This is a genomic window from Alteromonas sp. ABH4_452 (genome assembly GCF_056311825.1).
Genome location: NZ_CM149973.1, coordinates 230686 through 288356 on the forward strand (window position 1 = coordinate 230686; position 57671 = coordinate 288356).

Annotated in this window: 48 protein-coding genes, 1 tRNA gene and 2 pseudogenes (2 of these 51 only partly in view); 31 read left to right on the top strand and 20 right to left on the bottom strand. The window is 44.4% G+C overall.

What is annotated here, in order from left to right; genetic code table 11:
* Positions 1 to 1062, bottom strand: partial view of a TonB-dependent siderophore receptor gene (locus ACYX4N_RS00960; RefSeq protein WP_476055316.1) — the 5' portion only. 1032 nt of this gene lie to the left of the window's left edge; the window shows 1062 of its 2094 coding nt (coding positions 1-1062); its start codon is at positions 1060 to 1062; its stop codon lies off the left edge, out of view.
* A 183-nt stretch (positions 1063 to 1245) separates the two neighbouring features.
* Here ACYX4N_RS00960 and ACYX4N_RS00965 point away from each other — a divergent pair, with 183 nt between their 5' ends.
* The 4 genes from ACYX4N_RS00965 (at position 1246) to ACYX4N_RS00980 (ending at position 6587) form a co-directional block, all read left to right on the top strand.
* Positions 1246 to 1860: a class I SAM-dependent methyltransferase gene (locus tag ACYX4N_RS00965; RefSeq protein ID WP_476055317.1), complete on the top strand. Its 615-nt coding sequence runs from the start codon at positions 1246 to 1248 to the stop codon at positions 1858 to 1860.
* A complete protein-coding gene (locus tag ACYX4N_RS00970) occupies positions 1860 to 5153 on the top strand; it encodes a DUF3427 domain-containing protein (protein WP_476055318.1) in 3294 nt (1097 codons plus the stop codon). The genes ACYX4N_RS00965 and ACYX4N_RS00970 overlap by 1 nt, the downstream gene beginning before the upstream one ends.
* A gap of 87 nt (positions 5154 to 5240) precedes the next feature.
* The gene (locus ACYX4N_RS00975) at positions 5241 to 6119 is read left to right on the top strand and encodes a nuclease-related domain-containing protein (RefSeq protein WP_476055319.1); all 879 of its coding nucleotides are present in this window, start codon (positions 5241 to 5243) and stop codon (positions 6117 to 6119) included.
* Positions 6120 to 6338: 219 nt separating this feature from the next.
* A complete protein-coding gene (locus ACYX4N_RS00980; RefSeq protein WP_476055320.1) occupies positions 6339 to 6587 on the top strand; it encodes a DUF2960 family protein in 249 nt (82 codons plus the stop codon).
* Between the two features lie 47 nt (positions 6588 to 6634).
* Here ACYX4N_RS00980 and ACYX4N_RS00985 read toward each other — a convergent pair whose 3' ends face one another.
* Positions 6635 to 7276: a hypothetical protein gene (locus ACYX4N_RS00985; protein WP_476055321.1), complete on the bottom strand. Its 642-nt coding sequence runs from the start codon at positions 7274 to 7276 to the stop codon at positions 6635 to 6637.
* A gap of 336 nt (positions 7277 to 7612) precedes the next feature.
* On the opposite strand from ACYX4N_RS00985, the gene ACYX4N_RS00990 reads away from it, so the two are divergent.
* Genes ACYX4N_RS00990 through ACYX4N_RS01010 form a run of 5 tightly spaced genes read left to right on the top strand, consistent with a single transcriptional unit; the run spans position 7613 to position 12226 of the window.
* Positions 7613 to 8164 carry a hypothetical protein gene (locus tag ACYX4N_RS00990; protein WP_476055322.1) on the top strand — a complete coding sequence of 184 codons (552 nt, stop codon included), beginning with the start codon at positions 7613 to 7615 and terminating at the stop codon, positions 8162 to 8164.
* Between the two features lie 14 nt (positions 8165 to 8178).
* Entirely contained in the window at positions 8179 to 8952 is a 774-nt protein-coding gene (locus tag ACYX4N_RS00995) for an ETEC_3214 domain-containing protein (protein ID WP_476055323.1), read from the top strand.
* Between the two features lie 13 nt (positions 8953 to 8965).
* A complete protein-coding gene (locus tag ACYX4N_RS01000) occupies positions 8966 to 10285 on the top strand; it encodes a transglycosylase SLT domain-containing protein (RefSeq protein ID WP_476055324.1) in 1320 nt (439 codons plus the stop codon).
* 15 nt (positions 10286 to 10300) lie between these two features.
* On the top strand, positions 10301 to 11206 hold the full coding sequence (locus ACYX4N_RS01005; protein ID WP_476055325.1) for a hypothetical protein: 906 nt from the start codon (positions 10301 to 10303) through the stop codon (positions 11204 to 11206).
* A gap of 21 nt (positions 11207 to 11227) precedes the next feature.
* Complete coding sequence (locus ACYX4N_RS01010) at positions 11228 to 12226, top strand: hypothetical protein (RefSeq protein WP_334058813.1); 999 nt, start codon at positions 11228 to 11230, stop codon at positions 12224 to 12226.
* Positions 12227 to 12473: 247 nt separating this feature from the next.
* Here ACYX4N_RS01010 and ACYX4N_RS01015 read toward each other — a convergent pair whose 3' ends face one another.
* Positions 12474 to 14243 carry a BCCT family transporter gene (locus ACYX4N_RS01015; RefSeq protein ID WP_476055326.1) on the bottom strand — a complete coding sequence of 590 codons (1770 nt, stop codon included), beginning with the start codon at positions 14241 to 14243 and terminating at the stop codon, positions 12474 to 12476.
* A gap of 279 nt (positions 14244 to 14522) precedes the next feature.
* Here ACYX4N_RS01015 and ACYX4N_RS01020 point away from each other — a divergent pair, with 279 nt between their 5' ends.
* Positions 14523 to 14951: a YeeE/YedE family protein gene (locus ACYX4N_RS01020; RefSeq protein WP_476055327.1), complete on the top strand. Its 429-nt coding sequence runs from the start codon at positions 14523 to 14525 to the stop codon at positions 14949 to 14951.
* Positions 14952 to 14971: 20 nt separating this feature from the next.
* On the top strand, positions 14972 to 15391 hold the full coding sequence (locus ACYX4N_RS01025) for a DUF6691 family protein (RefSeq protein ID WP_476055328.1): 420 nt from the start codon (positions 14972 to 14974) through the stop codon (positions 15389 to 15391).
* Between the two features lie 113 nt (positions 15392 to 15504).
* Here ACYX4N_RS01025 and nhaC read toward each other — a convergent pair.
* Positions 15505 to 16905: pseudogene (gene nhaC, locus ACYX4N_RS01030) on the bottom strand (Na+/H+ antiporter NhaC).
* 88 nt (positions 16906 to 16993) lie between these two features.
* On the bottom strand, positions 16994 to 17905 hold the full coding sequence (locus ACYX4N_RS01035; protein WP_476055329.1) for a helix-turn-helix domain-containing protein: 912 nt from the start codon (positions 17903 to 17905) through the stop codon (positions 16994 to 16996).
* Positions 17906 to 18032: 127 nt separating this feature from the next.
* Here ACYX4N_RS01035 and pobA point away from each other — a divergent pair, with 127 nt between their 5' ends.
* Positions 18033 to 19247, top strand: coding sequence for a 4-hydroxybenzoate 3-monooxygenase (gene pobA, locus ACYX4N_RS01040; RefSeq protein ID WP_476055330.1), 1215 nt, complete (start codon positions 18033 to 18035; stop codon positions 19245 to 19247).
* Positions 19248 to 19257: 10 nt separating this feature from the next.
* Here the strand turns inward: pobA and ACYX4N_RS01045 are convergent, their stop codons facing one another.
* Positions 19258 to 20454 (bottom strand): LysR family transcriptional regulator, encoded by a 1197-nt coding sequence (locus ACYX4N_RS01045; protein WP_476055331.1) that lies wholly within the window; start codon positions 20452 to 20454, stop codon positions 19258 to 19260.
* Between the two features lie 124 nt (positions 20455 to 20578).
* On the opposite strand from ACYX4N_RS01045, the gene ACYX4N_RS01050 reads away from it, so the two are divergent.
* From ACYX4N_RS01050 to ACYX4N_RS01075, 6 genes are read left to right on the top strand one after another with little or no spacing between them, the layout of a single operon-like run.
* Positions 20579 to 21265 (top strand): 4-carboxy-4-hydroxy-2-oxoadipate aldolase/oxaloacetate decarboxylase, encoded by a 687-nt coding sequence (locus ACYX4N_RS01050; RefSeq protein WP_476055332.1) that lies wholly within the window; start codon positions 20579 to 20581, stop codon positions 21263 to 21265.
* A 5-nt stretch (positions 21266 to 21270) separates the two neighbouring features.
* Positions 21271 to 22389, top strand: coding sequence for a 4-oxalomesaconate tautomerase (locus tag ACYX4N_RS01055; RefSeq protein WP_476055333.1), 1119 nt, complete (start codon positions 21271 to 21273; stop codon positions 22387 to 22389).
* Positions 22390 to 22410: 21 nt separating this feature from the next.
* The gene (locus ACYX4N_RS01060; RefSeq protein WP_476055335.1) at positions 22411 to 23430 is read left to right on the top strand and encodes an amidohydrolase family protein; all 1020 of its coding nucleotides are present in this window, start codon (positions 22411 to 22413) and stop codon (positions 23428 to 23430) included.
* Complete coding sequence (locus ACYX4N_RS01065; RefSeq protein WP_474803082.1) at positions 23427 to 24317, top strand: amidohydrolase family protein; 891 nt, start codon at positions 23427 to 23429, stop codon at positions 24315 to 24317. Before ACYX4N_RS01060 ends, ACYX4N_RS01065 begins: the two co-directional genes overlap by 4 nt.
* Before the next feature lie 35 nt (positions 24318 to 24352).
* Complete coding sequence (locus tag ACYX4N_RS01070; RefSeq protein ID WP_476055336.1) at positions 24353 to 25291, top strand: Gfo/Idh/MocA family oxidoreductase; 939 nt, start codon at positions 24353 to 24355, stop codon at positions 25289 to 25291.
* A gap of 30 nt (positions 25292 to 25321) precedes the next feature.
* Positions 25322 to 26290 (top strand): aldo/keto reductase, encoded by a 969-nt coding sequence (locus ACYX4N_RS01075; RefSeq protein ID WP_476055337.1) that lies wholly within the window; start codon positions 25322 to 25324, stop codon positions 26288 to 26290.
* Positions 26291 to 26382: 92 nt separating this feature from the next.
* Here ACYX4N_RS01075 and ACYX4N_RS01080 read toward each other — a convergent pair whose 3' ends face one another.
* From ACYX4N_RS01080 to ACYX4N_RS01090, 3 genes are all read right to left on the bottom strand, one after another.
* Positions 26383 to 27222: a class III extradiol dioxygenase family protein gene (locus ACYX4N_RS01080; RefSeq protein WP_474803091.1), complete on the bottom strand. Its 840-nt coding sequence runs from the start codon at positions 27220 to 27222 to the stop codon at positions 26383 to 26385.
* Positions 27215 to 27616 carry a protocatechuate 4,5-dioxygenase subunit alpha gene (locus ACYX4N_RS01085; protein WP_476055339.1) on the bottom strand — a complete coding sequence of 134 codons (402 nt, stop codon included), beginning with the start codon at positions 27614 to 27616 and terminating at the stop codon, positions 27215 to 27217. The genes ACYX4N_RS01080 and ACYX4N_RS01085 overlap by 8 nt, the downstream gene beginning before the upstream one ends.
* A gap of 248 nt (positions 27617 to 27864) precedes the next feature.
* Positions 27865 to 28764 carry a LysR family transcriptional regulator gene (locus ACYX4N_RS01090; protein ID WP_474803097.1) on the bottom strand — a complete coding sequence of 300 codons (900 nt, stop codon included), beginning with the start codon at positions 28762 to 28764 and terminating at the stop codon, positions 27865 to 27867.
* 150 nt (positions 28765 to 28914) lie between these two features.
* Between ACYX4N_RS01090 and ACYX4N_RS01095 the strand changes: the two genes are divergently transcribed.
* From ACYX4N_RS01095 to ACYX4N_RS01120, 6 genes are read left to right on the top strand one after another with little or no spacing between them, the layout of a single operon-like run.
* Positions 28915 to 29904 (top strand): fumarylacetoacetate hydrolase family protein, encoded by a 990-nt coding sequence (locus tag ACYX4N_RS01095; RefSeq protein ID WP_476055340.1) that lies wholly within the window; start codon positions 28915 to 28917, stop codon positions 29902 to 29904.
* Positions 29897 to 30685, top strand: coding sequence for a cyclase family protein (locus ACYX4N_RS01100; RefSeq protein ID WP_474834255.1), 789 nt, complete (start codon positions 29897 to 29899; stop codon positions 30683 to 30685). Before ACYX4N_RS01095 ends, ACYX4N_RS01100 begins: the two co-directional genes overlap by 8 nt.
* Positions 30686 to 30738: 53 nt before the next feature.
* The gene (locus tag ACYX4N_RS01105; RefSeq protein ID WP_474834257.1) at positions 30739 to 31896 is read left to right on the top strand and encodes an alpha/beta hydrolase family protein; all 1158 of its coding nucleotides are present in this window, start codon (positions 30739 to 30741) and stop codon (positions 31894 to 31896) included.
* 12 nt (positions 31897 to 31908) lie between these two features.
* Complete coding sequence (locus ACYX4N_RS01110) at positions 31909 to 32832, top strand: VOC family protein (RefSeq protein ID WP_476055341.1); 924 nt, start codon at positions 31909 to 31911, stop codon at positions 32830 to 32832.
* A gap of 9 nt (positions 32833 to 32841) precedes the next feature.
* On the top strand, positions 32842 to 33204 hold the full coding sequence (locus tag ACYX4N_RS01115) for a Rieske (2Fe-2S) protein (protein WP_476055342.1): 363 nt from the start codon (positions 32842 to 32844) through the stop codon (positions 33202 to 33204).
* A complete protein-coding gene (locus ACYX4N_RS01120) occupies positions 33201 to 34334 on the top strand; it encodes an FAD-dependent oxidoreductase (protein WP_476055343.1) in 1134 nt (377 codons plus the stop codon). The genes ACYX4N_RS01115 and ACYX4N_RS01120 overlap by 4 nt, the downstream gene beginning before the upstream one ends.
* An 85-nt stretch (positions 34335 to 34419) precedes the next feature.
* On the opposite strand, the gene ACYX4N_RS01125 is transcribed toward ACYX4N_RS01120, so the two are convergent.
* On the bottom strand, positions 34420 to 35373 hold the full coding sequence (locus tag ACYX4N_RS01125; protein ID WP_476055344.1) for a PDR/VanB family oxidoreductase: 954 nt from the start codon (positions 35371 to 35373) through the stop codon (positions 34420 to 34422).
* A 19-nt stretch (positions 35374 to 35392) separates the two neighbouring features.
* Entirely contained in the window at positions 35393 to 36436 is a 1044-nt protein-coding gene (locus tag ACYX4N_RS01130) for a Rieske 2Fe-2S domain-containing protein (RefSeq protein ID WP_474805514.1), read from the bottom strand.
* Between the two features lie 210 nt (positions 36437 to 36646).
* Between ACYX4N_RS01130 and ACYX4N_RS01135 the strand changes: the two genes are divergently transcribed.
* The gene (locus ACYX4N_RS01135) at positions 36647 to 37357 is read left to right on the top strand and encodes a GntR family transcriptional regulator (protein ID WP_474834267.1); all 711 of its coding nucleotides are present in this window, start codon (positions 36647 to 36649) and stop codon (positions 37355 to 37357) included.
* Positions 37358 to 37399: 42 nt separating this feature from the next.
* On the opposite strand, the gene ACYX4N_RS01140 is transcribed toward ACYX4N_RS01135, so the two are convergent.
* The 4 genes from ACYX4N_RS01140 to ACYX4N_RS01155 form a co-directional block, all read right to left on the bottom strand.
* Positions 37400 to 38584 carry an MFS transporter gene (locus ACYX4N_RS01140; RefSeq protein ID WP_476055345.1) on the bottom strand — a complete coding sequence of 395 codons (1185 nt, stop codon included), beginning with the start codon at positions 38582 to 38584 and terminating at the stop codon, positions 37400 to 37402.
* 398 nt (positions 38585 to 38982) lie between these two features.
* The gene (locus ACYX4N_RS01145; RefSeq protein WP_476055346.1) at positions 38983 to 40689 is read right to left on the bottom strand and encodes a sulfatase family protein; all 1707 of its coding nucleotides are present in this window, start codon (positions 40687 to 40689) and stop codon (positions 38983 to 38985) included.
* An 11-nt stretch (positions 40690 to 40700) separates the two neighbouring features.
* Entirely contained in the window at positions 40701 to 42992 is a 2292-nt protein-coding gene (locus tag ACYX4N_RS01150; RefSeq protein ID WP_476055347.1) for a beta-glucosidase, read from the bottom strand.
* A 241-nt stretch (positions 42993 to 43233) separates the two neighbouring features.
* Positions 43234 to 45573 (bottom strand): TonB-dependent receptor, encoded by a 2340-nt coding sequence (locus ACYX4N_RS01155; protein WP_474805503.1) that lies wholly within the window; start codon positions 45571 to 45573, stop codon positions 43234 to 43236.
* Between the two features lie 591 nt (positions 45574 to 46164).
* Between ACYX4N_RS01155 and ACYX4N_RS01160 the strand changes: the two genes are divergently transcribed.
* The 3 genes from ACYX4N_RS01160 (at position 46165) to ACYX4N_RS01170 (ending at position 50166) form a co-directional block, all read left to right on the top strand.
* Positions 46165 to 47826, top strand: a complete 1662-nt coding sequence (locus ACYX4N_RS01160; RefSeq protein ID WP_476055348.1) for a sulfatase family protein — start codon at positions 46165 to 46167, stop codon at positions 47824 to 47826.
* A gap of 10 nt (positions 47827 to 47836) precedes the next feature.
* A complete protein-coding gene (locus tag ACYX4N_RS01165; protein WP_476055349.1) occupies positions 47837 to 49234 on the top strand; it encodes a sugar porter family MFS transporter in 1398 nt (465 codons plus the stop codon).
* 74 nt (positions 49235 to 49308) lie between these two features.
* A complete protein-coding gene (locus ACYX4N_RS01170) occupies positions 49309 to 50166 on the top strand; it encodes a helix-turn-helix domain-containing protein (RefSeq protein WP_476055350.1) in 858 nt (285 codons plus the stop codon).
* Between the two features lie 2 nt (positions 50167 to 50168).
* Here ACYX4N_RS01170 and ACYX4N_RS01175 read toward each other — a convergent pair.
* A tRNA-Arg gene (locus ACYX4N_RS01175) sits at positions 50169 to 50245 on the bottom strand.
* 265 nt (positions 50246 to 50510) lie between these two features.
* On the opposite strand from ACYX4N_RS01175, the gene ACYX4N_RS01180 reads away from it, so the two are divergent.
* The gene (locus tag ACYX4N_RS01180) at positions 50511 to 50918 is read left to right on the top strand and encodes a c-type cytochrome (protein WP_014947775.1); all 408 of its coding nucleotides are present in this window, start codon (positions 50511 to 50513) and stop codon (positions 50916 to 50918) included.
* A 102-nt stretch (positions 50919 to 51020) separates the two neighbouring features.
* Complete coding sequence (locus ACYX4N_RS01185; RefSeq protein ID WP_474857203.1) at positions 51021 to 53621, top strand: sensor domain-containing phosphodiesterase; 2601 nt, start codon at positions 51021 to 51023, stop codon at positions 53619 to 53621.
* A 131-nt stretch (positions 53622 to 53752) separates the two neighbouring features.
* Here ACYX4N_RS01185 and rep read toward each other — a convergent pair whose 3' ends face one another.
* Complete coding sequence (gene rep, locus ACYX4N_RS01190) at positions 53753 to 55768, bottom strand: DNA helicase Rep (protein WP_269917521.1); 2016 nt, start codon at positions 55766 to 55768, stop codon at positions 53753 to 53755.
* A 111-nt stretch (positions 55769 to 55879) separates the two neighbouring features.
* Here rep and ubiK point away from each other — a divergent pair, with 111 nt between their 5' ends.
* Positions 55880 to 56131, top strand: a complete 252-nt coding sequence (gene ubiK, locus ACYX4N_RS01195) for a ubiquinone biosynthesis accessory factor UbiK (RefSeq protein WP_012516595.1) — start codon at positions 55880 to 55882, stop codon at positions 56129 to 56131.
* 110 nt (positions 56132 to 56241) lie between these two features.
* Here the strand turns inward: ubiK and ACYX4N_RS01200 are convergent, their stop codons facing one another.
* The 3 genes and pseudogenes from ACYX4N_RS01200 to ubiA all read right to left on the bottom strand — a co-directional run.
* Positions 56242 to 56547, bottom strand: coding sequence for a helix-turn-helix domain-containing protein (locus ACYX4N_RS01200; protein ID WP_069943488.1), 306 nt, complete (start codon positions 56545 to 56547; stop codon positions 56242 to 56244).
* Between the two features lies 1 nt (position 56548).
* A pseudogene (locus ACYX4N_RS01205) lies at positions 56549 to 56878 on the bottom strand (type II toxin-antitoxin system RelE/ParE family toxin); the annotation flags it as partial.
* A gap of 217 nt (positions 56879 to 57095) precedes the next feature.
* Positions 57096 to 57671: the 3' portion of a 4-hydroxybenzoate octaprenyltransferase gene (ubiA, locus tag ACYX4N_RS01210; protein ID WP_474803167.1), read on the bottom strand. The gene runs 276 nt beyond the window's last position; only the last 576 of its 852 coding nucleotides appear in the window; the start codon falls outside the window, past its right edge — the gene reads right to left on this strand; its stop codon occupies positions 57096 to 57098.

Below are 57671 nucleotides of genomic sequence, written 5' to 3' on the forward strand. Positions count from 1 at the left end.
ACGGCCTTCTACAAGATGAGAATCGCGCTCTGAGTCGTAACGACCCGGCCAGCCAACAAGGCCTAAGCCAGTGTCTTTATCAATTGCGCCGTAGGCGTAGAACAGTTTGCTTTGATCTTCAAAGTCGCGGTAGTTATAGCTAAGTAGTAACTGCCAATCGTTATCGAAAACGTAGTCTAGCTCTACAAAGGCATTGGTTGTTTCGGTATCCCATTTCGACCACTCTTGTGCCGTGGTATCGCTAATGTCCCACTCGGCTTGGGTGCCATCGGTGTAATTAAACACTAGCCCGCCCCAGGTGTTGCCGTCGGTATTCGCATCTTGATAAGACAAACCAAAGGTTACGGTAGCGTTATCAGTTAACTGGCCGTCGATAACACCGTAAACAAAGCTGCGATCGTTCTCTAGGCCATCAAGGTGCGACTCTTTATCTTCAACGCTTGCTACTACGCGGGCTGCCCAGCGGCCGTCTTCAGTAAGCAGCATTGAATAGTCGCCCTGCACGCGCTTAAAGTTGTACGAGCCAATGCTTGCGCCAATTTCACCGCCCTCTTCATTCGTTGGGCGCTTGCGCACATAGTTAATGGTACCCGACGCATTACCCACACCGGTTAGCAGGCCGTTAGCACCACGAATAACTTCAATTTCTTCATAACCGTAAGCTTCTACAGAACCGGTAACAATACCCCAGTCGTTCGGCAGGCCCACACCGTCAATTTGGGTGTTTTTAATTTCAAAACCACGGGCCGTGTAGTTAGTACGGTTAGTTTCCCACTCTTCTACATTAATACCCGGCGCAAGCTTTAGCGCATCATTAATATTAAACGCACCAAACGACTGCATTAAGTCTTCAGAAAGAATGCTAATAGACTGCGGCGTTTCGCTAATTTCCATGGTTAAGCCCGTTGCACCGCGGCTAACGCGGTTTTGACGAACGCCAACAATACGAATTTTTTCAACGTCTGCTTCTTTAACTTCTACCGTATCGTTTTGCGTAGTTTGCGCATTTACCGACAATGCAAACGCGATAGGCGTTAGGGCAAATAAACTGCTTAATTTCATGGTTTTCTCTGTTATTGGTTTTGAAGGGTTGTTTTTTTCGAGCGGGAGTATAAAACAGCTTAAACTTAATTTAAATGATAATTGTTTTTATTTACGCAATGATGATTGGAGAAATGCTGTAACGCTGGCTGCGCTGAGGGTAATGCGATAATCTGTACTTTAGATCAGGGAGGCATCGACGTTTTGACTAGCAGTACAAAAAACACCATTACGCATTACAGCGAAAAAGCGCAGCACTATTACGATTTGTATAACTCGGTAGACGCCGAAAGTGTGCACAGCGATTGGAAAGCGTTTCTACAGAATACCAAAGCAGGCACCGCGCTAGATGTAGGCGCAGGCAGTGGCCGCGATGCCAACTGGCTAGCTGAACAAGGGTGGAAAGTAATAGCTGTAGAGCCTGCCGATGAGCTAAGAAATCTAGCACAAGCTAATTCACATAACAGTGTTATATGGTGTAACGCCAGCTTACCCGCCCTTACCGCCCTACCCCAACAGCCAAAAACATACGACCTAATACTGCTTTCAGCGGTATGGATGCACTTGCCCCAAGCGGAAAGGCCACCTGCGTTAAAACGGTTAGCAGAATTGCTTTCGGAAAACGGAACCATGTACATAAGCCTTCGGTTCGGCCCAAACGATGAAGCACGGCCCATGCACCCTGTAAACTATGAGGAAGTGGCGGCTTTAGCGCAAAGCAATGGACTTACTGCACGCAACTTAAACCCTGTCCCAAGTCAGGATGGTTTGAAGCGAGATGATGTGAAGTGGGTTACGGTTGAGGTGGTGAAGGGATAATGACTGCTACAAATTATTTGGTTACCGGTAGAAACCAGCAATACCTTCTACATGAAATTCGCGATGCCCTTAAAAACGCGACAAGTATAGAAATAGCAGTTTCGTTTATTCGTATGTCAGGGCTAAGCCTTATCATTCAAGACATTGAAGATGCGATGAATTCAGAAGAACGTGATGTTAAGTTGTCATTGCTGACTTCAGACTATATGAACATAACTGAACCACAAGCCTTAAAGCGTTTGATGTTGCTTAAGGAGCGAGGCGCTGACATCCAAATCTTTGAAAGCAAGCAGGCCACGAGCTTTCATTTAAAGTCATATATTTTTGTCAAAAATAGTGGCGAAGCATTAACTTCAGCTAGAGCGTTCGTTGGCTCTAGTAACATCAGTAAAACTGCCCTTACCGACGGTATAGAGTGGAACTATCGAATTGATTACCCGAATGATCACGACAAAGAAGCCATGGCCCGAATTGAAGAAATTCGGGAGCAGTATCGCTACCTTTTCACATTGCCCCAAGTTAAGCCATTAACTTACGACTTAATAGCTGATTACGAAATTAGGTACAACACAGCAAGGGTTGTTACACCAATTCAATCTGCTGCATCGTTACCAGATGAAAAAGAGCATGAAATTCCGGAGCCAAGAGAGCACCAAGTAACAGCACTAGCAGCACTGAAGCAGGCTCGAGAAGAAGGGGTTCAGAAAGGTTTAGTGGTACTAGCGACAGGTATGGGCAAAACCTACCTAGCGGCCTTTGATGCGGCGCAGATAGATGCTAAAAAAGTACTTTTTGTGGCACATCGCGAAGAGATCTTACTTCAAGCAGAGGCTAGCTTTCTTAAGATACACCCAAGCAAAAAGGTAGGTCGATACAGCGGAAGGCAAAAGGATGAGGAATATGACTTTTTGTTTGCCTCTATCCAAACCATCGGACAGTCGTCTCATCTAGCTAAGTTTCCTGTTACTGCTTTCGATTATATTGTTGTAGACGAGTTTCATCACGCCGCAGCGGGTGGTTATCAACGTTTACTGGAGCATTTCACTCCGTCATTCTTGCTAGGTTTAACCGCTACGCCGAATAGAACTGACGGAAGCGATATCCTTAAGCTATGCGACAACAATCTTATTTACCAGCAAGACTTGTTTGATGGCGTAAAAGCAGAGGCATTGTGCTCTTTCACTTACTTCGGAATATTCGACAAAGAAGTAGATTACGAGCACCTACCTTGGCGCAATGGTAAATTCGACCCTGAAAAGCTATCTAATAAATTAGCGACCAAAGGCCGTGCAAAACATGTGCTTTCTGAGTGGAAAGTAAAGTCACAAGACGTATCACTAGCGTTTTGCGTATCGCGCAAACACGCCGATTACATGGCAGATTACTTCCATCAACAAGGTATAGCAGCAGCGAGCGTCCACTCTGATTCATCTCTTACGCGCAGCGAAGCCCTAGAAAAGCTTAACAACGGCGAAATTAAAATACTGTTTTCGGTAGACCTATTTAATGAAGGCGTCGATTTACCGAAGATCGATACCGTATTAATGCTTAGGCCTACTGAATCAAAAATTCTATTCTTACAGCAAATGGGGCGTGGTCTTCGTAAAAGTGAAGGAAAGGATAGACTTATTATTCTAGATTTTGTGGGCAATCATCATAGCTTTTTAAACCGCCCAGAAATGTTGTTTGCTAGCATTATAGATGGACCGCAAAACCGCAGGAAAATAGTCGACCTCGCCAAAAATGCAGACAAACTACTTCCAGACGGGTGTTATGTAAACTTTGATTTAGAGTTCATCGATTTCCTTACAAGCCTCTCTGAAGACGAGCTTGATATTCAATACGATAAGTTAAAAGAAACGTTAGGTAGAAGGCCTACTTATACAGAGTTCTATCAATCCGGCGCGAGTCTAGAAAAACTTAGACGAAATCGAGGATCATGGTGGGAGTTTGTTGATAGCAAGGGCGACCTTGAAGCTGACGAGCTGGAAGTGCTTGAAGATCACCTACAGTGGTTTAAAGACCTAGCTGTTACTCGTACTTCGAAATGCTACAAGTTGGTGTTACTTGCCACGCTGATTGAGCATAAAGCTTTTCAGTCACAGGTAAGTGTTGATGATTTAGCAGAATGGGCACGGCAGTGGTTTTTAGATAACCCAGAATGGATTTCAGATTTACCAGAAAGCAAACAACAACTAGCCTCGTTAAGTAAATCAGAATGGCGTGCGCACTGGCGTAGTAACCCGATTAAATTTTGGTGTACTGCGGAGCCTGAATCGAAAATTGCTTGGTTTGATATTAGTAATCAGCAATTCCATTTCAAGCAAAGTATTTCAGCAATTCAACATGATTTGTTTTTATCAATGACCGTTGAGATTAATAAACAGCGCCTTGCTAGTTACAAGCACAAAAGGTTATCTATAACTACTCCTTCAACAAGTAATGTTGTCCAATTTCCCGAGAGAGTACAGCTACCATTTTTCCCAAATATTAAAATAGCTTGTGGCCATTTCAAAACGGGTAATGCCGAGGTATCTGAGCTTGTAAATGCACCCTACGGCTATGGGAATATAGATAATTCGCGACATTTTATTGCTCGCGCATCTGGTAACTCGATGAATGGCGGCAAGAACCCTATTTACGATGGTGACTATTTACTATTGGAACAAATCACGCCAAATAACGCGGGTAGCATTAGCAACACGACAGTTGCTATCGAAAGGCAAGATGAAACTGGCGACAATCAATACTTACTGCGAAAAGTCCTTAAGAATCCAGATGGCTCTTACACTTTGAGAGCTGCTAATCCAGATTATGATGACATGATAGCAAGTGAAGAAATGGTGACCTTCGCCCGCCTAAAAGGAAAAGTCGACCCATTAGAACTTTTTGTAGGGCAAGAGCTAATGCGCGAAGAAATCCCGCCACTTTTCAACGAAGAGTTTAATCCTGGTAACTGGCAATCGGGACATGTGGTGCTCAAAGAGAAGAATGTTCAGATTTTGTTAGTTACTCTAAACAAACAAGGGAAAGGCAGCGAACATCAGTACCATGATTATTTTATTGACGATAAACATTTTCATTGGCAATCGCAAAATAATACTTTCCCAGGAAACAAGCGTGGAAGAGAAATAGTTGAGCACCAGAAATTAGGTAGCCGCGTTTACCTTTTCGTTCGAGAGAGCAAATTGAGAGGGAAAACAGCCTCACCTTTTATGTTTTATGGCGAAGTGCAATACGTTAAACATGAGAGTGAAAAACCGATGAATGTGACTTGGGAATTATTGAGTTAAGTTGTGATTAATCTAAGTAAATGCGCAGGTTCACGGGCGCATCATTTCAACTTAAAATTTTAAAGTACTTTAAAACAAGGATTGTACATGGAAATACTTTTCGTAATGGCGATATCTCTTTTCCCCTTCGCGTTAGTGATACTTTTCGCCGCTTGCTACAACAAGATTACAGATAAAAAATCACGTATACCTTTTGACTATGCACGTACAGCACGAATCCCTGCCTTTACATTGTTGCAGCAGCATAGAGACTCTTCGCTAGACATGTTGGTATATACACTACTCTCAACCTTATATTTCCAACTGCCTTTTTCATTACCAACAATTACTGAGCTGCTAGGTTTCGTGGACGTATCGAAGAACTGGTTGATATACGGCATTATCTTTTTTGCAGCCGCTATTTATTCGCTGTCCAAAGCATTAAGAGCCTTCAGTAAAATTAGAATCGCCAGATTAGGAATAGAAGCCGAGTGGGCAGTTTCGTTCGCTTTGTCGAAAATATCAGACAATAGAGTACGAGTTTTTCACGACGTACAGGCACCTAATTTCAATATTGACCATGTACTAACGTTCCCTGGAGGTGTGTTAGCTATCGAAACTAAAGGAAGGCGGAAACCAAACGTTAAAAACTCTAAGAGTTCTCACAAACTAACCGTAGAGGGCGAAAAAATTCAGTTCCCACATTACACAGATACGTCGACGGTTGAGCAAGCAAAGCGACAAGCAGATTGGCTAAGTAAGCAGTTAACTCAAAGCACCGGTATGAGTGTGGTAGCTAGCCCCGTAGTAGTTATTCCTGGGTGGTTCATAGAATATAAACAAAAGCCTGTTATTCCAATTATGAATCATAATTCATTAACCAAACACTATGCTATGTCTAAAAAAACCGTATTAGACAATTCATCTCTAGATCGTATTAACCATCAACTTGAAGCTTTAACAATGCGAGGGTCGGATCTATTTTGATTTGTGCCTGGTTCTTAGAGATGTAAAGAACTTGAACCCATGACCCTTGCCTCCGGAGTGCAAAGGCCAGCACTCCTTTAAAGCGACTAAATTCTTCATCGAAAACCTCGCACTATGGTTTTGCCACCCGCTTTTTCATTACGGTAATAATTAACGCTAATTGAGTTTATAATATCGGTTAAACCGTTTTTGAATTACATCGACCAACTTGAGTAGAACATGGCCCATAAAGTACGTTATAAGTTTAAAGGTGTGGCAAAAGAGATAAATTTTTCTTACAGCCGCCATCAAAATATGCATGAAGCTGTGGCCGATGCTGAAGGAATAGACCTCTCACAGTTCCTGCAAACTGAACAGCAACTTGCCGCTATCAGTAAAGACAAAAAAACCGTAAGAAACTTCAGAGATACCGAATTTGCAAAACTGGGGTTTTCTGACTTGTACTTCTTAAAAAACGGTCAAGAATAATGGTGGGCCGATAGGGTTCGAACCTCTGACTCAGAAGTCTAATACCATCAATCAGCTTTTGATTGATGGTCTTCAACCAACCCATGAAAAGCCTCAATCGCCCTATCAAAGCTTTCATCATTGTCGAAATAAAGCTGGCTTAGTCGGCTTTTCTTTATTTTATAGGTAGCGCTGGCAAAGGCTAGCGCTTCTCTAAAGCTACTAAAGTCTTCATCGAACACTTTAAACACTTGGTTCTGGGATTTTGCCACCCGCGTTATGCTGCCGTTTACTTCATAGTCGAACCCAGCAAACTGTAGGCGTGAAAGGGTTTCTTTACCTAGTCGCATGCCGCCTTTTAGGCTTATTTGAAATGCCGCGTCCATTTCTTCTATTTCTTCCATGCTCCAGTGGTTATATACCCTCACGGCCTTTTTGTATTTTTCTGCCAATCGCTTTTTTAAGGTGTTTATTCTGGGTTCTAGGGTGCCGTTGTTTTCGTTTTTTAGCAGGTCGAAGCATTCGTTGCATGAAGGCACGGAAATGAAGTCGGCCTGTAGATGCCCGCTTTGCCAGTCGTGAATGAATGTTATGGGTGGAATAAAGTCTTGCCGTGCAGTTTCGCAGCCGCAATAAAAGCAACGCCCGAAGTGTTTTGAATTCACAGCTCTTAATGGCTGGTAGAATTTTTGGTAATTCTTTACTGACATGCTGCTACTTGTTCGAATGGTTGATGCTATTTAGGTGCTATTAATCTTGGTTACGTTAACACAGCGCACTCTATGTGAAAGTGAAATGTGGCGTGTTAAAAACTACAATTGGTGGATTGGCGCTAACTTCGAAAGTTACGTTATTAAAAGTTTGTTACGACGGGAACAACGCTTCTCGAAGCAAAAAGTATTTATTTACATACCTAGTTATAAAAAATAACAGTCACGCTCTGTTTTTTCTATGTAATTTAAATTAAATGGCGCTAATATAGCCAATATGCAATCAAATGGATTTGAACGCGGTGTTCCGGTCCGCAAATGTAAATGGAGTTAATAGTGCTTAAACGCAACCTTCAGTTAATCGCTTTATCTACTACGCTTGCTTTAGCAGCAGGTTGTAACTCAACACCAAAAACAAATGCTACAGATATGGGGATGACCCTGCCCTCTTGGGTAACAAACCCGACAGTAGAGTCCGGTTTAGCAGCATCATCTTGTGTAGCAGCATCAAACAGCTTTTCTATGGATAAAACTCAAGCTGCTACTATGGCACGTACTGAGTTGGCCGCCCAATTAGATGCTCGCGTATCATCTCTACAAGAACAATATGCACAAACGGTATCTAGTGCTAGTAGCAGTACCACTAATACTGACTTTTCTACCACCACTACACAGTTCGTGAACCAAGCTCTTCAGGGTTCGAAAGTATCTAAGGTCGATTACGCTCAAATGGGTCAACAGAAAAATGTGTGTGCATTGGTCACTGTTTCTGAAGACAACGCAAAGAGATTATTTGAACGCGTTATCAATAGTGCCCCCACTAAGTTAAGTCCAGAAGATGAAACATTACTTTATCTGAACTTTTTAAAGTCGGAAAATCAGCAATAGTACGGGTTTAAGTAATGAGTGAAAATAATGCAAGTTCGGATGACGCTGGCAACGCGCCTGCTCGCAAAAAATCAGTCTATGAATACTTTGTAGCAGGTGCTCTTGGTCTTATGGCTTTAGGTCAGTGGGGAGACACTAAAGACGTTATTGTTGAAGCCTGGCGACTTACTCTTTCTAACTTCACGCATCAATATGAATATCAGGCATTAGATCGTATAAATGTAGGCAGTAATTTACGCTACATAAAAAACCTTATTGGCGAGCCGCAGTTAATCAAAACCAGTAAATACAATGATGAAATCAGCTTTGCTTATTACCTTAAAGAAAAATACATACTAACGCTGATAGTAGAAGAAAACCGTGTAAGTGCATACACCATCACAAGCCTAATTGATGACTTTGTGCCGCATAGCCTCCTCACAAAGACCGCTAGCGGCGACAAAACTAGCATTGCCGATAACTACGGCACTATTGAAGATTTCACGCTAGATTTCAACAATATTGAATACCTTTTAGTAAAGGAAGAGCTTGGTAAAGAAAAGTTATTCGTTAACAACTACTTTGGTGCTATCAGCTACGGTGTCGAGGTACAACTGCCCAGTGAAGAACTGAGAGATATCTACAACACCTTAAATATGGATGAGACATCATCAGAGGCGTTAACCAAAGTGAGGCAGTTAACTACGAAAGCCATAAATAACTTTTACGGCGCAGGTGAAAATGACCTATCAGTCATTGCCGACTCAGTTTTAACCAATTTTGAATACTCTTTGTATTACAAGAAATAAGGACATACTTGCCATGTTGCAAAGCAGAGCGTTAAAGAAGGCAGTTATTGCATCGATGCTATTAAGCGCACCTTCAGTGGCGCAACAGTCAAAGTTTGATGCCTATAAGGAAAAGCATAAAGAGAGGTACGAACGCTTTGCTAACGATTACGCCCAGCGGTATGAAGCATTTAAAGAAAAGTTAATCGAAAAATGGGGCGTAGCTGAGCTGAGTTCAACCACTGAGTACGTGGCATATTCAAACGATAACAATATAAAAGTCATTGCCGATTTCGAAAAAGACACTATTGAGGTGAGTATTCGTGACGACGAATTCAACACACTTAATGAACAAGAACAGAACGTTTTAGTCAAAGCTGCGATTGAAAGTACGCTAAAGTTGTCAGCATCTGAAGCAAGAGAAGTAAACCCTGAGTTTGTCATTTTAGACGGTAACTCAGCGAAAAAAGCACACATTCCCACGCTAAAAAACAATAAAAGCGCAGCCCCTACCTTGCTTAACGCATTGGGAATAAAAAGTGATGCTGATTTAGCAAAATCGATAGTTGCTGCAAAGGTGATACCCGAAGAAAAACAGGCTGCATTAGTTACGCAACGAACTAAAGCTCGCTTAGAGAAGCAGATAAAAGAAGTTGAACAGTTTGCTTCAAGAGAAAATGTGCCGAAGCAAACAAAAGAACAAGCCACAAAAACAGTGGCGACGCTCACTACACAACTTAATGAAGTATCTGAAGCAAAGGTTGACGCAACAGCCAAAAACACGCGTTCTTATAAAATACAACTGCAGCGGGCGCGTTATGAAAAAGCAGCTGAATTTTTAAATGCCGTTTCACAACAGGCTTCACGTTGGCAAGTAGCCGAAGATACCCTGCTGGCAGTAATGGAAACCGAAAGCCACTTTAATCCCCTGGCCAAATCACATATCCCCGCTTACGGGTTGATGCAAATTGTGCCTGCCACCGCAGGCGCAGATGTGAATAAGCAAGTATTTTCCAGTGATAAAAAGCCAACGCCTGAAGAGTTGTATGACAGCGAACGCAATATTGAATATGGCAGCGCATATTTCAATATTTTAATGACGCGTTATCTTAAAGAAGTTGAAAACCCCACCAGCCGCTTGTACTGCGCTATAGCCGCTTATAATACTGGCATAGGCAACCTCTCAAAAGCATTCAACAATGGTAAGCGCGGCAGGATGGCAGCTATTGAGAAAATTAATCAGATGACGCCAGAGCAAGTGATGCAAGTTATAAAAAGTAAAACACACACAGAAACGCAACGCTATTTAGAGAAAGTATTAGGCAGTAAAGCGTACTTTTCACAACACATTTAGCGCCGAGGTTCGATAATGCGACAACTACTTTACCTTTTACTATTTGCTCTATCTTCCGCAGCGGCCGTTGAATTACCGCCAGATTCAGAAAAATACATTTATGGCATAGGTACCGACACTAGCTACGACCTCGCGCAAAAAGCGGCCATGGCAGATATTGTGATGAAACTGGCTACAAGGGTAAACGTAAGCACCAAAATCAACCAAACAAAACACGCTAATAGAACCCAAGTTGATGCCCAGTCACAAGTAATAGCTGAGAGCCGAGGTATAGAGCTACCCAATGTAGAGGTCATTGATTCTGAACAAAAGAATAATCTTTGGCAGGTGCTTGTACGGGTTGAACGCGAGCAAGTTAAACGCGCTATAAAACATCAACTCGACACCATAAACAGTGACTTACAGTTTGTTCTTGAAGAATTTGAGAATCATTACGCGCCTTCGTGCTTTTATACGTTAAGTAATGAAGAAAATAAAAGAACACTGCTTAACGAGTTAATACCAGCATACATAGGCATTGGCAGCGAAGAGGGCGCTGAAACTCAGTTTAACCGCACCATTAACACTTTCGACCGCACTTACAAACGCTGCAAAAATCGTAACCGTTACACCCTAACCTTCTCACAGCCTGTAACTAGCGCACTAAAGAATTCAACGAAAGCGCTGTTGAAAAAGCAAGGATTTGACGTGGTTAGTAAAGGTGAGAACACGGGGAGCGTGCAGTTAAATATAAAAGCCAAATCTTCAATGTTTAAAAAGACGCACTTCACCATTTTAACCGCTGAAATCCTTGTTTTTGATGAAAGGGAATCGTTGCAGTTTAAAGATTCCATCAAAGTAAAAGGCGCCTCTTTCAAATCTAGCAGTGAGTCTGTTGCTAGAGCAGAGCAAGCGTTACTGCAACGCGTGAAACTAAAATAAAAACCTAAAGGTACTGAGAGAATGAGAAAAGCACACTACTTAACTAGTTTAGCCGCTGCACTTACCATCACTGCGTGCGGCTCTACTGCCCCAACGGCGTTGCCAACTTACCCTGATTTTAATATACCAGCATTGCCCGGCGCACCCATTGATGCAGCCAACGTTCAAAGCAATAAGCTTTTAGTTGCACCAGGCGTAAAAAGCGATGTACCGTCATTCATTCAAAGTATGTTTGTAGACAATATGACTGCGTTTGTTAACGAAAGTGGTTCCGAAGTTATAGACCGTCAACTAGCACAACGCTTCATTGATGAAATTCAGTTAAAAGAAAACTTATCAGAAACCTACGAAGCCTACCAAGGGCCTGTAGAAGCTAAGTTTTTGATCATTCCGACCATTACAGACTATTCTTGGAGTAGTGAATACGAAAAGGCAGACTCACGCAAAAACAAAGACGGAGAAACCATCCGTTACCCAGCCGAGTGCGACTACACAGGCAAAGTGAAAGGAAATGTTCAAATTCGCGCGTTGCCTTCGATGAAACAGATTATTTCGGTAAACCTAACTGGCAGAGAAAGCGGCTCAAAAGAAAACCCACCAAGCAAAAAATGTGACGAGACAAGCATGATAAATGGCGCAATTAAGGGCGCTATTGCTGATCTATTGGTAAAAGGGGACGATGATTATATCACGCTGAGCAAGTATGTAAGCTCGCAAGGTATGATCACCGGAGCTAAAAAGGCCGAAGGTGAAATATACTTTGAAACGAACTTAGGCCGTTTACATGGTGCGAAAGAAGAAGCTGCCGTTGCTATATACCAAGAAATTGATGGAGAGTTAGTGAAGATTGCTTCGGGCGAAATGGTAGACAAAGACAATGTTTTTAACAGTAAGTCTTACATTAAAGTGGAAGGTGACAGCGTAGAGCGCATTAAACGTGGCATGATTGTAATGCTTTCTGGTGAATGCACTGGCTTTGGCTGTAAATGGAATAGCTCTCTAAAGAACTTAACGAAGTAACTAGCCAAGCAATTCAAACTGAGCCTGCAGCTCTTACTGCAGGCTTGGCTCTTTATAGCCATTCTTGGGCTGTCGAAGCGAGAACACAAAACCCGCGCCGGTACTACCTAGACTGCTGGTCTTGGTTACGTTAACACTGCGAACTTTATGTGAAAGTGAAATATAGTGTGTTAAAACAAAAAGCGCAGCCAATTGGCTGCGCTTTGCTTTATAGCTTAACCACTATTTATAATTGAACGACTAAAAACTACAGTCTTGACGGCTTACTGTGCGGGTCGCCTTCAATATGGTCTTTCGGCCCGCGCGGTTTGGGTTTTGCGGCAATGGGCACGTCTTCTTCGGCCTCCTCACCTTCCTCGTCAATGTCCCAACTGCCCTCTTCGCTCCATGGGTCGTCGTCTGGGAACTCACCTATGTTGATTTCTTTTACCGAGTAGTCGGGCTGGTAACGCATGTCATAGTTTGCGGCCCGTACAATAGCAATACACAACATAAAGGCTACGGCTAATAGCGGTACGCCCCCTATTATTGATGCGGTTTGCAGTGTTTCTAACCCGCCCACAAACATAAGCACTATAGGCATGAAAGATAGCGCAAAGGCCCAGAACAAACGGTTCCAGCGCAGTGGCTCTTCGTCTACTTCTTTTTGTACTACGGCGGCCAAAATGTAAGAAATGGAATCGAACGTTGTGGCGGTAAATATAAGCGCCAGTAGCGTGAATACAGAAATAACTAAATAGTCGAGCGGCAGCGTATGCAGCATGGCAAAAATAGCCGCTGTTGGGCTTTCTTGGTTCAGTATGGTAACTACGTCTAGTTCACCTGAAAGCTGTAAATACAGGCCGTAATTCCCCATTACCATGAAGAATAAGAAGCAGCCCATAGTACCGAAGAACATAGAGCCTGCCACCATAGTACAAATAGTACGGCCCCTTGAAATACGGGCAATGAATAAGCCTACGCTTGGCGCGAACACCAGCCACCAAGCCCAGTAGAAAATAGTCCAGTCTTGCGGAAAGTGGGTGTTTTCAAAGCCGTTGAACTCGGCGAAGGGCTCTAGCCATGTGGCCATTTTAATGATGTTACTCATTACTCGGCCCAAGGCGTCTAAGCCGGTATTGGCCATAAATAGCGTGGGCCCAACAATGAAGATAAATAACAGTAACCCTACGGCCAGCCAAAAGTTAATGTCTGACAGCAGCTTAATGCCCTTTTTTAAACCTACATACGCGCTGTAGCCGAATATGGCGGTACAGGTTATTAGCACCACCACCTGCGTAGTTAGCGATTTAGGTACACCGAATAGTTCGTGCACCCCTTCGTTTATCATAGGTGCAGCCAAGCCTAACGTGGTGGCCCCGCCGCCTAACATGCCGAAAATAAAGCTGATATCGATAATTTTGCCTAGCCAGCCATGAGCCATTTTCTCGCCTATTACCGGCATTAGGGCTTCGGATATTTTAAGTACGCTGTGATTACGTACGTAGTAGAAGTAGGCAATAGGTACCGCAGGAATAAGGTAGATAGCCCAGGCTAACGGCCCCCAGTGGAATATACCGTAGGCCGCGGCCCATTTTGCGGCTTCTGGAGTCTCGCCTTCTATGTGAAACGGCGGCGCTTGGTAGTAGTACACCCACTCAATCATTGACCAGTACAAGATAGACGCCCCAATACCGGCACAAAATAGCATAGCAGCCCAGGATACCGGCGAGAACTCAGGCTTTTCTTCAGGCTCGCCCAGTTTTATTTGGCCAATGTCGCTGAACATGATGTACACCATGAAGCCACCTGCGCCTACACCAAGTAACAGGTATAAAACGCCCAGTTTGCTTGTGACGAATTCTTTGGCCGTGGCTACCCACTGTGCGCCTTGGTCGGGCCAAATGATAAGGGGAATGGTGACGGAAAGAAGAAGAATAAGAGAGCCGAAAAACGTAGGCTTATCGATTACGCTAAACGCGGTTTCCTGTTCAGTGCTAGCCTTTGATGAGGCTGCATCTCGGGTATTACTACTCATACACGATCCTTTGTTTTATTTTTATAGACGCCATTATGCTGTACAGCTTTAAACGGGCGATCTTTTAAAATAGTTTAACAGATTTACGGCTTGCTTGTTTTATTGCAGCTATTAGTGAGATAAAGCGCTAAATACTAAGACGGGGCAGATTGGTGTATTTGCACGATTGAATTAACAGACTTTCCGGTCATTTAGCCGTAAAATCTAAAACATTAGATTATTATTATATTTAAATTTCAACTTTACGTTTTTAGTTGTAGAAGGTTAAAGGAGAGCATTTTGGAAAACTGGACATCAACTCCCTTTGAGCCGTTTGCCGGTTTGGTGGGCGGGCTGCTTATCGGTTCATCGGTGGTTTTATTACTGCTTACCCTAGGCCGTATTGCGGGCATTTCTGGTATTGCTGCAGGCGCGATGACACAGCGCGGCATTGAACGCTACTGGCGCTTGGCGTTTTTAATAGGGGTTGTTTTATCTGCTGTGCTTTACATGGTGTTTGTTGGGGATTTACAGGTGCAAACGCAAATGAGCTCGGCATGGTTAGTTGTGGCTGGCTTACTCGTAGGCTTTGGTACACGTCTTGGCTCTGGGTGTACATCGGGCCACGGAGTGGCTGGCCTTTCAAGGCTATCCCCCCGCTCTATTGTTGCCACGCTCACGTTTATGGGTGCGGCTGTACTTACCACCACAATTATCAGGCACCTGTAAATAACCGAGGAGAGAATATTATGAGAGCAATTATCGCCTCGCTACTTTGTGGGCTGTTGTTTGGCTTAGGCCTGCTAATTTCAGGTATGAGTAACCCTGCCCGTGTACTTAACTTTTTAGATTTAAGCGCCAACTGGGATGCCACGTTAGCGTTCGTAATGGGCGGTGCTATTTTAGTAGCTGCGCCAGGTATGTACTGGGTGCGCAAGCGCAACAAGCCGATGTTTGCGAACAAGTTCGATATACCAACTAGCAAAACTATTGATGCTAAATTGATATTGGGCTCTGCCGCTTTTGGTATTGGCTGGGGCATTAGCGGTTTTTGCCCAGGCCCTGCTGTAGTTGCCATCGCCTCGCTTCAAACTGATGTGCTGATGTTTGTTGGCGCGATGATCATTGGCATGCTGGCGCAGCATTGGCTGAAGCCTAAATCGGCTTAAAATATAACTGCTTCTTTCCTTGCGGCTTTATCCCTTGGTGGGGATAAAGTCGTAATTGTCCCCTCTAGAGGATAAACCGTGGCAGCCACTTACAAAAAGTGCAAATAGCTCACTTAACGATTTGCGGTTTTCCCTTTCAATAAACCCACACCCAAAGAAGCCATGGTTACGGCAATAACGCCATTTAGATAGCTGAAAAAGGCATAGGGTACGTAATCGAGCACCTCAACCCCCAAGGTCGCAGAGTAGAACGCGCCGGCGGTTGTCCAAGGTATAAGACCTGTAGTCATGGTAGCGCCCTCTTCTACCGACCGAGACAGCACGGCAGGGTCGAGGTTTTGTTGTTCATATTTTGCTTTGAACAACTGACAATTTAATATGATTGAGATGTAGGCTTCGCCCATAGCTACATTGCCCAAAAAGCCAGAGGCTATGGTTACCGCTATTAAGCTTGCTGTGCGCTTCACCCGTTTGATAATGCCCGCCAACAGCGCCGCTAAAAAAACCCGCACCGTGTAATATTCCGCCTAATGCGATTGCCATTAGGGCAAGTAGTAACGTCCAACTCATACTGCTAATACCGCCCCGCCCTAGAAGCGCATCTAAGTTGTCGATACCCGTATTTTGCGGGGTATTCTCCCAAAGCGCATTGAGTACGCTTATGGTGTTAGCGTTTTGGTAGAAGATAGCAATGATAACGGCAAGCTGAATGACATGGTGACTTCAGCAGGGACTTTTTTGATGCTTAGTACCGTAAGTAGCACCAGCGGTAACAGTGTTATATAGGGCGCAAGGTTATAGTGCTTGGCAAGCGCTGCTTTAATTTCAAATACCTGTTCAACATTTAAATTCTGGTTTGCGTAACTAAAACCTATTACCAAGAAAATAACGAAAGTAAGAAGGAAGCTAGGCACCGTTGTATAAAGCATGGAATACATATGCCGATAGAGGTTCGTGCCCGCACTCATAGCCGCAAGGTTGGTGGTATCAGAAACCGGAGACATTTTATCGCCAAAGGTTGCTCCACATACCACCATGGCCGCTACAATGGGAGGCGGTATATTCATGGCAGCGCCAATACCCATTAGCACCACGCCCATAGTCCCTACGGTTCCCCACGATGTGCCTGTTGATACCGACATTACCGCACAAAGAATTAACCCCACTGCCAGAAACACACTGGGGTTTAGCCAACTTAACCCATAATAAATGAGCGTTGAGATAGTGCCGCTTTGCATAAAGCTGGCGATAACCATTCCAATGAGTATGAAGATATAAATTGCCGGCATGGCCCGGGTTAATGCGCTGGTCATTAATTCGCGAATTTGCAGGTACGAGTACCCCAAACTAAAAGCATTCGCCCCAGCCCACAGCAAACATAAAAATATGAGCGCGTGAAGGCTAATACCTAAGCCGAACAACCCACCTGCTATTAACGCGACAATAACGCCAAAACAAAGCAGTGACTGAGCAAAACTGGGGCTAGGTAAAGATTGAGGCGACGTTAGTGACACGTGGATACGCTTAAAAATTAAGTGGTAAGAACAGTATAACGACTTTGCGATGTGGTGTGATCAAGAAAAGAGCAGCGTTAGTCATTACCTATTCAGGTTTGCCTTTCTGCCGAGGAGCATTTTGAAAAGATTGTCGATAACAACCCGCCGTCATGCCTATGTGTTTTTTGAAGAACCTTGAGAAGTAGGGGTAATCCTTAAAGCCAAGGCTGTAGCATAGGTCTTGTATTGGTTGTTGGGTGTAAACCAATTTCCGTTTCGCTTCGTCAATTAATCGCCTTTGAATAATGTTTTTGGGTGACTCTCCTAAATTTTTATTAGATAGGCGATTTAAGCTAGACATAGAAACAAATAGTTCGCTGGCATATTTGGATAAGGGCCAGTGCTCTAGGTAGTGCTCTTCTATTAGCCTTTTAAATTTGGTCAATATGCGCGCTTCGTGTGGCCCAGCACTGTATTCAAGCTGCTGCTCTGCTGCTAGTCGTTGAAGGGTTAACAACACAAGCTTTGTTAACAACAGCAATGATTGGTCTTGATTTTGTAGGGCACGCTTTAGCTCGTCGCGAATATCAACGAAGTATCGCGTTAACCTATTAAACTGCGGACTGTCTTCTTGAAACACGTGAGCAGAATGGAAAAGGTTGTTTATGGCGGTGTCTTGCGCATTTTGCATTTCTTCGCCCAAGATAGCGCTTGTAACAGATAGTACAAAACCTTTAATGTTTGGCTGAAACGTAAAGCCATGTACTACCCCCATAGGAATAGTTACTGCGCATTTCCCCCTTATGCTGAATGTTTTTTTGTTTAACGTAACGTTTGCCTGCCCATCTAAAATGTACAACACTTGAAATAAATGTGCATGTCTGTGCGGTTTTATTACCCAGTCCAGGCTTTCACTTCGCGTGGAGATATCTTCCAAATGCACCGCTCCCGGCCTTTCTATAAGCCCACTTTCCCCATATAGGTCGTAGTTTGGATATTGATGAATTTGCGATGTCATTTTAAAAACCATATTAAACACAATTTTTAACTTGATTGAAAAGTACAATAAAATGAGTGAAAAGTTAATAATTTGTTACCGCATTTAACTTCACACTATTTGCACAATATTCGCAAAGGTAGTGAAGATGAAAACATTAACCACACAAGTAGCTATTGTTGGCTCTGGCCCTTCTGGCTTATTGCTTGGTCAACTCTTAGCTAAGCAAGGCATAGATAACATTGTTATAGATAGAGCAAACAAAGATTATATTTTAAGTCGTATTAGAGCGGGCATTTTGGAACAGGGGTTTACCGATCTTGTGCGAGAGGCCGGCGTTGGTGCTCGCATGGACAAAGAAGGTGAAGTGCATGATGGTTTCGAGATTGCCATTGACGATAAAACGGTCCATATCGATTTAAAAACGTTGGCAGACGGTAAAGCTGTTATGTGTTACGGCCAAACCGAGATCACTAAAGATCTTATGGAAGCACGCGAGGCCGCAAAATTAACCAGCTTCTACGAAGTTGAAGATGTGACTTTGAACGACATTGATACCGCATCACCCTATGTGGTTTTCAAAAAAGGGGACGATGTTTACAAGCTAAATTGCGACTATATCGCTGGATGTGATGGTTTTCACGGTGTTTCTCGTAAAACTATTCCTGAGTCTGAAAGAACAGAGCACGAGCGAGTTTACCCATTTGGCTGGCTAGGAGTGCTTAGCGATACGCCGCCTGTTAGTGAAGAACTTATTTATTGCAAAAGCCAACGGGGCTTCGCTTTAGCAAGCAGACGTTCTTCTACGCGTTCGCGTTATTACCTTCAGGTGCCTGCCACTGACGCGGTAGAAAACTGGACAGACGAAAGGTTCTGGGATGAGCTTAAAAAGCGCTTACCTGCAGAGGTTGCCCAAAAGCTCATAACTGGGCCAAGCATTGAGAAAAGTATTGCTCCTTTGCGTTCTTTTGTTTGCGAACCTATGCAATACGGTGCACTTTTTCTTGTTGGAGACGCTGCACATATTGTTCCCCCAACAGGCGCAAAAGGCTTAAATTTAGCAGCATCCGATGTGGCAACTTTGTACAAAATACTTTGTCGCGTTTATCTTGAAGGCGACAACTCACATATTGAAGACTATTCAAAAATTGCATTACGAAGGGTATGGCACGGCGAACGATTTTCGTGGTGGCTCTCGAACATGCTGCATAATTTCGATAATGAGCATGTTAACGATATGGGCCCAGAGACATTTCAGCGATTCATGAACTCTGAGCTGGATTACTACACGTCTACCGAGGAAGGGAAAAAGGTTATTGCCAACCAGTATGTAGGCATGCCCTATGAAAACTTAAGTAGTTAGCCGCAGACGTTCAGTTACGTTTATATTCATCTAGCACTTCAAGGAAGCGTCTTTGAAGTGCTGTTGGCTGCCAATCGCGTCTTAGTGTGTAGCCTATTTCTCGACAGCTATCTGGCAACGGGTTAGGGCTTACATAAAGCAAACCAGCATCGACCTCATCTTGAACTTGCCTTGCAGATAACAAGGTTACTCTGTCGCTTTTTAACAAGATTCCACGGATCGCCATCATAGAACTGCATTCGATAATATCTTTGGGTACCGGCATAGCTTCAAGCTCGAACATGCGATTAAAAACCTTTCGCGTTGGCGTACCGGCTTTGGGAATAACCCACTGCCATTTACTTATGTTGGAAGCGTAAGTCCCCTCTTCTATGGTCGCTAAAGAAGGATGGTGCTTGCGCGCTACAACGTGCAGTTTATCGTCAAACAATTTGTGCTGCGTGATTGTGTTATCAAGGTTGGGGGCACGCAATGCCCCTACAATGATATCAACTTGCCCTTGCAGCAAGCCAACAAGTTGTTCCTCATATGGGCCGTCAACAATACTCACTTCTGCTTGGGGATATTCCTCTAATAACCGCAACACCGCCATAGGTACTATGTTTGCCCTTGCCAGCGGCAAACTGCCTATACGTATTTTGCCAGAGCGCTGCCCAACGAACTCGTTGACTTCCTGCAGCCCTTGTTCAATTTCGGCAACAAATAAATGAGCAAGACGGGCAAGCTGCTTTGCTCTCCACGTTGGTTCAACTCCAGTGGGAATTCGACGAAATAACTTTTGTTCAAGCGTAAATTCTAGGTCTTTGATTGTTTTACCCAGCGTTGGCTGCGTTAAACCCAGCTTTGTCGCTGCGTTGGTGTAATTTCCGGTATCTACGACCGTAATTAATGCAATAAGTTGACGGGTTGTAATCAGCCGTAAAAACCCTTCTTTTCTCTTCGCACTTTTTTCAAACACGTTATTGGCAAAAGACAGTAAATAGTCGAACGCTCTTGTTACCCGCTTCAAAAAAACATCGCCTACATCTGTTGTAAACATACCTGACTGGGTGCGCTCGAAAATTGTGTGGCCAAGCTGAGACTCCAGCTTGTTAATGCCCTGCGTTAAGGCCGATTGTGATAAATGAATATGCTGAGACGTTTCGGTTAGCGTACCGAACTCTCTAACTTTCATAGCACTAAGCAAGTGACGCGTATTAAAAATCAACGTATGCCCCTAATGTTTTTTAGTCATTATAGAAAAAATTAATAGCAAAGGGCAGCAATCTAACGTTCTTTTCAGCGCCGGGTTATCCATAATCGGGGGACTTCAATATCAAAGGAATACCTTAATGGCTATTTGCGTAACAGACTGCCCACGACCTTCTCTGTCAACCATTGAAAAATATCAGGGGTCAGAGGTTGCTACCGTTCACGAAGCGCAGGGTAGAAAGGGGCTTTTAGCGCAAGATATGCGCCCTATTTATCGACCTGCTCAAATAGCCGGCCCTGCGGTTACATGCCAAGTAGCGCCGGGAGACAACTGGATGATTCATGTCGCGGTTGAGCAGTGTCAGCCGGGAGATGTATTGGTTGTTACGCCAACCAGCCCTTGTTCAGATGGCTTTTTTGGTGACCTATTGGCTACATCGTTAAAAGCAAGAGGGGTAAGAGGGCTGATTATTGATGCAGGTGTTCGCGATATCGCTACCTTAACTGACATGAAATTCCCCGTGTGGTCTAAAGCCGTGTTTGCGCAAGGCACCGTAAAAGAGACGATTGCTAGTGTTAATGTACCTGTTGTTTGTGCAGGTGCTTTGATAACCCCTGGGGATATTGTTGTTGCTGATGATGATGGCGTGGTGGTGGTTAAACAAGAAGAAGCAGATGACACGTTTGAAAAGGTTAAGCTGCGCGTAGAAAACGAAGAGTCGAAACGCAAACGTCTTGAACAAGGTGAGCTTGGTCTGGATATTTATAATATGCGCGAACGCCTGGCAGCTAAAGGCCTTCGCTATGTAAAGTACGGTGAGCAATAGCACTTATGAAAGCCGTAACTGCTTGCCTAATGAGGGGCGGAACCTCTAAAGGACTCTATTTTTTAGCCAAAGATTTACCCCTTGATGTTCACCATAGAAATGCCTTTTTATTGTCGGTTATGGGCTCCCCCGATAGCCGGCAAATAGACGGTGTGGGCGGTGGTCACCCGCTAACAAGTAAGGTGGCCGTCGTGAGCCCGTCGTCTAATCCAGCAGCCGACGTTGACTACTTATTTTTACAGGTAGCGGTAGATAAAGCCCAGGTCAGCGATACGCAAAACTGCGGAAACATTCTTGCCGGCGTGGGTGCGTTTGCTATTGAGCAGGGGCTAGTAAAAGCGCAGGACACGACAACCGATGTACGTATACGCATGGTGAATACCAACACGTTCGCTGTAGTAAGAGTTCAAACGCCTAACGGCGTGGTCAATTACGAAGGCAGTGCGAGTATTGACGGCGTACCTAATACCGGCGCCCCTGTTTATATCGACTTTTTAGATGTTGCAGGCTCTTCCTGTGGAAGCTTATTCCCCACCGGGGCCGCTCAAAATACCGTAGAAGAAATTAACATTACGTGTATAGATAATGGTATGCCGGTCGTGCTAATTGATGCCCATTCGCTGGGACTTAAGGGAAACGAAACACCAGAACAATTAGAAAGTAATGCCGCCTTAAAACAAAAAGTAGAAGCCATCAGGCTTAAGGCTGGCGAAATGATGCAGTTAGGCGATGTCACGGCCAAAACGATCCCTAAGATGACGATTATTTCTGCCCCTCTCAATGGCGGAGATATCAATACTCGCACCTTTATTCCACACAGAGTACACGACGCTATTGGCGTATTAGGTTCAGTTAGCGTTGCCACGGCTTGCTTGGCAAAAGGCACCGTTGCCTATGACCTTTATCGCCGCCATTGCGCTAAACGTGATAGCGAATTGCAATTTGCTGTGCCTCTTGCAATTGAGCATCCAACGGGAGCGTTCAAGGTAGATATGGAGGTCGCAAATGCTGATGCATTCGAAACATTTGAAGTGAAGCGCGCCGCTTTACTGCGCACCGCCAGACTGCTTATGCAGGGGACGGTGTTTGCTCCCGACTCTGACCCTACACTAGCTCATGAATAAAAACGATAAAGAGGACCGAACATGATCATTGATTGCCACGGACATTACACCACTGCACCCGAGCCACTACAGCTTTTCAGAGAGGCGCAAATTAAAGCGTTTAAAGACGGCAAGGCGCTGCCTGAAGTTCCTTATATTAGCAATGACCAAATTCGAGAAAGTATTGAGAAAAACCAGCTTAAATTACTAAAAGAGCGTGGTTCAGACATGACAATATTTTCGCCGCGCGCGTCTGCGATGGCGCACCACGTTGGCGATGAAGCAGTATCAAAGCAGTGGACCAGCGCATGCAATGACCTGATTAAGCGCGTTGTCGATTTATACCCTCAACACTTTATTGGTGTGTGTCAATTACCCCAGTCACCCGGTGTTCCAATCAAAAACTCTATTGATGAGCTAGAGCGCTGTGTTAATGAGCTGGGCTTTGTAGGCTGCAACTTAAATCCAGACCCCTCCGGTGGCCATTGGACATCAGCGCCTTTAACGGACAAAAGCTGGTATCCTTTCTATGAAAAAATGGTAGAACTAGATGTACCAGCCATGATCCACGTGTCGGGCTCGTGTAACGCGAACTTCCACGCTACGGGTGCTCATTATATGAATGCAGATACCACGGCATTCATGCAATTTTTGCAGGGTAATTTATTTAAGGACTTCCCCGAACTACGCATTATTATTCCACACGGCGGCGGCGCCGTACCTTATCACTGGGGGCGTTATCGTGGCTTAGCTGATATGCTAAAGCAGCCTCCACTCGATGAACATGTAATGCAAAACGTGTATTTTGACACCTGTGTTTACCATCAACCCGGGATAGACCTGTTATTCGATGTTATTGACATTAAAAACATTCTATTCGGCTCAGAAATGATTGGCGCAGTGCGAGGTATTGACCCTCAAACGGGTAATTATTTTGATGACACAAAACGCTATATTGATGCGTTGGATATTCCAACAGAAGATAAGCAGTTAATATTTTCTGGCAATGCTCGTAGGGTATACCCTCGACTAGATGCCAAACTAAAAGGAATGGGGCTATGAGCAAATTTACCGTTGATCCAGATTGGTTACACTGGCACCCATCACCGTCGAAACCACAGTTTACATTACCGCAAGGCGCGGTAGATGCGCACTGCCATGTGTTTGGCCCTGGTGAACAATTTCCTTTTGCTGCTGAGCGAAAATACACACCATGTGACGCATCTAAGTGGCAGTTGTGGGCGCTGCGTGATTATTTAGGTTTTAGCCGAAATGTTATTGTGCAGGCGACATGTCACGGTGCCGACAACCGTGCATTAGTTGATGCGCTCAACAACTCTCAGGGACTTGCGCGAGGCGTTGCCACCGTAAAACCTGATATTTCAGATGAAGAGTTGTATGCACTGCACGAAGCTGGGGTACGAGGCGTGCGCTTTAACTTTGTTAAACGTTTAGTCGATGCCCTGCCGTTTGATGCATTAAATACAGTAGCGCACCGCATTAAAGAACTTGGCTGGCACATTGTTATTTACTTTGAAGCCCAAGAACTACCAGAGCTTTATTCGTTTTTTACCGCACTGCCTACCACGGTTGTTGTTGATCACATGGGTCGTCCCGACGTGAGTAAACCGGTAGACGGTGAAGAGTTTGGGTTATTTCTAAAACTAATGACAGAGAACACCAATTTTTGGTCGAAGGTGAGTTGCCCAGAGCGAATCTCACTAGCTGGGCCGAGTAATGGTTACCACGATGTCATCCCTTTCGCCAGAGAAGTGGTTGAACGCTTTCCAGACCGTGTTATTTGGGGCACAGATTGGCCTCACCCGAATATGAAAAGTCACATGCCGGATGACGGAAAGCTGGTTGATTTCATTCCGCTTATTGCCTCTACAGAAAGATTACAGCGCAAACTTTTGGTTGATAACCCAATGAAGCTTTATTGGTCTTAAGGCTCGATACTGCTTTTGAAATTGAGGAAGATTTTATGAAAATTATAGTTGTAGGTCCTGGCGCTTTTGGCATAAAGCACTTAGATGCATTGAGCAAAATTGATGATGCTGAGGTTGTCGGTTTAGTGGGCCGAAACCCGCAAAAAACGCAAGCGGTTGCCGATGAGTACAAGATTCCCCATGTGTACACCACACTTGAAGAGGCACTAACCTCTGATGCCGATGCCGTTATTCTTTGCTCCCCCACCCAGATGCATGCCGAGCAGTCTATTTTATGCATGCAGGCGGGCAAACACGTACAAGTTGAGATACCACTCGCCGACAGTTGGGAAGACTCTCAAGCCGTCATGGATGCACAACTAGCGTCTAATTTGGTATGCATGGTGGGTCATACTCGCCGCTTTAACCCGTCTCATCAATGGCTAAACAAGCGTTTGCGCAAGGGTGAATTGAATATTCAGCAAATGGACGTTCAAACTTATTTCTTTCGTCGCAAAAACATTAATGCGAAAGGTGAGCCTCGTTCTTGGACAGACCATTTGCTTTGGCACCACGCTGCTCATACGGTTGATTTATTTGCCTACCAAGCAGGCTCGCCTATTGTAAAAGCGAACGCCGTACAGGGGCCGATTCACCCTGAACTTGGTATTGCTATGGATATGTCAATTCAGCTTCAAGCTGAAAATGGCGCCATTTGTACCCTTTCACTATCTTTCAATAATGACGGACCGTTAGGTACATTCTTCCGATACATCTGCGACAACGGCACTTATATCGCAAGATACGACGACCTTGTTAACGGCCATGAAGAACCAATTGATGTGTCTACCGTTGATGTATCATTAAATGGTATTGAGCTACAAGACCGCGAATTTATTAGCGCGATAAAAGAAGGCCGCCAACCCAATGCTAGCGTAGCGAGCGTATTGGGCTGCTATAAAGTGCTTCATGACCTTGAGCAACAGCTAGCGTAATTGGAGGCGATTATTAAAACGCGTAATCTTTTGGGTAAACAGGTGGGTGAGATTGGTTTTGGTTGTATGAACTTTAGCCATGCCTATTCTGGCAAACTCAGCGAAAATGATGCTATCGATTTACTACACAAGGCTTATGATTTAGGCGTCGATCATTTTGATACTGCGGCATTATATGGCTTCGGAGAAAATGAGCGCATTGTCGGAAAAGGGATAAAACCCTTCAGAGACAAGATTTTGCTGGCCAGTAAGTGCGGGATGACTGGCGTGAACGGCAAGCGCACTATTGATGGATCGCCTAAAGCTATAGAGGCTACGCTTAATCACGCGTTAAAAAGCTTACAAACCGACTTTATCGACTTGTACTATTTGCACAGGATTGACCCTAACGTGCCGGTAGAAGACAGTGTTGGCGCGTTGGCAAATGCGGTTAAAGCAGGCAAGATTGGCGCTATTGGTTTATCTGAAGCGTCTGCCGAAACGCTTGTTAAAGCGCACGCCATTCATCCAATAGCCGCGATGCAAACAGAATATTCACTGTGGACACGTAATGCAGAAATTGCAGTTCTGAAAAAATGCGAAGAACTAGACGTTGCTTTCGTTGGCTTTAGCCCTTTAGCACGTGGATATTTAAGTAATACATTTGCCCATATTGATGACTTAGATAGTGGTGATATTAGGCGGGGAATGCCTCGATTCCAAGGTGAAAACTGGGAGCAAAACCGACGTATATTCGCCCAATTTGCAGTCTTAGCAAATGAAGCGGAATGCACACCCGCGCAACTGGCCATTCATTGGGTTTTGAAACAAGCAGACTATATACACGCTTTACCCGGCACCCGCTTTATCACTCATTTAGAGGAGAATTTGCGGGCGAGCGAATTAACCATTGATAGCAATATATTAGTGCGCGCCGGTCAGTTAATTAATCAAGAAACGGTGCAAGGCCCAAGATATCCGGCCGCTGCACAGGCTGATATAGACACAGAAGAATTTTAATACTGCTAAATAAAAAGCGGCGAGTACTTCACATGTACTCGCCGCTTTTTTGTTTTACGCTATGCTTACGGCGTTATGTACGCCGCGTTATCTTAGCGGTTATCTAAAACCAACACACCTGCGCCCGTATTTGAAATAGGTGCATGGTAGTGCTTGTGTATCACGTTAACATCGTCTTTTAGCGCACCGCGCATGACCAGCCACATTATGGTTTCAATACCTTCTGTTCCCGCTCGTTCCATAATTTCAGCATTGGAGAACTGCGTCATCCATTCAGGTTCTTCAGCTATCTTATCCATGCACTCAAGATCAAAGTCGACGTCTATAATACCGGCTCGTTCGCCTTGAAGCTGATGCGACATGCCGCCCGTACCCAATATCACAACTTTATGGTCTTCAGGATATGACTCCAGTGCTTTACCCAACGCCTTGCCTAGTTTTAAACAACGGGCGGCCGTTGGTACTGGGTGCTGAACTGTATTTACAGCAAGCGGAATAGCTTCTACCGGCCACTCTTCGCAATCGCCAAACAACGCGCGAATAGGATTAACGAAACCATGATCGACTTTCATTTCTTGGCAAGTGCAGATATCTATTTCTTGTTCAATAAGCGACTCTGCGATATGCCAAGAGAGTGGTGCATTACCCTTAAACGGGTTAACCGGCTTTAAGCCCCACCCTTCATCGGCATTGTGATACTCATCTGCACACCCTAAAGCAAAGGTCGGAACGGTATCTAAGAAAAAGTTTAAGCCATGGTCGTTATATACAACAATAACCAGGTCTGGCTTTACTTCATTTAACCAGTCTTTCGCAGGTCCGTACCCGTCAAAAAACCTTTTCCAATAAGGCTCTTGCTGAAGACCTTCAGTAATAGCGTTGCCAACGGCAGGTATGTGCGAACTGGTTATTCCACCAATGATTTTAGCCATTCCAGTAGTCTCCTTTTTTCGTAATTTTTTCTATAAGACCGTCGCTTTTGGCCACCAAGTTCTGCTTAAATTCTTCCGTTGTAATACCTTGAAAAGCGGCACCTGCGTCTTGTACAGACACGCCGCGAGGAATAGCCATTTTCGCCATGAAGTATATGTTGGCGCCTAATCGAAGCATTTGTAGAAAATCAGAATTTACCACGACGTCTTTATACTCACCTTTAACACCATACTTGTCACAATAGGCTGCAGGGTCTTTATCAAATTCCGTTCTGTTTTCTTCGTTGTTAAAAGAAAACAGTAGCTTATTTAGAGCATAAGCAGGGTGAGCGCGCTTACCATCGAACACATAGGTACCAGGAATGTCCTCGTAATCTTTTTTCTGCCAAGTCATTAGACGTATTCCAAATTAAAACGTACCTTTATTATATGAATGCGCCCTGCTTTTATAATGGCGAAAGCGCATCAATATTTGTACATTTCATAGATTTTTGTCGAAGGTGAGTAAACGCATGGTTTTGGTACAAATACAGCACTAACCATTATGGGACAACGGTTAACGCTGTATTGACCAAGCTCCAATGACTGGAGGGGGTAGGCAGCAGCAATACTAGGCCGTAGAGGCCTTTTTTATAACCTTTTTTAGGGCCTATGTTTAAGAATTTGTTCTCGCAGCCACTTGTGTAGCGGGTCGTTATTTAAACTTGGGTGCCACATCATAGACTCATTCAACTGTGGCGTTTTAAACGGAATATCATAAATTTTTATAGGGAGATGTTTTGCGTTAATTTCAGCAAGACGCTTTGGTGCTAGGGCCACCCTTTCGGTATTTATCACTGTAAAAAACATACTAGAGAAATCGTTGACGATGACTTCTACGCGGCGGTTAACTTCATCTGAGTCTACCATCCATTTCTCTATGCTCAATTGACTCGCTTTTTCATAGCCAATGGTTACATGGCCAATGTCTGAGAATTGTTCTAGGGTAATATGGCCATTTAGCTTGCTGTTGTTTTCATCCGCTATACAAACGAACTCATCATCTAAAACTTCTTGGGATGAATAGCCATCGAGCATGAAAGCAGAAGGGGCAATAATAAGGTCAGCGCCTTGTTTTGCGAGACTGTCTAAATCACCAGCAAAAGTAGACATAAATTCAAATGTTATGTTCGGCGCTACTTTCGTGACGTAGGCCAATAAATCAGCCAGCACAACCTGCATTACATAGTCTGACGCAATAATTTTGAAATTGCGATTTGATAATTCTGGTGTGTTTATTTTCTTATCTATAATGCGGTTTCTAATAGTGCTTAGCACTTCGCTGACTGGCTGCTGCATTTCAGCGGCAAGTGGCGTGATGTGCATTTGCTTACCCATTTGTACAAGCAAATCATCATCAAAATAGTCCCTCAAGCGAGATAAAATACCACTTGTTGCCGACTGCGAAAGGTGCAGTCGATAAGCGCTTTTCGTAATGTTTTTTTCTTCTAGCAAAACTTCTAACGCCACCAGCAGGTTTAAGTCTAGTTTTTCGTACCGCATTTCTACCCCGAGAACTTATCTACCTATTTTGTACCAACGGTTTTTGAGATATCACGTATCGGCACAAACGATTTTTGCTTAGTAACTCTGAATACTACCATCTTCTGTTAACAATAATTAAAACTTTTAATTACGAAGAGACTTTATTCAATGAAGTTAGCGTCACTCAAAAGCAATGAGCCTGATGGCAAGCTAGTACTTGTTTCTAAGGACCATAGTTTGTGTACAGAGGTTAGTGATATTGCCCCAACTATGCAGTTTGCACTGGATAATTGGGATGCGTGTTATGACAAGCTTAACGAGCGATATCAGTTACTTAATAGTGAGAACGCGAATAATGCGTCTCACTTTAAGCCCGAGCAATGTTTAGCGCCCCTACCCCGCGCTTGGAGCTGGCTTGACGGCTCTTGCTATTTAAATCACGGGCACTTAATGCAAAGAGCCTTCAACTTAGATCCTATTGAAGGCGCCGACAAATACCCTTTGGTTTACCAAGGCTCTGGCATTTCGTTTAGGGGTCCACGCGAACCGCTTTTTGCCGCAAAAGAAGAACACGGTATCGATTTTGAAGGTGAGTTCGGCGTCATAACCGGCCATGTTCCTATAGGTGCTTCACAAGAAGAGGCCAAGCAGAGCATTCGCTTGGTCGTCATGTTAAATGACGTCAGTTTCCGTGCCCTAGCCCCCCGCGAAATGAAAACGGGATTTGGCTTTGTACAAGCAAAAGGAGACACAGCCTTCGCACCTATTGCCGTTACGCCAGATGAACTTGGTGAGCATTGGCAAGATTCAAAAGTCTGTGCACCTTTAGAAATCCACCGAAACAACGAGTGGTTTGGTGCACCTGATGGCGCAAAAATGTTCTTTGGGTTTGACCAACTCATTGCACATATAACTGTAGCACGAAGCCTTCCACCTGGCTCAGTCGTTGGTTCGGGCACGGTATCTGACAACACGCCGAATAAAGGACAAGCCTGTCTGTCAGAACTCCGCGCGAAAGAGCTTGTTCAATTTGGCGAGCCCAAGACGCCTTTCTTAAAAGTGGGCGAAACAATAACGATGCGAGCGCTGGATAAAAATGGCTCCAGCTTATTTGGCGACATTATCCAAAACGTAGAGTTGGAGACCTCAAATGTTTAACCCAAGAGAATACGAAATTATCGATTTGTCGGTGACGTTAGACAATAACCCACACACCGACCCACCGCCTTTATTGCCCAAAATCGATTACATGGACCACCAGGAAGGCTGGCCCGAAATGGCGTCAATGTTTCCGGGGCTGACCCTCGATCAGTTACCTGGCAACGAATCATGGGCGGCAGAAAGACTTGCAATAACCACCCATAGCGGCACCCATATGGATGCACCCTGGCACTATGCCTCAACTACTGATGGCGGTAAGCCTGCATTCGGTATTGATGAATTGCCCCTGGAGTGGTGTTTCCAACCGGGCGTAAAGCTGGACTTTCGCGACTTTGAAGACGGTTACATTATTACTGCCAGCGATGTGGAAAAAGAGCTGCAACGCATTAATCACGATTTACAGCCGCTGGACATTGTTGTGGTTAACACCCGTGCAGGCAAGATATTTGGTGAACCAGGTTACTTAGACGCAGGGGTCGGCATGGGCCGCGAAGCCACAATGTATTTGCTTGAAAGAGGCGTAAAAGTGGTGGGCACTGACGCCTGGAGTTGGGACGCTCCTTTCAAATACACACGTGAACGCTTTGCCGAGACCGGCGATGCCTCCTTAATTTGGGAAGGCCATAAAGCAGGTCGAGATATTGGTTACGGTCAAATGGAAAAATTGAGCAACTTAGAAGCGTTGCCCGCAACTGGATTTTTGATCTCTTGTTTTCCTTACAAAATTAAACACGCCTCTGCAGGCTTTGTTCGCGCAGTTGCATTTATAAAAAAATAAATTATCAGAGCTAACTTGGCGCATTTGCGCCGCAGAAAAATCAGGAAACTACAATGTTTAAATATTTCCCGACAAACTATGTTTGGAACCTGTCAGTCGACCTGGCCATAGAAATGGGTGCACGTATTGGCGAAATTGAAGAAATGTGTGCGCCATTAAAAGAAGCGGCAAAACAACCCGACAAAGAAGGTGTGCAGGCATTTCGTGATACCTGGGCAAAAATGGCAAATAAACTCGTCGAGCTTGCTGAAGAAGATGAAAGCCGAGGCCGATTGTTTTCAGCGGCTGAAAAATACAACCGTGCTTCCTCGTACTTAATTACATGCGAACGCCTTCAAGCACACAAAGCGCCAGGGCGCCTTGAGTTGTATAAGCATCAGCTCGAGCTTTTTCAAAAATCTATTACCTTGGGCAAAGAAAACTGCGAGCGCGTGGAAATTCCTTATGAAGGTAAACACATATCAGCACTGTATGTCAGAGCTGAAAATGTAGAAGGCCCCGCCCCCGTGTTAATCCAAGTTAACGGCTTAGACTCAACCAAAGAAATGAAATATCGCGTTGGCTTACCGGGTTGGCTGGCCAAGCGTGGGGTTTCTTCGTTGATTTTAGATCAGCCTGGAACAGGTGAAGCGTTAAGACTGCAAGGCCTTCACGCCCGTTACGACAGCGAGCACTGGACGTCTCCAGCTGTTGATTGGCTTGAACAACGCGAAGAGATAGACAGCAATCGTATTGGCATGGAAGGCGTATCGTTAGGCGGTTATTTCTGCCCCCGCGCAGTCGCTAACGAGCCACGTTTAGCCTTGGGTGTATGCTGGGGTGCAAACCATGACTGGCGTGATGTTCAGAAGCGCCGCTTAGAAAAAGAGGGTGACTTCCCGGTACCGCATTACTGGGCACACGTAAAATGGGTATGGGGTGCAGAAACCATGGAAGAATTCATGGAAATCGCCGAGAAAGTTCACTTAGACGGGCAAATTGAAAAGATCAAAGTGCCATTTTTGGTCACCCATGGTTCGAAGGACTCACAAATCCCTCTTAAATGGGCAGAAAGAACCTATGAGCAACTTGTAAACAGCCCGAAACGCGAACTTAAGATTTTTACCGAGCGAGAAGGTGGTGTTCAACACTCGAGTTTCGATAACAGTGCTAACGCGGGTCAATACATCGCGGACTGGGTTGCTGAAACCTTTAACGCGCGTACTGCCTAGAAGGAAAAAACGATGAATATTATTGGCTTAGACAAGCTAGTCTTTGGTGTAGATGACACAAACGCAACAACACAATTCGTTTTGGATTATGGGCTTAAACAAGTAGATGAGCACAATTTTGTTGCTCAAGACGGTACCGGCCTAGAAATTCGGTTGAAAGACGACCCTTCATTACCTGCACCGTTAGAAACCGGCGCTAGCATTAGAAAAACGGTTTACGGTGTTCCGGATCAAGCGAGTTTAGATGCCATTAACGCCGAATTGTCTAAAGACAGAGAAGTAAAAGTACTTTCTGACGGAAGTATTGAAGCTGTCGACGATTTAGGCTTTGTATTAGGTTTTCAAATTACCCTTCGCAACACAACAGACTTACGGTCAGAAAAAATAAATGCGCCGGGCGATATTAACCGTGGCGTGAATGTGAACGGAGTAGACGAATCAACGCCACCGAAGATCCACTCGTTATCTCACGTTGTATATTTTGTGCCTAACTCAGCCGCTATGGAACAGTTTTACGAGCAGCGCCTGGGCTTTAAAACCACTGACCGATTTAATGGTGTTGGGGCGTTTATGCGCCCGGCAGGGACAACGGACCATCACACGTTGTTCTTTATAAAGACCCCACCTCACATGAAGGGTATTGAGCACTTTACGTTCCACCTTGGCGGCCCGACAGATGTTGTCAGGGCGGGTACTAACATGGTGAACAAAGGTTATCAGAGCTTTTGGGGGCCTGGTCGCCACATTTATGGGTCGAATTGGTTTTGGTATTTCAAAAGTCCGTTTGGATGCAATATGGAATTTGATGCCGATATGGACCAGCATGACGATACGTGGCAAGAGCGCGCAGCGAACATGGGGCCAGACTACTCTCAAATCTTTTTGTTAGAGCATAGAGAGAAGTGGGCACCTTCAGGTGGACCACCTGCTAAATAGACTGCTGTTATGGACGAACATTTATTGTGCAGTACCCAAGAGATTCAGGAAGGGAAGGCAAAAGGGTTTAAAATAAGCGAAAATGGTAAAGATACGTTCTTCGTTACTCGAAAAAACAACCAGTTTTTCGCTTATTTAGATGTTTGCCCTCACTACAACAGTACTACACTTCCATGGAAGCGACATGAGTACACTGATGTAAAAGGCGAGCATATTGTTTGTGCTGCACATGGCGCGCTGTTCGACATAGCGACGGGTGTTTGTATTCAAGGACCTTGTAAACATCAACGAATTCAAAAAATACCCATACGAATTGAATCAAACCAACAAATTTGGATTTCAAAAAAAACAATAAAGGCCTTTAAATTATGAAATCAAGTGTGAGCAATGTTTTAATAATTGGGGGCGGTTTTTCAGGTATGACCGCCGCTATCGAATTAAGAAAGCGCAATATAGAAACAGACTTAGTAGAGATAGATGAAAACTGGCGTACAGACGGCGCGGGTATCAGCATTGGCGGTGCAACTTTACGAGCATTCAAAACAATTGGGATATTGGATGAATTTTTAGAGCAAGGTCATGCACACAACGGATTAGATTTGTTTGCGCCGCACGGTTTGCACTTAGCGCATGTCCCTACGCCCTCTGTTGCCAACGCTGACGGTATACCAGGCGCAGGCGCAATTATGCGACCTACCCTTGCAAAGATCCTTGCCGAAAAAACCTTGGCGTCTGGCGCGAATGTGCGCTTAGGCTGTACCTATAAAGAAATGGTTAATACCGATGAGGGCGTAGAAGTCAGTTTTACCGACGGTACGACCAAAACCTACGACCTAGTTATCGGTGCAGACGGCGTGCACTCGCAAGTACGTAAAGATGTATTTCCTGAAGTTGAAGCACCAAAATATATCGGCCAAGGTGTGTGGCGCGCTGTGCTGCCAAAACTTCCTGAAGTAAAAAATACAATGATGTGGGTAGGTCCGCACTTGAAAGTTGGCGTTAACCCTATGTCTAAAGATGAAATGTACTTGTTTTTGACAGAAGACAAAAAGGAAAGACCTAAATACGACCCTGCCACTTACGTTGAAAAACTGAAAGAATTAATGGGTACCTTCCCTGCCCCCATGGTTAATCAGTTTAAAGATATGCTGAATGAAAATTCACTTATCGATTTTCGAGCTCTGGGAAATCTTTTAGTACCTGCCCCCTGGCATAGAAAAAGAGTGGTGCTGATTGGTGATACTGTGGCCGCAACCACCCCGCATTTAGCTTCAGGGGCGTGTATAGGCATTGAAAGTGCCATCGTTTTAGCTGAAGAGTTAGCAAAGGATGTTACCGTTGAACAGGCACTCAATTCGTTCTTAGAAAGACGCTGGGAGCGCTGTAGAATGGTTGTCGAAAATTCTGCTCGCTTATGTCATATAGAAATAGAAGGTGGCGATAAAGAAGAGCACACACAAATTATGCGCGAATCTATTATTGCTTTAGCACAGCCTATCTAAACTTTTAAAGTGCTTATAAAATAAAAGCTAGCAGTTTACTGCTAGCTTTTTTGCTTTACATATAAAAAACTAAAACCTGTTAAAGTTAAAGATCCAATACCAGCTTTGTGCCTTTTGCTCGAGAACAACACGGTGTCATCAAGGCGCCATCCGCTCTTTCTTCTTCGTTTAAAAACACATCACGATGCTCGACGTCACCTTCCAGAACTTTAGTTACGCAGGTTCCGCAGACCCCTTCTTCACACGCAACAGGAAGAAAAATGCCGCTGTCTTCTAATGTGGTAAGAATGGTTTCATCAGCAGGAACGTGAATTATTTGACCGGTACTTTTTATCTCGACATCAAAAGCTTTATCTTCGTCACTTTCAAGACTGCTTTTATCGATTGAAAAGTACTCTCGGTTTATTAGCGTGTCATTCCAACCAAGCGCAAGTGCACTTTCTATAACATCATCAATAAATCGCTGAGGGCCGCACACATAAATAGGCATATGGGTAGATTTACTTTTCAAATAGTCCTTTACGCTAAGTCGAGACGACTGAGTATCGTTAGAAAAGTAGAACTTCGTATTTGGCAACTGCTTTATTCTGTCGCCGTAGGGCATTGCAGAGGAATTAGTTGCACACACACTAAATTCAAAGGGCAGCCCTTTTTCTTTGCATAACTCTGCCATAGGCAAAATAGGCGTAATGCCAATTCCTGCGGCAAGAAATAGCACTGTAGTATCCTTAGCGGGCAGGGTAAACGGGAAGTGATTTTTGGGTTCACTAATTTGTAGCTCATGACCTGCTTCCAACTCATCGTGAATAAACGATGAGCCGCCACGGCTATTGCTTTCACGCAGAATTGCAATTTCATAGTCGCTATTGTTAGAAGCGCCACACAAGGAGTATTGTCTGAGTAATCCGTTGGCTAAATGCAGTTCTATGTGTGCACCGGGTTCCCATGGCGCCAGACTTGTACCATCAACGGCACTTAGTTTAAGCCTTGTAATGTTATCGGTGAGCTTTTCTTTAAGTGTTATCTTAACGTTTTGCATAAACTTTATCTCCCGTGACTTAACGGCTTTCAGCTTTGATAGCGCGGGTTATCATTCTTCTGGCCATAACACCGCCAGAATCGATATCCAGCATGAGAAGCTGCCTATCGGGATATAAGTTTAAGTTCTTCTGTTGCTCTTCTAAGATTTCTTGATCTTCAGCAAATACCGCGCCCTGCTGCTGCTTAATTTGCTCAGTTAGTGCTGTATCATCAACTTTGAAATCTCGCGCCATTCCCCAAAAATAATGTATGGATTGGTCAGATTCTGGCGTAATAAAGTCGACAACGATACTGCCAGCCCTTTTATCTGGTGCCGCATTGATACCGCCTTCTCCCGCCACAGCAACACCCACTTCGATCATAATGTGGCTGGGTAAGTCGAAGCGACAAACTTGCCATCGGTCTACGCTTCCTTCTTTAGGTAAATCATTAGCTTCCAAAGCCGCTTGCCAAAATGGAGGGGCTACAATATTTTCCATAAAGCGTGAGGTCACAACCTGTGCACCCTCAACTTTTGTATTTACTGGTGCTTCTTCTATTTCTGATTGCCCGATACTTGTTGAGTGCACGTAGGTTTCGTGGGTGAGATCCATCAGGTTATCTACCATTAACCGATAATCGCAATTAATGTGATACAGCCCACCACCATAAGCCCAGTCAGGGCTATCGGCCCAAAATAGATTAGGTAACGCATCTTCATCTGCAAGGTCTTGTTCACCCGGCCACAGCCAGATAAAGCCGTACTTTTCGACGACTTTAAACGCTTTGATGCATGGAAATTTGTCTACCCGCTGCTTGGGCATAGCGTCGGTTTTACCTTCTCTCCCCATCACTAGGCCATGATAGCCACACACCAACTTTCCATTTTCAACATAGCCTAGAGAAAGAGGTGCGCCGCGGTGGGGACAAAAATCTTCAACCGCAGCAACGGTTTTATTGCTATCGCGGAAAAAAACCAGCGGCACATCGCAAATTGTACGTGCTAATGGTTTGTCAGAATTTACTTCATGTGAATAACACGCTACATACCATGTGTTTAACGGATAAATTTTTTCTTTCATATTATTGTCCCCATCCAAAATTGGATCCAATATATGCCATAACACGTTAAAATCAAGTTATTTAAACGTAAATTGGATCCAATAATTAAATAACGTGTCCTTTCAGGTCCTAAGCACCCTAGATAATCGGCAATTAGCAGGAAACAGGGCTTGAGTTGCACTGATTAAAAACGGTAAATTGGATCCAATTTCGATGTACGTAAGTCAATTATGAGCGAGACAAAAACGAACCCAGCCGTAGTAAGTATTCTTAGAGAGAAAATATTGATGGGTGAATTCCCTGCTGGGAAGCGTCTGGCAGAAACGCAAGCTGCAGAAGCCTTGGGAGTATCAAGAACCCCAGTTCGTATTGCGCTGCGCTCTTTAGCGCAGGAAGGACTTCTTGAAAAGCTTCCTGCTAGAGGCTATCGAGTAAAAGAAGTCACCGTCACAGAAATTACGAATTCGGTAGAAGTGCGCGGTGTACTTGAAGGGCTAGCAGCCAGACAAGCGGTTGAGATAGGATGCAGCGAGCACACAATTGAACAGCTAAAAACGTGCTTGGCACAAGGAGATGCACTATTTGTTGATGGCAGCATTGATGAGGCTGGCATAGAAGCATATCAACAGATGAACGAAACATTTCACGATATTATTATCAACGCAAGCGGAAACACGTCGATTAAAAGTGCGTTGCAGCTAAATGAACATTTTCCTTTCGCCTCGGTAAGTGCCATTGCATACGACCCGAACCAACTAGACAGAGAGTTTCATCGCCTCAAATACGCTCATACTCAGCATCATGCTATTGCAGATGCCATGATCAAAGGCCAAGGTGCGCGTGTGGAGGCTTTATTAAAAGAGCACTCTCTTGCCACTATCAATCATATCGACTTATTTAATTCCAATACGTATAAGCTATACAAGCCTAGAAAAATGTAGGCCCTAGGTGCATGAGGGCTCGCAGAGAATCTTAATTATCGGCTATTTTGCAACAAGCGGCTGCGCATGCTTTGTTTTTACAAGCGCTAGTAGCGCGGCCAAAAACGCTAACGCCGCAAATAGCATCAATACGTTATACAGACCACCAAACTCTACCTGAAGTAAGGTAACCAGAATTGGCGCACTAAATTGCCCAAGGAAAAATGCGCCAGTCCACAGTCCAGTGCCTTTTCCGCGAACATTTACTGGTAGCACTTTCAATACCCAGTTGAGTGTGGTGGGTAGTAACAAGCCAAAGCCCAAGCAGGCTATCACCACAGATACAGAAGTCATAACCAACGACGTGGAAACCGCCGCGCCCACATAGCCCAGGGTAGCTAGTATTAGACCACCAGCTATAAGCGATGGGCCAGTTAACCCTTTGGCTTTTTTAAATGCGATAGACCCTAGCGCAACACCGATATTCGCAGCGGCACCAATCCCCCCAATGACACCTGGTGAGACCTCGGCTGATAGCGCTAATATCTCTCCTAATTTAACGATGATGGTATAGAAGATTACACCAACAAATAACGTTGTTATAAGTATCGGAAGAATGTCGCGCCACGGCGTTCTCACGCCGGATGCGGTATTTTTATCAGACGCGGAAGGTTCAAACAAAACCTGGTGGACTAAGAGGGCTATGGGGAGAGCGAGAATATACAATAAGAAAGGGCCTCTTGAGCCTAACAGCTCTCCTAAAATACCGCCAAAGGCAATAAGTACTATTGCACTAATACTGACACTGGCAATTTGTATTGTTACCCATCGCTGACGTGCTTTACCCGTGTAGTAATCTGCAATGAGTGCTGTTGCGACCGTCATAATGGCAGCCTCTGCCATACCTAACACCACGCGAGATAAAATAATATGGAACAAATTAGTGAGGAAGAAGGGTGCAAGTCCAATGAATGCATAGATGATTAGCGCGGTAAGCAACACTGGCTTTCGGCCAACTCTATCGGATAGCCATCCGGCTATGGGAGAGAACAGTGCTACACAAAGCGCGGGGATTGTCATTGCCATTGGTACTAAAAATTCAGCGCCTTCTATGTAGGCAAATTCTTTCATAAATAGCGGCAAAACTGGTACTAAAGAAATGATTGCCATAGTGGGCATAATGGCTGCTAAAACTAAAATCACACCATGTTTAGACGTTGCTACGCCTTGTTTATCTAAAGCAGTCATACAAGTACCCCTTCTGGTTTTTATTGTCTCTACCGCTTATCTCACTTGATAGTAATTTGCATAGGATTCGAAGGATAATTGTTCGCCTCGATATACAGGTATTGGCAATGGCGATACTTACTGTATGTGCTCATAAAAGGCCCTTGTAACATATTCATGAGTGAGCTTTTCACTGATACGTGCTGGTCTAAGCTATGCGTTCTCTCTCCGAACCGCCGCGAGCTAGGTGTACTTTTTATCGGCAGGCAAATGTTTTAAGGAATAAGAAGTAGCAAATAGTTAGGTATTGAAAGATTACAAAAATAGCTACAGCTGGACTAGAAGGCTGTAGCAGATTTTTTACAGAGAGATTCCTTTGAAGGCGCTGGCGCTGCCTTGCAGAGCCAGCTTAGTGGTGGCTAGTACATTAATGTGATAACTTCACTTTCTGCCCAGCCATAGCGTACCGCTTTGATGAAAAGCTTATTGTGCGCACTATCTGGTACAAAGCTTTTATCATAAACTTGCCATACTTTGTTGTCATAGCTATAGCCTATGGATGCACCTTCTGTTCTAGGGGCTATGAAAACTTTACCAGTGATCTCATCAATCTCGGCAACGGCAGGAAGGGTTGTTTGCTGCGCGTCATGACGATTTCCGCTATCTTGAATTAATACGCTCTCTTCAATTAAGTTGTAGTCACTACCAAGATTACGCCAGTTATCCAACTGCTCTCTGAAACGCGACAGGACATGGGCGTAATCAGGATTGCTCGCTAAGTTAACAAGCTGCTCGGCATCTTTTGATAAATCATAAAGCTCCTCTGGCACCTTGCTGTCGAACCATTTTTTCTGCTGGGCTGTAAGCGTGTTGCTCGCTTTAGCATTGTTCAACGCTTTAACTGATGAGAGTACGTTTCTGAATTTAATTTCAGAGCCATTTGGTTGGGTAGCGTAGTTGCGTACGTACTGATATTTTTCGTCCAACACGTAGTAAGAGCGAAGATCGACAGCGTCCATTCTGGCGCGGTCAGCAAAAATATAGTGCCGTTTGACCGGTGCGTCATCAGACAAATCAATTCCCTGCATATAGGGTAACCTTTCGATGCCTGCAAAACCCAACAGGGTTGGCGCTATGTCTTCAAAAGACACTAACCTGTCTATCGTTTGGCCACTTCCTGGCATCCAATCAGGTTTATATTTTTCAGGAATGTGCATAATCATTGGCACTTTGATACCTGATACTAACCCTTCGCGCTTACTGCGAGGCAACGCATCACCATGGTCGGTGGTAAATATAAAGATGGTGTTGTCCCACAGTTTATCTTTCTTCAAATTCTCGATGACAGCCCCAACTTGTTGGTCCATCACCTCGATATTCTCATAAAACCTCGCGATTTCCTGCCGCGTTTCTTTAGTATCGACTAAATAAGGAGGCACCGTAATTTTATCTAAGTCGGGTGTACTGAATTGGTAGTTTGCGCGGATCCCCTCACTGATTTGGTTCATTTGTTGTAAATGAGGTGGCGTATTTTCTGGTATAAACAGCGCTGACTCGTGTGTAATAAAAGGGTTTAAGTTTAGGAAAAACGGTTTACCCTGCAGGTCATGTGTTCTCCATGCCGAAGGCACTAACGAGTCTTCAGGGTTGCGAACATTTCCGTTAGCACTCCAAATAGTAAAAGGCCCCACGCCAACGGCACCTTTGGCAAATTGGTAGTCGGTCTTGATATCGTTGTAAGTAAAGTAGCCATTTTTACGAAGAATTTCAGGATAGGCTTTGACCTGTGCAGGCGGAACACCAAAATACTCTCTGTCTGCAGTACGCATATGCTGAAGGCCTACTCTGTGTGGCGGAGCACCAGTGATAAGCCCCGCTCTAGACGGTGCGCAAACACCAGCCATGGTATACACATTGTTGAACATTACGCCTTCGTTAGCCAAGCTGTCTAAATTTGGCGTACGCGCAACGTCGTCACCATAGGCACCAATACGCGCGCTTAAATCTTCTGCCACAACAAGAACGATATTCGGCTTTTCGCTGTCTCGTTGCTCATTAAATTCAGCGCTCATTACCTGTGACGTATTCGCCGCTAATAATGCTATCGCTATAAGTTTTCTTAACATCGCAATCTCCTTTAAAGCGGCTGGTAAATGGAGCTTTTCAACTCAAGTGGCTGGGTTGAAAAAATGTTTTTAGATGAAGAAGCAAGATGCACGTCATACAACCCGGCCTCGGCGTACCAAGCGTTTTTTTCTGTATTGAACGACATAAGATCTTCTGCGGTTAAGGTAAACACTACATCTTCTGACGCCTTAGGCGCTAACAGCGTTGTTTTAGCGAAATGCTTCAACTGCTTTTTAATTAAGGATTGTGGGCCTTGTGGTGCACCAATATAAAGCTGAACGACGTCTTTGGCTGGCACCTCCCCGGTATTAGTAACCGTTACCTTAACTTTCACCTCATCTGAAAAAGACGTACTGCTTAAAGACACGTTTTGATAGCTAAAGTTAGCGTATGACAGGCCAAAGCCAAAAGGAAATGCTACCGCTTCGTTCGCCCCATCAAAGTACCTGTAGCCTACTCGTGTCCCCTCTTGATAAACAACTTTAGATGGTTGAGAGCCGGTTATGCCATTTGGTTCTGCTTCTTTATCGGTGATAAAACCAGGAAAGCCTTTATCTGATGGATAATCTTCAAGCTTAAGTGGCCATGTTGATGCAAGCTTGCCTGACGGGCTTACTTCACCAGTAAGTATATCAGCCACTGCATTACCCGCTTCTTGTCCAGGTAGATGAGTAAGCAATATGGCGTCAGCTTTTTCTTTCCAGCTCTGCGTCTCGATTACACCGCCAACATTTAAAAGAACGATAAAAGGTTTGTTTTTGGCCGAGAAAGCGCGTGATAGCTCAGTCAAAAGAGCCTGTTCACGTTCTGTAAGATAAAAGTCTTCACGCTCTCTGTCTACGAACTCTCCTGAATTGCGACCTAAAGTAAAGATGGCAACATCGTGGGTTTGTGCAAGCGCTTCAGCCATTGTTGTTGATATGTCTAATTCACCTAGTGCAGGGCTTGGCATCATGTCCGCTAAAGGGTGGTGGGATACAGGCAAATTGGCAGTTTCACTTGCGATGTGTTTATCGTAACGTAATGATAATTCCTCGCTCAAACGTATTCCTGCGTTCTTAAGCCCTTGCGCAATTGAAATACTGTAAGCTTCATGAACATCGCCACTGCCAGTGCCGCCAATCGCTGTTTGATACGAACTATTTCCAAGCAACGCAACTGAAGCACCAGCCTGTAAAGGTAGTGCCTGGTGTTCATTTTTAAGCAGTACCATCCCTTCTGTAGCGATTTCGCGAGCGAGTTTGGCATGTTCTTGAAGGGGTGGTTTGTTGGTGACCGTGCTTTTCTTAAACGAATGGGTTTTGACGATTAGATTCAAAATATTGCTAACGTTACGATCTAAAACAGACTCTTCTAGTGCACCGTTTTCAACGGCACCTTTGATGATAGCATTTTGATGATCCATACCAGGCATCAGTAAATCGTTGCCCGCCGACATTTGCTTTACGGGATTATCGCCACCAAACCAATCCGTCATCACAATGCCGTCGAACGCCCACTGGTGACGAAGGGTGTCCGTTAAAATAGCGCTGCTTTCTGATGTATATTCGCCATTTACTTTATTGTACGAAGACATTAACGCCCATGGTGCGCTCTCTTTTATGGCAATTTCAAACCCTTTTAAATAAATTTCTCTAAACGTTTTTTCATCCACTTCTACATCAATTTGATCGCGATTCCATTCGTGGTTGTTAGCAACAAAGTGCTTTAGCGTTGCACCTACTCCCTGGTATTGCAGGCCTTCAACATACGCAGCAGACATCATTCCACTTACAACGGGATCTTCAGAAAAATACTCAAAGTTCCGCCCTCCCATTGCATGCCGATGTATATTCAATGCAGGCGCTAGCATCACATCAATGCCGTACGCTTTGGCCTCATTACCTACCGCTTGCCCAAATTTTTGAACAAGAGGAAGGTTCCAGCTTGAACCGATTAAGGTTGCGATAGGAAAAGCAGTGGCGTAAAAGGTTGCTTCATGGTCATCTCTAGTGGGCGAGATACGCAAACCTGCAGGTCCGTCGGCAAAAACGATGGAAGGAATACCTAGTCGCTCTATCGCATAAGTTGTTCCTGCGGCGCCAGGCACTTTATCTTTAGTGACACCGACTTGCGGCCCACCGGTTTCCATGGCCATGCCCGTTCCTCGAACAAGCATTACCTTTTCATCTAGCGTCATTGCTTTAACAATGTCTTCCACTGGCGCATGGCCAAGTTTAAGCTCGTCTGACGAATTAGCTGAAGAAAAAGTGGGTACGGAAAGAAAAACCATCAAAACAGAGCATCTTTTTATAAACTTCATATGAATTTTTTCCATGCAGTATGCGCGCTTTTGCCCTGTTTGCCAGGCCACGTAAATCGCAACATCGTCGAAAAATTTTAAAACAAAATTAACAAATTATGCTAAAAGAATCACAAAGTGAGAAATAGTTGATAATTTGGATATATAACTATCGTTAAAAACGATAGTTACAGGATATCGAATTTTTTGGGTCTTTAATGAGTGAAAAGTGCGCTAGGCGCAGGCCTAGCGCTTTATATTATTAGAACTCTTGAGATACTCTTATACCAATGGTGCGCATTGAGTTAAGTCCCCATGTCTGTACAGTTGAGGCTAACCCTTCATTGTTTTCACCTGCATCAAAGCCGATAGAAACAGGATACTTTTCATCAGTACAGTTGTTGCAGAAAACAGAAACGTTTAAACCATCGTAGGTAGAGATACCGGCACTCAAGTTTAAAGTTGTTATTGCATCAAGCTCCCTCTGAGGCGAACCAATTCCATAAGACGTTTCCGAGCGGTAGTATACGTTTGCATTCACAAAACCATACATGTTGTCGGTCAACTCTTGTTCATAGTTTGCTTGCAGCGTTGAAGTAATATCAGGTGCCATTGGAAGCGTGTAACCCGAGGCATCAAAGAACGCATCGTCAGGACCACAAACTTCAGAATCCGGCGTACACGATGCACCTTCAAAGTTATCAAACGTTGCGTCTAGTAATGACGTGTCCCATTGGAGCGTGAGGTTTTCAGTTGCCATGGCCTTTAATGAAATTTCAGCACCTCGGGACGTTACGCTTGCCGCATTTTGAATAATGAAAGCTTGAGCGTCTAGGTTAAACGACTGCGCTTGGTAGTTATCAAAATCAGTGTTAAACACAGACACGTTCAAGATAACCTTGTTATCTAGCAGTCTGCTCTTTACACCGGCCTCGAACGTGGTCGATATTTCATCTTCAACTGCAAATGGAATATCAGGGTTACCTTGGTTATCTGTATTAAATCCAGGTGCTTTATAGCCTTGCCCAATCGATGCGTACAGCATGACCTTATTGGTGTACTCATAGTTAGCGCCCAGCTTCCAACTGACGTTGGTATTATCGACTGATTCTTGGAATCGACCACGCGGGCCACCTATCCCTACAAAGTAATTACGCTGCATTTGTAAAACGTCTGTTGAAATGTCGTCTTGCGTAACGCGAGCACCTGCGACAGCCGTAAATTTATCGGTCAAGTAAAAGTCGAACTGACCAAAAACAGCATAGCTTTCCTGTTTTAGCTCAGTATCGCTGTCGTTCCCTAAGAAAACGTCATTGCTATACGGGCATTCTGGCGGTGGTCCTGAAATCTCTGCGCCAACGCAAAATGGGAACCCAACTGCAACAAATGGAGGAGGGCCTTCAACGTCTAAGCTGTTGGTCATATCAGAGGTAGAATTAAAGTAGAAAAGTCCAACCTGCCCTGAATAATCGTCATTTTTTGGGAATACGAGTCGCACTTCGTTTGAATATTGCTCGTAGTCGTTGGTATTTGGGTTATCAACAATGTCTCTTCTAGATGCAAAGTCATTGTGCAAATTAGTATCGCTTTCGAAGTAACGCCACGCAGCAATATTAATGAGCTCTATACCGCTATCAAACTCATACGCCAACTCAACTTGCGCTCCACCTGTCTCTACGTCGCTAAACATTGCACCATCTGAATTGTTGGTCATATTTTCAGGGCCTGGAACAATATTGTCTGGCTCAAAAAAGTCCAATAACTCACTGTTTGGATCTACGGTTCGATAGGTTCGGCTGTAGCGCTCAGCCGTGCCTTCGTTTTCGTTGTAATCGGCAATCGCGTATAAAGAAAAGGGGCCATCTTCATAAAGGTACTTAACTTTAATCCCCGATTTATCCTGACCTAAGTCTGTTCTTACATCGTCGTTAGGAAACACGTTTTCGATAAGCGGATCTTGAGACGATTTGAGCAGATTTACACGAAGCGCTGAATTATCTGAAACAGGAACATTTACCGTCCCTCTGATAATGTGCCCTTTGGCATCTGTGGGCGTGGTATCTCTGTAGTTATATTCTAATGAGACATTACCTGAGAATTCATCAAATTCAGGCCTTCTTGTTGTAATGTTTACCAAACCTGCGGATGCGTTTTTACCAAATAACAAGCCTTGAGGACCGTTAAGTACTTCAACAGAGGCAATGTCGTTGAATGGTTGGCCAGCAAGCGCATTTCGTCCTAAGCTTACGCCGTCAATTGCCAACGCCACACTCGGGTCAATGGTTTCTGCAAACACTTGAGTGCCAATACCGCGAATGGCAAAGGTGTTGTCTTGCCCTAGTTGTAATGTAGGCGCCAGCGTTGAAAGTTGAGTGATTTCATTGATGCTTTGTTTTTGTAAATCGTCAGAAGATAATGTTTGTACACTTACCGGTACTTTCTGAATATCTTGCGAAGTACGCTGTGCTTTAACCATAATAACTTCAAAGCCTTCAGAGTCTTTGGCTTCGGTTTCAGCGTTCTGCGCAACGGCTGATTGAGCAAAAACAGCTGCAATAAGGGTTACCAGCGCTGACTGTTTAAATTTTGATGTGCTTTTCATGTGTCCCTCTTCTCAGTAGTCATTCGAGAGTGTTATTTGTGCCGCGTTATTAAAATGCGTTATGTGCTAGCTAGTTTCACAAAGCGGTCTTTGAATCTAGCCACCCAACGGTTTACAAGAATTTAACCAAATAGAAACGTTTGAACACTCCGATTTCGTGATACCCACCTATCGCAAACTATGATACTTAGCAAAACGTTTAACACCTGAGCTCTAAACGCAGCTAAACCCGTGGACTTCGTTCCTTTATTGAGCCGACTAAACATCGAAAAAAATAACGGCAACAACGTCTATCGAGTATAGAGATATTTAGTATCTGTAATTTCGATTTTTACCTTACCGCGGCTTTTTCTAGGATCGGTAGTTACTGAAATGTTAAAAGTAATTTGTTTCATGACCAGCGACGAAATACACGCCGTAGGTTACATTCACTGCAGGTAGCTCAGCGCTTGATTGGGGCACGCATTACTTTTCCATATCTTACTTCACCTCGACATGATCACATTACATCTCGCTTGAACCATCAGACGACTGTGAAGTTTCGCAATAGTGTGAGCCGCTAAGGTGGCGCACTTTTTTGGAGAGCATAAATTGAAGCGCACATTAAAGGTTTTAATCACGGTTTGCAGTGTATTTACTCTTTTTGTCCAGGCCTCGGCAACTGAAAGCGAGCATGGCCAGAAGCGAAACATTGTATTTGTATTAGTTGATGATCTTCGATATGACGGAATGGGCTTCATTCAGCCTACGCTCCAAACCCCCAATATTGATGATTTGGCATCAACCGGCGTGCACTTCACAAATGCATTGGTGACTTCGTCTTTGTGCTCACCTAGCCGTGCATCAATTTTGACAGGCATGTCTACTCGCAATCATAAGATCGTTGATAATAATAATTCTAGCGAAGAGGGGTTAACCTTTTTCCCTCAGTATTTACAAGACGCGGGCTACCAAACGGGCTTTTTTGGGAAATGGCATATGGGGTCTCACTCAGATATGCCCCGTAAAGGCTTCGATAAATGGGTAAGTTTCACCGGTCAGGGCACCTATTATCCGCAAGACCGGGTACCTCCACCATTACGCAATAAAGGGATTGTAAACCAACTAAATGTGGATGGTGTTCACGTTGATCAAAAAGGCTATATCACAGATGAGTTAACCGACTATGCACTTGAGTGGCTAGATAGCGATATCGACCAAACACAGCCATTTTTACTTTATCTAAGCCATAAAGCAGTGCATTCAGATGCAACGCCTGCCGCTCGCCACAAAGACCAGTACAAGGATGTCGAATTTACATTGCCTGAAAGCGCAAAGGTGACAAAAGAAGATGCTAAAAACAAGCCTATGTGGGTTCACAATCAAAGAAATAGCTGGCATGGCGCCGAATTTTTCTATGCCAGTGACAGAAAAATGAGTGACTACTTAAAAAATTATTACGCAACGTTGTCAGCGGTAGACGATGGTTTAGGCGAAATTATTAGCTATCTGAAAAAGAAAAATCTCTTTGATAATACTATGGTTGTTTTCTACAGCGATAACGGCTTTATGATTGGAGAGCACGGACTAATTGATAAGCGAAATGCTTATGAAAGCTCTATTAAGGTACCGCTTGTTATAAGCGCTCCCGGTTTGCTGCCTGAAGGAGAGAGCAACCATACATTAGTGCGAAACCTTGATTTAGCCCCAACATTTCTAGACCTTGCTGGTATAGCGGCACCAAGTCACTTCGAAGGGAAAAGCTTCTTACCCGTTGCCACGGGTGCGGTAAAGGAAGAGGAGTGGGATGCCCCTGATTTTGTGTACGAGTATTACTGGGAATATTCATTTCCTATGACCCCAACCACATTCTCAATACGACGAGGCAACCTTAAATACATTCAGTACCACGGCGTTTGGGACATAGAAGAACTGTATGATTTAAGTACTGACCCCGATGAGCGGAAAAACTTAATTCGCCACCCTGATTACGCAGAAAAGCTGCTTCCTCTTCGCGAAGCGCTTTATCAATCTTTATTTCCAGCAACAGGGGCAAAGCCTTCTGTTCCTTTCAACGCTCGCCTCTCAGAGGGGTTGAATTTACGCAAAAAAGAGGGTTTAGAAGCGGCTCCCTTTCCCGATTGGTGGAAAGTAGAACCTAATAGATTTGATAAATACAACGGCTTATTCCCTGATACTCCTTTGAAGATAGAAAAGGAAAGAAAAGGTGAGCTTTACTTTCCCTTCATGGAAAGTATGAATAAAAACAACTAGGAGAAAGTTTGTGCAACAAGCAAACACTAACGAAAACCGATTCACTATTATTCTGGTCAGCTTGGTGGCGACTATTGGCGGTTTTTTATTTGGTTTCGACAGTGGCGTGATTAATGGGACCATCGACGGACTGCAATCGGCGTTTAATGCCGATGATATAGGCACAGGTTTTAACGTTGCATCAATGCTATTAGGTTGTGCCATTGGCGCTTTTTTTGCGGGGAAATTAGCAGATATTTTTGGTAGGAAAAGCCTGCTGATTGTCGCAGCAGTTTTTTTTATTATCTCAGCGTTAGGCTCGGGGCTCGCAGGCAGCTCGATTGAATTTGTTATATACCGCGTACTTGGAGGGATAGCTGTAGGGGCAGCTTCCGTCATGTCACCGGCTTATATTGCAGAAATTGCACCAGCTAGATACAGGGGCGCTTTGGCGACTATTCAACAAGTTGCCATTATTACTGGTCTCTTCTCGGCATTTGTTAGCAACTATGCATTGGCGCTATCGGCAGGCAAATCAACTGACATATTGTGGGCAGAATTTGAAGCTTGGCGTTGGATGTTTTGGGTAGAACTTGCCCCAGCAAGTTTGTTTTTTTTCGCACTGTTCTTTATACCAGAAAGCCCAAGATATTTAGTTTTCTCTGGAAAAGAAGAAAAAGCCAAAAGCGTGTTAAGTGCGCTTTTTGGAGAACAGCAGGCCAATCTTATATACAACGAGATATCTAACTCGCTGCAAGCTGATCATAAGCCTTCAATGCGAGACATTTTCGACACATCAACGAACAAAGTGAGGTCTGTTGTGTGGGTAGGTATTGGTCTAGCCGTTTTACAACAGCTTGTTGGTATAAATGTGGTGTTTTATTACGGTGCCGTATTGTGGCAAGCCGTTGGGTTTACAGAGTCAGATGCATTACTGATAAATATACTCAGTGCAGGGCTGAGTATCTTTGCTTGTATTATTACCATTACCTTGATTGATAAATGGGGCCGAAAGCCCATACTCACTGTCGGCTCTGTCGGTATGGCAACAGCACTAGCGTTAATGGTTATCGCATTTCAAAGCGGACAATTTATAGAAGGACAGCTTCAGCTGCCGGGTCATATGGGAACACTCGCTCTAGTGGCGGCTAATGTTTACGTTTTCTTCTTTAATTTATCGTGGGGGCCCGTGATGTGGGTAATGTTAGGTGAAATGTTTCCTAATCAAGTAAGGGGGTCTGGTTTAGCTATAAGTGGCCTTGCACAGTGGAGCGCCAACTTCCTCATTACAATAACCTTCCCAATATTACTTTTAGCAATTGGTTTGGTTGGTGCTTATAGTCTTTACGCACTTGCTGCATTTTTATCTATTTTCTTTGTCGTGAAGTTCGTGAAAGAGACGAAAGGCAAATCACTTGAAGCAATGTAACAGCAACACCAAAAGTGACGCTATTGTGATCAACTCTCGTAAAGCAGGAAAATGGTTCACGACGGAGGTCAAAATTGACCGCTAAAAATCTCGAGCTCTATGTAGAGAATAGCTTTGACGAGTTCGAAGCTTTCTTTCATGGCGAAGCACTGACCGTTCGTAGTCAGCTACACGGGTGGAAGGTACTACCTCATCGTCACAAGGCGCTTTGCCAAATTTTTGTTATCACGACCGGCGGTTGTAAAGTTCAACTCGATGACAGAAATACGATAGTGACCGCTCCCTGCGCGCTTTTTATACCTGAAAATGTTGTTCATGGGTTTGATTGGGACGTGGGGTCGAAAGGGCATGTATTATCTGTTGTTTCACCCGTGGTAAAACAAATAGCACAGAATGTAGATTCCTTGGGTTTCATTGACGACGCATTAATAGGGAGTTTAGACGGAAAGTACATACATGATATCGTCTATTTGTGCCAAAAGCTGGAAGACGAAGCCCGGAACGTCTTCGCTTGTAGCGGGGCTATGACAATAGCGTTACTTCAACAACTTTTAATTATTCTCGGTAGGGTTGAGCCATCAACAAGTCAACCTGTGCTTAAGCCGTCTAGATCTGAACACAAAGTCCGCTTTTACGAGATGCTAATTAAGAAGTATGGTTGCGAACAACACCAAGTGAAATGGTACGCGAATAAGATAGGAGTAAGTAGCGCTCATCTTAATGTAATTTGCAGGCAGTATTCTCAATCAAGCGCTTCAGAATTGATTTACAGGTACTTATTAGATGAGGCGAAAAGGCTTTTGATTTTTTCGAATATCAACATCTCTGCCGTAGCAGAGCGTCTGGGTTTTCAAGACCAAGCTCATTTCACTAAATTTTTTAAGAAAGCGACTCACTATACACCTTCTAGTTTCCGCAAAAACCACAAATAAAATGGCCCGCCCTAGAGGATTCGAACCTCTGACCTCGGCCTCCGGAGGGCCGCGCTCTATCCAGCTGAGCTAAGGGCGGTTTGTAGAACCGGTGAGATAATCACCGAGCGTTTACCACAATGAACTACGTCACTACACGTATGCTGCAAACGGGGCGTAATAATACTGACGCCACGGGCTGGCTTCAACTCATTTATTAAAATCTCTTTAGATGGCTTGGCAGAAGTGTTAAAAATCCTTACTTTTTATGGGTAATTGGCCTCAAATAGTTGTTCAGCCCCAATTAACCGTTATAATCTGGCCAGTTATATTTTAAACAAATTCATCATTGCCTGGAGACAGATGTGAAATTAAAGACTTGGTTAACTGTTGCTGCTACTGCGCTAACTGTTTTTGCAGCACAAGCACAAGAAATGAGTAACGATGAAATTGCCGATCGCATTAAGCCGGTAGGTCAGGTACATGTTGCAGGTGCAGCGGCAGAAGGTAGCGCTGGCGCAGCTGGCGGTGCAAAGTCTGGCGAAGACGTTTACAACTCTGCGTGTGTTGCTTGCCACTCTGCAGGTGTTCTAGGCGCTCCTAAAGTTCACGTTGCAGCCGACTGGCAGCCTCGTTTGGACGAGCGCGGTCTTGATGGTGTATGGCAAAACGCTTTGAACGGTATCAACGCTATGCCTCCTCGCGGTACTTGTGGCAACTGTTCTGATGACGAAATTAAAGCCGCTATTGAGTATATGATTGAAGGTATCTAATACCTACACGATCACAACAACTTGATGGAAAAAGTAGCGTTTCACCCTCTAATCGGGTAAGTTAACCGGTTGGGAAACGTTACTTTTTTACTGGCGAGCGGAATGTCACAAGATTCGACGCAACACGAGTTGACGGAAGAAGAACTGCGCGAACTTATACCGCAGCTCCAACAACTCACCGACAAATATAAGCGCGCTGAACGTGTTCAGAAGGCGCTTTTTGATATTTCCGAACTTGCCAGCTCTGTAAGTCACCTAAACCGCCTTTACTCCGCTATTCACGAAATCATTGCCGATTTCATGAACGCCGACAATTTCTTTGTTGCCTTTTACGAACCTGAAAGCAACGTTGTCGACTTTGCCTATTTTATTGATGAATTCGACGAACAAACCGTTCCTCAGCTTCCTGCCGAGTCTTTAATGGACGGTATGACCGGCTATATTCTTAGAACTGGCAACTACTTATTTTATAAGCGCGATGAAGAAGAAACCTTTGCCTCTGAGCACGACATTAAGCTGGTAGGTTCACAGCCCTATGAGCTACTGGGCGTTCCTCTTAAACGCGGTAGCCAAGTGATTGGGGCAATGGTAGTGCAAACTTATGATGAGGGCGTGCACTACACTCAGGAAGATTTAGAGGTTCTGCTCTTTGTTTCCCAGCATATTGTTACTACCGTAGATAGAGTAAAAAACAGAGAGCTTACCGAACGCACTATTCGAGAGCGTACCCGCCAGCTTCGAAAAACGAACGACGATCTTCAAGAAGAAATTTTAGAACGCCAAAAAGTAGAGTCGCTGCAGCAAGCGCTGTTTGAAATTTCTGAACTGGCGGCCAACCTTGAAGGCGATATGGATGCCTTCTACTCCAGCCTTCACGATATTCTTGCGCGGCTTATTAGCGCTCCGAACTGTTACATAGCTATTCTCGACAAAGAGAAAGATATGTTGGAGTTTCCGTACTTCAGCGATACCAAAAACAAAGAGATTAGTGCCAGGCCGCTCGGCTTAGGGCTTACCGAATATGTGTTACGTACAGGCCAAGCTGAGCTAGTAAACCCGCCGAAGGTGTTAGAGCTGGCCGAGTCGGGAGACCTCGATGTGTCTGTTGCTCAGACTATGCTAAATAGTGCTAACTCTTGGCTCGGTTCACCGCTTGTTGTTGAAGGCGAAATTGCCGGGGTTATTGCAGTTCAAACCTACGGTAAACTGGCAAAATACAATGCCCGCGACCAAGAGCTTCTTCGCTTTGTATCGCACCACATTGCGGTAGCCATTGAGCGCAAGCGTAACACCGAGTCGATGCAGCGCTATAACATTGAGCTTGAAGAGCGCGTGAAAGAGCGCACTGCAGAACTTAACCGCGCGAACAAGTTTTTAAAGCAGCAAATTGAAGAGCGCAAAGAGATTGAGCTTAAGCTTATCCACGACGCCCACCACGACTCGTTAACGGATTTACCTAACCGCGCTATGTTCACAAGTCGGTTGGAGCTAGCCGTAGCCAGCAAGCAACGTTACAGCGACAACCTGTTCGCGGTGTTATTTATCGATTTAGATCGCTTCAAAGTTATTAACGACACGCTAGGTCACCACGCGGGCGACGAGTTCTTAATTGAGGTCGCAAGACGCATTGCGCTGTGTATTCGCGGTCACGACTTATTAGCCCGCTTAGGAGGTGATGAGTTTGTTGTACTGCTGGATAACTTCGAAGATGAAGCCGATGTAGAAGAAGTAGCTAGTCGCATCATTTCTTCAATTTCAGAGCCATTCTTACTGGATGGTCGCGAAATGTATTCCGGCGCCAGCGTGGGTATTGCCCACTTAGAAACCTATTATCGCAGCGCCGACGAAGTATTACGTGATGCCGACGCAGCCATGTACCAAGCGAAGACGCTGGGGCGTGGCCGTTACGTAATGTTTGATAAGAGCATGCGCGAAAGGCTGATAGAAGAGCTGGAGCTTGAAAATGAATTCAGGCGCGCCCTGCGTGAAGAAGAGTTTGATTACTTTTTGCAGCCAGTGATTGACTTAAATGACAAGAGCACGCTGTATAAAGAAATGTATATTCGCTGGTCTCACCCTGCCTACGGCAAAATAGCCCGTGAGCAGTTTAGGGAAGTGGCTGAGCACAGCGGCCTAACGCTAGACCTTGATTTATTTCAGCTTAACAAAGCATGCGAGTTACTAAACCACTACAAGAATACAGATGAGCCTATTAACAAAATAGCGGTTAACGTGTCGATTAACCACTTATTACAGGCTTCTATGGTTAATCAAATGATAGACGTAATTGCGGCATCTGACATTACGCCAAGCCAGCTTGTGTTTGAGTTTGATGAAAATGACTTAAATCGACGTTCGCAGTTTATCTTACCGGCAATTAAAAAGCTCAAACGCGCTGGCGTAACCCTTGTTCTTGATAACTTTGGAAGTGGATTAGCTTCGCTAAGTTACCTGTTTGCTTACCCCTTCGACTTCATCAAGATTGACCACCGATTTGTAAAATCACTCCCGCGCTCTCAGCGTAACTTAAAGCTTATTCAATCGGTGATGCTTATTTCTGAACACCTTAAGTTTAAGGTGATCGCAGAGGGAGTAGATTCTCAAGCCCAGCTTGACGCCCTAAATGAAATTGAGTGTTCGTACGGTCAGGGCAAGATATTAAAGCACGCCAAAGTGCTTGATATGGCACTGCTAGCCAGCTAAAAGTAAGTACCCACTTTCAGTTTTCACTTCCTTGAAAGTGTATATTTGAGGCATCTAGCCGGAAAATTTCTCACTGCGGTTATTCCGACCAATCTGCATTGACAAAGCTAACTGAGTTAGATACTTACCGACTACTTTTTACCTAATATACCTCTTAGGTTAGCAATACCCACCTGTGCTTTTTGCTGGCGCTCTTCTTTCGTTGCCTTTGGCTTTTGGTTTTCCCACTGAACGTCATCGGGCGGCAGTTCGAATAAAAAGCGGCTTGGCTCGGGGTTAATCACTTCACCAAACTGTCGACGCTCTTTGGCAAGGCTAAAAATCAGCTCGCGCTGGGCACGGGTAATACCTACGTAGGCAAGTCGGCGCTCTTCTTCTACGTTATCTTCGTCAATACTGCTTTGGTGCGGCAATAAGCCCTCTTCCATACCCACTAGGAACACAATAGGGAATTCCAAACCTTTTGAAGCATGCAGCGTCATTAACTGAACCTGGTCCCCTTCCCCATCGTCTTCACCTCGCTCCATCATGTCGCGCAGAATTAAGCGGTTCACTACCTCAGTTAAAGTCATGGGTTGGTCTAGGTCGTTGCCTTCCAGCATATCGTTAACCCAGCCAAATAGCGTACTCACATTGGCCATGGCCATTTCTGCGGCCTTGGGGCTGGCGCTGGTTTCATATAGCCACTCTTCGTAGCCCATGGTGCGGATCATGGTGCGCACTGCATCTGCGGTGTTGCCACGTTCAGCGTTGTCCGACAGCTCAACTACCCAGCGGGCAAAGGTCGATACCGAATGAAAGGCTTTATCAGGCAGCACGCTGTTTAAGTTAGGATGGGTCGCGGCTTCAAACATAGACACACCCAAGCTATTGGCAAAGTTACCCAGTTTTTCTAGCGTAGCGCGGCCTATACCACGCCCGGGCGTATTTATTATACGCAGCAAAGCATTATCGTCGTCCTGATTCACCAATAGCCGTAAATAGGCCATGATGTCTTTCACTTCAGCTCGACCAAAGAACGACATCCCACCGCTTATTTTGTAAGGAATGCGGTTGCTCATTAGCAGCTTTTCGAAAATACGGCTTTGGTGATTCCCGCGATACAAAATGGCGTAGTCTTTAAACTGGGTGCGGTTCATAAACTTATGCGCCAGCAATTCTGCCACCACCCGCTCACCTTCATGTTCCTCGTTCTTTGCCTCTATCACTTTAAGCGGTTCGCCGTACTGCAACTCTGAAAATAGTGTTTTATCGAACAAGTGCGGGTTGTTCTGAATAAGAATATTCGCGCAATGTAGAATGCGACCTGACGAGCGGTAGTTTTGCTGTAGCTTAATCACGTTTAGTCGAGGGAAATCTTCTTGCAGCAAATGTAGGTTTTGCGGCTTCGCGCCACGCCATGAGTAAATAGACTGGTCGTCGTCGCCAACCACGGTAAACCGTGCGCGCTCGCCTACTAGTAACTTTACTAACTCGTACTGACTGGTGTTGGTATCTTGGTATTCATCCACCAGCAGATAACGAATTTTGCTTTGCCATTTGGCTCTTATCGTTTCGCTGCTTTTTAAAAGCAGTGTGGGCAGCAGGATAAGGTCATCAAAATCTAGCGCGTTATAGGCTTTTAGGTTGTCTTGGTAACGCTTGTAGGCTTCTGCAAATTCGCGTTCGCCCGTGCTGGTTGCTGACTTCAATAAGGCGTCAGGCAATATAAGGTCGTTCTTCCAGTTCGATATGCAGCTTTGCAGAAGCTGAAGCTGATCTTTATCGCCATCGAGGGTGTCGGACGTTAGGTCGTTAAGCAGGGCAAACGAGTCTTTATCATCGAACAGCGAGAATCCTGGTTTTAGACCTAAGTCTTTTACATGGGCTTTAATAATGGTTAAGCCCATGGTGTGAAAGGTCGATACCTTTAACCCACGGGCTTCTGGCTTACCCAAGGTTTGCGCTACACGTTCTTTCATTTCACGTGCGGCTTTGTTGGTGAAAGTAACCGCTGCAATATAGCGCGCTGGCATATCGCAGTTTCTAACTAAATGAGCAATCTTGTTGGTAATTACACGGGTTTTACCACTGCCCGCCCCTGCCAGCACCAAACATGGGCCAGACACATAGGTTACGGCAGATTCTTGAGCTTCATTTAGTTTCATTTAATTCCTAAAACAACGTACGTTTGGGCGTAACACGGTTTTCATTGCATGTCGCGACGATACCGATAGAATAGCTTTCATATTTTGAGCTGCGCATTATAAGGGAATTCCATGTTGGATCCGAAGAAACTCGAAGATTTAGCGAAACAAATTGCTGATGCCGTACCACCAGGCGTTAAAAACATGGCTGAAGAAGCAGAAGGCCGAGTGAAAACAGTATTGCAGTCGCAGCTGTCGAAACTTGATTTAGTGACTCGCGAAGAGTTCGATATTCAAAGCCAAGTGCTTATTCGCACTCGCGAAAAGTTAGACGCTATGGAAAGTCGCATAGCCGAGCTAGAAGCGAAACTAGCAGAAAAGTAGACTTTGGTACTTCTAGAAACCTGAAAGCGCCTTTATGGCGCTTTTTTGTTGAAACCGATGAGATAAAGAATGCTTTTCTGTCTTTGCAAAAGCACGGAACAAAAGAAACGTTACATCAAGATCTCTAGACCTTTCTGCTCAACAAGGCTCAGAAGCTTTAAAGAAGTACCTCGAGGCTTTTTGCTCCCCTGCTCCCACTGCTTGATTGTAGATGGCGTGATATTTAAATAGGCAGCAAAAACAGCTTGGCTTACTCTTGCTTTTTCACGTATTGCTTTTATCCGCTGTCCATCATATTGTTTGAGTTTGGGTAAACATAATGCATCAAACTTATGCATAGTCTGCTTATCCATTACTCCAGCTTCGCTCAAATCTTTTGCCGTACTATGTACTACATCTAAAATGCTTTCTTTCATGCTATCTCACCTCTTCAATACTGCCTGAATCAATAGCTTTCTTAAGCTTTTCCTCGCAGTAGTTCAGTAGCTCTTTAGCTAAGAGTTTTAAAGACTTCATCTCTTTAACACTAATGTTAGAGCGGGTGCTTTCGGAAAAACCGTAAATAAAAAAGGCTTTATTATCCACTTGAAAAGCTATGAGAGTTCTTAGACTTCCACTTTTGCCTTGCCCCAAAAGAGGTACTCACTTTTTATACACGTTTGCACCTAAATCGGCGTCAACTAATCCCTGTTGCATTTCTGCAATTGCTAATTTTAACAAGCTGTCTGATAAACCTTCCTTACTCGCCCACCTCTTGAATCACTTCAATTTATACATGCGTATAGATTCCATTCGACACCCAAAGTATAACACTTAGTAGCACAATTTGTGCACAGTTTTAAAAACACTTAGTGATTAAAGCGCGTGCCTGTATAAGCTAGTGAATACTTTAGACTGGCTATAAATTAGTTATAAGGGGACGTGGGTACAGGTTGAAGTTTGCTGTTGGTAAGTTTTACCTTACCTAACAAAAATGCAGCGCCGTACCAAGCGTAATGGCTAAACCAATGTAGTGGTTTTCAATAAACGCGGTGAAACAGCCTTCACGCTGTCGGCGTTTAATAAGTTGATATTGGCGCACGCATAGCAAAGCAGAAAACAGCACGGCTGCGTAGTAAGGCCATGTCGCATTGATTGTTACGCCTATACACCACAGAATTGCTAGCGCGCAGGCTTGCAACAACATCACAATTAGCACGTCGTTTTTACCAAACAATATGGCGGTAGATTTAACGCCTATTTGCAAATCGTCGTCGCGGTCTACCATGGCGTACATGGTGTCGTACGCTACTGTCCATAGTAAGTTAGCAATAAACAACCACCAAGCGTACGTGGGTACAGTTTCTAGCACGGCCATGAAAGCCATAGGTATCGCCCAGCCAAATGCCGCACCTAATACCACCTGCGGCAAGTGGGTATAACGCTTCATGAAGGGATAGCTTGCAGCAAGCAAAAGCGCTACGACAGATAACGCGATAGTTTGCCAGTTAAGAAACAGCACTAACACAAACGCAATAGCGATAAGTGCGCCAAATAACTG

What these genes read in the sequence shown, in the direction of transcription:
- ACYX4N_RS01035 (WP_476055329.1), bottom strand. Translation starts at nt 17,905, where the DNA reads ATGACATCGCAAATTCATCAATATCCAAACTACGACCTATATGGGGAA.
- ACYX4N_RS01000 (WP_476055324.1), top strand. Translation starts at nt 8,966, where the DNA reads ATGTTGCAAAGCAGAGCGTTAAAGAAGGCAGTTATTGCATCGATGCTA.
- ACYX4N_RS01185 (WP_474857203.1), top strand. Translation starts at nt 51,021, where the DNA reads ATGTCACAAGATTCGACGCAACACGAGTTGACGGAAGAAGAACTGCGC.
- ubiK (WP_012516595.1), top strand. Translation starts at nt 55,880, where the DNA reads ATGTTGGATCCGAAGAAACTCGAAGATTTAGCGAAACAAATTGCTGAT.
- ACYX4N_RS01140 (WP_476055345.1), bottom strand. Translation starts at nt 38,584, where the DNA reads ATGACTGCTTTAGATAAACAAGGCGTAGCAACGTCTAAACATGGTGTG.
- ACYX4N_RS00995 (WP_476055323.1), top strand. Translation starts at nt 8,179, where the DNA reads ATGAGTGAAAATAATGCAAGTTCGGATGACGCTGGCAACGCGCCTGCT.
- ACYX4N_RS01100 (WP_474834255.1), top strand. Translation starts at nt 29,897, where the DNA reads ATGTTTAACCCAAGAGAATACGAAATTATCGATTTGTCGGTGACGTTA.
- ACYX4N_RS01055 (WP_476055333.1), top strand. Translation starts at nt 21,271, where the DNA reads ATGAAAGCCGTAACTGCTTGCCTAATGAGGGGCGGAACCTCTAAAGGA.
- ACYX4N_RS01005 (WP_476055325.1), top strand. Translation starts at nt 10,301, where the DNA reads ATGCGACAACTACTTTACCTTTTACTATTTGCTCTATCTTCCGCAGCG.
- ACYX4N_RS01120 (WP_476055343.1), top strand. Translation starts at nt 33,201, where the DNA reads ATGAAATCAAGTGTGAGCAATGTTTTAATAATTGGGGGCGGTTTTTCA.
- ACYX4N_RS01010 (WP_334058813.1), top strand. Translation starts at nt 11,228, where the DNA reads ATGAGAAAAGCACACTACTTAACTAGTTTAGCCGCTGCACTTACCATC.
- ACYX4N_RS01150 (WP_476055347.1), bottom strand. Translation starts at nt 42,992, where the DNA reads ATGAAGTTTATAAAAAGATGCTCTGTTTTGATGGTTTTTCTTTCCGTA.
- ACYX4N_RS01125 (WP_476055344.1), bottom strand. Translation starts at nt 35,373, where the DNA reads ATGCAAAACGTTAAGATAACACTTAAAGAAAAGCTCACCGATAACATT.
- ACYX4N_RS00980 (WP_476055320.1), top strand. Translation starts at nt 6,339, where the DNA reads ATGGCCCATAAAGTACGTTATAAGTTTAAAGGTGTGGCAAAAGAGATA.
- ACYX4N_RS01090 (WP_474803097.1), bottom strand. Translation starts at nt 28,764, where the DNA reads ATGCGGTACGAAAAACTAGACTTAAACCTGCTGGTGGCGTTAGAAGTT.
- ACYX4N_RS01115 (WP_476055342.1), top strand. Translation starts at nt 32,842, where the DNA reads ATGGACGAACATTTATTGTGCAGTACCCAAGAGATTCAGGAAGGGAAG.
- ACYX4N_RS01105 (WP_474834257.1), top strand. Translation starts at nt 30,739, where the DNA reads ATGTTTAAATATTTCCCGACAAACTATGTTTGGAACCTGTCAGTCGAC.
- rep (WP_269917521.1), bottom strand. Translation starts at nt 55,768, where the DNA reads ATGAAACTAAATGAAGCTCAAGAATCTGCCGTAACCTATGTGTCTGGC.
- ACYX4N_RS01060 (WP_476055335.1), top strand. Translation starts at nt 22,411, where the DNA reads ATGATCATTGATTGCCACGGACATTACACCACTGCACCCGAGCCACTA.
- ACYX4N_RS01025 (WP_476055328.1), top strand. Translation starts at nt 14,972, where the DNA reads ATGAGAGCAATTATCGCCTCGCTACTTTGTGGGCTGTTGTTTGGCTTA.
- ACYX4N_RS01070 (WP_476055336.1), top strand. Translation starts at nt 24,353, where the DNA reads ATGAAAATTATAGTTGTAGGTCCTGGCGCTTTTGGCATAAAGCACTTA.
- ACYX4N_RS01050 (WP_476055332.1), top strand. Translation starts at nt 20,579, where the DNA reads ATGGCTATTTGCGTAACAGACTGCCCACGACCTTCTCTGTCAACCATT.
- ACYX4N_RS01015 (WP_476055326.1), bottom strand. Translation starts at nt 14,243, where the DNA reads ATGAGTAGTAATACCCGAGATGCAGCCTCATCAAAGGCTAGCACTGAA.
- ACYX4N_RS01080 (WP_474803091.1), bottom strand. Translation starts at nt 27,222, where the DNA reads ATGGCTAAAATCATTGGTGGAATAACCAGTTCGCACATACCTGCCGTT.
- ACYX4N_RS01145 (WP_476055346.1), bottom strand. Translation starts at nt 40,689, where the DNA reads ATGTTAAGAAAACTTATAGCGATAGCATTATTAGCGGCGAATACGTCA.
- ACYX4N_RS01200 (WP_069943488.1), bottom strand. Translation starts at nt 56,547, where the DNA reads ATGAAAGAAAGCATTTTAGATGTAGTACATAGTACGGCAAAAGATTTG.
- ACYX4N_RS00970 (WP_476055318.1), top strand. Translation starts at nt 1,860, where the DNA reads ATGACTGCTACAAATTATTTGGTTACCGGTAGAAACCAGCAATACCTT.
- ACYX4N_RS00975 (WP_476055319.1), top strand. Translation starts at nt 5,241, where the DNA reads ATGGAAATACTTTTCGTAATGGCGATATCTCTTTTCCCCTTCGCGTTA.
- ACYX4N_RS01095 (WP_476055340.1), top strand. Translation starts at nt 28,915, where the DNA reads ATGAAGTTAGCGTCACTCAAAAGCAATGAGCCTGATGGCAAGCTAGTA.
- pobA (WP_476055330.1), top strand. Translation starts at nt 18,033, where the DNA reads ATGAAAACATTAACCACACAAGTAGCTATTGTTGGCTCTGGCCCTTCT.
- ACYX4N_RS01135 (WP_474834267.1), top strand. Translation starts at nt 36,647, where the DNA reads ATGAGCGAGACAAAAACGAACCCAGCCGTAGTAAGTATTCTTAGAGAG.
- ACYX4N_RS01085 (WP_476055339.1), bottom strand. Translation starts at nt 27,616, where the DNA reads ATGACTTGGCAGAAAAAAGATTACGAGGACATTCCTGGTACCTATGTG.
- ACYX4N_RS01130 (WP_474805514.1), bottom strand. Translation starts at nt 36,436, where the DNA reads ATGAAAGAAAAAATTTATCCGTTAAACACATGGTATGTAGCGTGTTAT.
- ACYX4N_RS01065 (WP_474803082.1), top strand. Translation starts at nt 23,427, where the DNA reads ATGAGCAAATTTACCGTTGATCCAGATTGGTTACACTGGCACCCATCA.
- ACYX4N_RS01110 (WP_476055341.1), top strand. Translation starts at nt 31,909, where the DNA reads ATGAATATTATTGGCTTAGACAAGCTAGTCTTTGGTGTAGATGACACA.
- ACYX4N_RS01155 (WP_474805503.1), bottom strand. Translation starts at nt 45,573, where the DNA reads ATGAAAAGCACATCAAAATTTAAACAGTCAGCGCTGGTAACCCTTATT.
- ACYX4N_RS00985 (WP_476055321.1), bottom strand. Translation starts at nt 7,276, where the DNA reads ATGTCAGTAAAGAATTACCAAAAATTCTACCAGCCATTAAGAGCTGTG.